This window comes from Enterococcus sp. DIV1304_2 (assembly GCF_050555445.1).
Classification (GTDB): domain Bacteria; phylum Bacillota; class Bacilli; order Lactobacillales; family Enterococcaceae; genus Enterococcus_B; species Enterococcus_B pernyi.
The window spans coordinates 403,701-447,500 of the sequence record NZ_CP187851.1 but is presented as its reverse complement, the minus strand read 5'-3'; the positions used below and the strand labels follow the sequence as shown (position 1 = coordinate 447,500).

Below are 43,800 nucleotides of genomic sequence, written 5' to 3'. Positions count from 1 at the left end.
TTCACCGCGGCGTGCTGATCCGCGATTACTAGCGATTCCGGCTTCATGTAGGCGAGTTGCAGCCTACAATCCGAACTGAGAGAAGCTTTAAGAGATTAGCTTAGCCTCGCGACTTCGCGACTCGTTGTACTTCCCATTGTAGCACGTGTGTAGCCCAGGTCATAAGGGGCATGATGATTTGACGTCATCCCCACCTTCCTCCGGTTTGTCACCGGCAGTCTTGCTAGAGTGCCCAACTAAATGATGGCAACTAACAATAAGGGTTGCGCTCGTTGCGGGACTTAACCCAACATCTCACGACACGAGCTGACGACAACCATGCACCACCTGTCACTTTGCCCCCGAAGGGGAAGCTCTATCTCTAGAGTGGTCAAAGGATGTCAAGACCTGGTAAGGTTCTTCGCGTTGCTTCGAATTAAACCACATGCTCCACCGCTTGTGCGGGCCCCCGTCAATTCCTTTGAGTTTCAACCTTGCGGTCGTACTCCCCAGGCGGAGTGCTTAATGCGTTAGCTGCAGCACTGAAGGGCGGAAACCCTCCAACACTTAGCACTCATCGTTTACGGCGTGGACTACCAGGGTATCTAATCCTGTTTGCTCCCCACGCTTTCGAGCCTCAGCGTCAGTTACAGACCAGAGAGCCGCCTTCGCCACTGGTGTTCCTCCATATATCTACGCATTTCACCGCTACACATGGAATTCCACTCTCCTCTTCTGCACTCAAGTCTCCCAGTTTCCAATGACCCTCCCCGGTTGAGCCGGGGGCTTTCACATCAGACTTAAGAAACCGCCTGCGCTCGCTTTACGCCCAATAAATCCGGACAACGCTTGCCACCTACGTATTACCGCGGCTGCTGGCACGTAGTTAGCCGTGGCTTTCTGGTTAGATACCGTCAAGGGGTGAACAGTTACTCTCACCCTTGTTCTTCTCTAACAACAGAGTTTTACGATCCGAAAACCTTCTTCACTCACGCGGCGTTGCTCGGTCAGACTTTCGTCCATTGCCGAAGATTCCCTACTGCTGCCTCCCGTAGGAGTTTGGGCCGTGTCTCAGTCCCAATGTGGCCGATCACCCTCTCAGGTCGGCTATGCATCGTGGCCTTGGTGAGCCGTTACCTCACCAACTAGCTAATGCACCGCGGGTCCATCCATCAGCGGCACCGTAAAGCGCCTTTCAAAACGAAACCATGCGGTTTCGATTGTTATACGGTATTAGCACCTGTTTCCAAGTGTTATCCCCTTCTGATGGGCAGGTTACCCACGTGTTACTCACCCGTTCGCCACTCCTCTTTTTCCGGTGGAGCAAGCTCCGGTGGAAAAAGAAGCGTTCGACTTGCATGTATTAGGCACGCCGCCAGCGTTCGTCCTGAGCCAGGATCAAACTCTCATAAATAAAAGTTAGAACAATCTTGCGATTGTTAAGCTCAATTTGTTTGCTAGCATATTGCTTGCTTGTTAAAAATGTTTGTTGTCTTGAATTGAATCAAGACGCCCTACACATTTGGTTTGTCTTACTTTGTTCAGTTTTCAAAGGTCTACGTGATAATTGAAACACAACTGCCTCAACTTATCGTTTGTGGTTGCCGTAGCAACTTTTATATCTTAGCAAACTCTCGGATGATTGTCAACTATTTTTTAAAAGTTTTTTGAACTCGTTTTTCACGAGGTCGTTTTAGCAACTCACTTATAATAACTTGTTGTTTGTTATTTGTCAACAACTTTTTTCATCTCTTCTTTTGGAGAGACAACATTCCTTGATGAATTTCTCAAACAACACTAGTTATATTAACATGTGTTTTTCTATTCGTCAAGCATTATTTAAAGTTTTATTTACACTATTAAAATCAGTAATAAACAAAAAACAACAAAAAAAAATATACCATTTATTCTATTTAGTTGTCAATCACTATTTCTGATAAATCTATCTGGTATACTTTCAATTCTGATCCTCTTTATAGTAGAAATACGAAAAAGTCGAAATGTTTTATTTTGGAATATACGATTTGCCTCTTACACTTTTTGCTAGTTATCACTAGTTTCTTTACGAAAAATATGCAACGCGCCTTTGGTAATAAGCCAAAAAACCAGAGAACAGGCAAGTGAGATTTTGATTCTTTGGCTTGTTACTAAGGAAAAACCGATGATCCCAATTGTCTTTTTCAGTATGTAACACAATTGGATACAGTCTATTCATGTAAAATCAATTGCTCCATCAATCGTTGATCGTAGCCAACAAACAGCGCATCATCGATGATGATCAAAGGACGTCTTAAAAGATGACGTTGCGTTTTGCACAAAAATAGAAGTTGATCTTCCTGTTTTTTTGGAAGTCCAGCTTTAATTTTTTTGAATTCAAATGACCATGTAGTAAATAATTGTTCAATATCTGCATTTTCAAAACTACATAACTCTTTGACTTCTTTATTACTTAAAGCTCTACTTTCTAGATCAACAAATTGATAAGATAAGTTCTTTTTCTCTAACCATTGGATGGCTTTAACCGTTATGGTGCAATTCGTTGAACTATAGATTTTGATATTCACAACGTCTCCTCCTATTCTTACGAATACAAGACACTATGTTTCATATAAATCAAGTTTCTTGCGACACCTCGTATTTCTCTAGGAATAAATGCTCGTATTTCATCTTCATTGAATCCAATCAATACTCTTTTTTCATCAAGTAGAATCGGACGTCTAAGTAAAGATGGGTATTCTTTGAACAAGCGGATCATTTCTTTTAAGGATAAATCATTAAAATCGATCCCTAATTTCTCATAAACTTTTGAACGAGTAGAAATAATATCTTCGACTCCACCTTCTGTTGCGGCCAATATTTGTCGTATCTCATTTTCTGATAGAGGTTCTGCAAAGATATTCTTTTCTTCAAAATCAAGATGATTCGTTTGTAACCATGCTTTGGCCTTTCTGCAAGATGTACAGCTAGGCGAAGTGTATAGTTTTATCATTTTCTCACTCCTTTTTAATTGTAATCCCATTCTAAACGTAATATCAAAATAATGCCAGTCATACGCTATCCCCAAAATAAATAAAATTTGTTTTTGTTCATAAAATTGTTATTTAAACAATCACATAAAGGTTATATTCTTTTTATAAACAACGGTTATTTAAAATTTACATAAATAATTACAGTTATTTATTTTTTTGAATAAAAAAGCAAAGCAAGTGTATTTTTACTCGCTTTGCTTTTCGTCATTTATTTGATTTTTTTAACTTTACAACCTGTTTCTTTAATAAAACGTGAAGGTTTTAATTTTCTTTTCCCTTTAAACTCAGGTACACATAAATAAAGACGATTCCTTGCCCTAGTCATTGCAACATAAAAAAGACGCCTCTCTTCCTCAATCGTCGTTAATGGTTCGATTTTCAACTCACTTTTCAGTCTTTTGTCTTTTGCTACCGCGCCATTGTAAGGAATCATCCCTTCATTACAACCGATTAAAAAGACGTTACGATAACTTAAACCTTTGCTTTTATGAATACTCTGGATACATAAGGCATCTAGTTTCCCCTTACGATAAGCAATCAACCTTGTTTTTAGTTCTGCTGCAATTCCTTGGATCTCAAGATACAATTTTTTCAATTGTGGGATCGTTGGATATTGTCTGACAGTCTCCAGCAACCATTCTTTGTCACCTTGCTCGATTTCTTTATTCGGTCTTGGCAAGCGACAATAGGCCTCAATCAGTGAAACACATGACCGCTTCGTTGGTTGATCAAATGTTTCCAGCGCGCTTACAAATGTCTTTAGTTCTTTTTCTCTAGCTTCTAAATTAGGCCGCCGTTTTAAAATATAAGCGACAATATCTTGGTCACTGTTTTTATTAGAGAAAAATTGGTCACATTCATTTGTTTTCAGATAACAATTAATCATCAACTGTCGTAACAACTGTTGGTGTGCTTGCACTTTTATCGGTGTTGCCGCATCATACCAACCGATAAACTTTTGATAAAATTGATAAAAAAGCTTAATTCCATAGATTCCCGCATATTGGGTATCTGCTTCTAGTACAAATGGAATATCTGTTTGGATCAAACGTTGCACCAATGCTTGTGTTTGTGATAATGAGCGATATAAAATAATAGATTCTTTGTATTTTCCTTTGTCTTCTATAAAAGCATATACTTGCTGAATCAACCAGTCACTTTCCTCTTGTACCGTTTTAAATGATAATGCCTGTAATACGCCTGGTTCCTTTTGTGCTGGTACCATCGCTTTAGGTATGCGATCCTTTTTATTGTACGTGATCAATCGATTAGCTCCTTGAACGATCGACGCTCGCGAACGATAATTGGTCAATAGAAAGAGTGTTTTTGTTGGATATTCTTTTTCAAACTGTTTGATATAATCAGGTTCTGATCCTCTAAAGCCATAGATACTTTGATCATCATCTCCAACGATGATCAACTTGATTGGCGAGTCTTTCGTAATCAACTGAACGATTGCCCATTGCAAAGGATTCGTGTCTTGAAACTCGTCGATAAACAAGTAATCGTATTTTTGACCTACATATCTTCTGACATTTACATGAGAGAGGGCATTTTTCAAATTTTGTAGAACATCATTGAATTCAAAAAGTCGTTGCTTTTGTTTTTCTTCATATAGTTCAGTCATTAATTGATCCATACGCTCAGAGATAGGTTGACGTGGGTCTTTTTCAATGGAATCAAATCTCTTTTTGATCAATTGGATGATCTCCTGTTGGGAGAGATTCATGTTTTGCCAATAATCCAATCTGTTAGCAATCGTTTTCTCACCATACTGATCGAAAGAATATAGTTGATATTTTTTTATTAGTTTCTGCAGTAAAAGATTTACTTTATATGGTGTGTCTTTAGAAAACTCACCTTGAATCCCTTCGGCAGAAAGATCCGGAAACTGCCGTTTGATATCACTGTACAGACGATAAAAAATACTATGAAAAGTTCCGATCGTTACATTCGTTTTTCTTTGACTAAAATTATCCACCCGTTTTTTCAATTCATTGGCAGCATTTCGAGTAAAGGTAATCATTAAGATCCTTTGCTCTTCTACTTGTTCTTCATTCATCAGATATACAGCTTTTGCACATATCGTTTGTGTTTTTCCACTTCCTGCACCTGCAATGATTCGTAAGTGTTTGCTCATATCATAAGTGATTGCTGCTTTTTGTTCATTATTGAATCGATTATAAGAACGCTTCTCAATATGTTCAAAAAATGATTCATTTGGCTGTTCTTCCTCATGTTGTTCTTCTACCAACCCTGGTGCTTCCCCATATGCAGCTTCATAACTAGCAATTATTTCTTCTTGCATTCGAAAAATTTGTTGGAGCTTTTTATATTTTCTTTCCCAATGGCTGATTTCTCTTTGCAATCGAAGAATTTCTTTCTCATTTTCTTGATTGATCATCTTCCCCATCTTTCTTTTATTTATTTTCTACTCCATTTATTTTCTTTATACTACCAGACCTTTACAAAAAATAAAATGGGGCTTCACCCTTTTACGATCGTGGTCTTAGGAAGAAACAAAAGAAACTCTACTATCAACTGATGTATTTGATGAGTTCCTAAAACTACATGAGAACCCCAAAAAAGCAAAACCCACTTTTCCTTTACCTTTCAAAGTAAAAATAACCAGTCAAATCCAAAAATGATTTTCCATCATTCAAGATTTGACTGGCTATTTATCAGAATACTATTTTTCATTCATGAACAGTTACTATTAGTAGCTGTACTCTTTCACTGCACTTGACTTACGAACGACTAATTGCCAGTGTAAATTGTGTGCAGTTTCATTGTCTTCATCTGCGCAATTGAGAACACGAACCATCAAACTATTCTCATAGATTTTTTCAATTTCTGCTTCAATTGGAGAACAAAATAAATCTGATACAAATGCGTACGTTTTACCGACTTCAAATAGATTTTCATTTTCCATGCTATTTCCTCCATTATGTTGTGCATACGGCACAACTTCTTTTGATAAAATTTCGAATCTGTTACCTTTATTGACAAACCCACCTTCTTAAAGGCTTGCATTTTAACATAGACTACCTTGTTGTTGATATCAGAAGGCAACAACATAAGGGGAAGGGGAGTTGCTGCCTTCTATTAAGAAGTTGGTAAAACAAAAATATAAGAACGTGCCACTTACATTTATCTTCGCAACCTCTACTAATTTTTAACATAAATTTTTAAACATAACACAGAAATATCATAAAAAGTTCTTTTGGCATCAAAACTGTTAAATAATCTCACTCTTTTTTGGTGTAATCGTACGTTTAGTTGAAAATTTAAAGATGATTTGATAGTTTTACAGGAAATTTTTTAATTATTTAGAGATAAACATGTCTTTTATTTTTTACATAAGAAAAAGCTTTTCATTCTTATATAACAAATATGTTACAAAATTCACTTAGTTAACGATTTTGATGTCAAAACGTCCTTTTATGAATCGAAAAACTTTTTTTATGTCTTTTCGCTTATTATAGTATTCGGAGGTACGTATAGAGATGAAAAATAAAGTGGTAAATCGAATATTGGCAATATTATTCAACGGAAAACAAGATGAAGAAGATATGACTTACATCCAAGTGAAGTTTGCTCTGGAAGTTTTGCTGAACAATCTTGGAAAACTTGCTGTCGTTTTTGTATTTTCTTTATTGACAGGCACGTGGGCAGAAACAGGAATGACTTTCCTTTCATATATCTGTATTCGCAGATATGCTTACGGTCTCCATTCCGATTCTGAATTTGTTTGCTTACTTTGGACTTTGCTTTATTTGTGGGGGGTTCCCTTAGTAATGAAACATTATCAATTGACTTTCTCTTTCCCTATGATGGTCCTTTTGTTAATTGTTTGTTTTTTCCTTTTGCTTCGCTATGGATCAAGAGGCACAGCCCTTAACCCAATTGCACCAGAGAAACGCCCACCCCTACTAAAAAAAGCAATTTTCATGTATCTTTTATTTGCAGTACTCACATTATTTTTCTCTGCTTCTTACTTTTCTACCTATTTACTACTTGGGATTATTTTAGAAATAGCTACGTTGCTTCCAGTTACAAATTACATGATGAATATTGGAGGAATTTTTTATGAAAAAAACAATCGTTAAACAATTAACTAACCTTTCTGATTTCTTTGTATCTGGCTGTTGCTTCGGTATGAGCTCAGAATTTAAAATACCTGAAAAATTAAAAAAATAATATTATAAATATGCTATAATTTGGGAAAACGCAATGGGAGCTGTGCTTTATGTTTTTGTGGTCCATAGCCTTGCAATATCTGATTTACACAAGTTCTATCTTAATCATCAATTCCCAAATTAAAAATAAATACCTATTTTCTACGTTTAGTCTCTTGGCAGCAGCCCTGTTGGGAATACTTTACCCGATTTTAGGTATTTTTTCTGCACTTGTCGCAATTGCCATGTTGAGTCTACTTTTCTTTTTCTTTTCATCCTCGCGCCAACATATGATCTACGCATTACCTTTGGGATTATTAGCTTCCATTTTAGGCGATCATTTGACGAGCGTTGCGGATTTTTTAGTATTGGAATCTGCTGTCATTGAACCTGGAGATGCATTACAATATTTCCATATAACTGTATCAGCGATTTTATCTTTATTATTTGCGTATGGATTCAAAAAGTTTTTAGATAATTGGTCCGCTAGTGTTGACCGTCGAATGATTGGTACAATCGGTTCATTGGTTTTACTTACCTACTATATCATTATTTTTTATACACGATTTTCTGGTGAAACGCCAAAAGTACTAGCATTAAATACGAGCTTTTTTATCCTTTATCTGTGTGTCGGCCTAATTATCTTGATTTACTATTGGAAAATATCAAATAAAAAGATGGCAGATCAATTATTGGAACAACGCATCCAATTGCAGCAAGATTACATTAGAGATCTAGAAAAAAATTATCAAGAGCTTAGAGAATTTAAACACGATTATCAAAATCTGTTGTTTTCTTTGAATAGTTATATTTCTGAAGGCGATCTTGAGGGCTTACAAAAATATTACAACCAAACGATTTTACCTACACGTGAAATGATGAATCTCTTCCCAGCAAACCTTAGCTTACTAGACAAAATGAAGGTACCTGAAATAAGAAGTCTATTCTCTTTAAAATTAATGATGGCACAAGAAAAAGGTATCTCTGTCCAATTGACCGTTCCAGATGAAATCGTCATTGGTAAAAAATATACGATCAATTTGGTAAGAATGCTTGGTATTATTCTTGATAATGCAATCGAAGGTGCAACAATAACCAAAAAGAAAAAAATCGAAGTGCTGATCATCAAGAAAAAACAGTCGTTGATGATACGCGTCATCAACACTACTACGAATACGTTTCCATTGAGTAAGTTAAAACAAAAAGGCTTCTCGACGAAAACAAATCCCAAAAATGAAGGATTAGGTTTATTTATTCTTGATGAGTTAACAAAAACGAATCCTTATCTTTTTCTTGAAACATCGATTGAGAATCAGCGATTTTCACAAACAATCCATATACAATTAAAGGAGTAATTTTATGATTCCCATTTACATTTGTGAAGACGATCCGAAACAACTGGAAGTCATCTCTACAGTAATCAAGAATCGGATCATGATTGAAAATTTGGATAGTTATGTCCATATTGCAACTTCTGATCCTATTGAACTCCTCAATGCAGCAAGGATACGTACGTCTTCTTTTGGTATTTATTTTTTGGATATCGAACTGAAAGACAGTGAATTAGATGGCATTGCCATTGGAAAACGAGTACGTGACTTGGACTCGCTTGGAAAAATCATTTATGTTACTTCACACACCGATCTTTCCATGACGATTTTGAAAAGCAACATTGAGCCGACTGATTATATCATCAAAGAAGATATTTTTGATCTTAAAGAAAATGTTGAACGTATCTTAAGTAAGATATTCGAAGATTTCCAAACTGCGCCATTACAAAAGGATATTTTTAGAATTGAATTCAATGATGAAATCAAATTTTTACCTATTCGAGATATCCAATACTTTTCTACTGCTCAAGGTACTCCTCATAAACTGGAGGTCCATTTGACACATGCCCAAATGCAGTTTTACGAGAAGATAAAAGATATCGAAAAGAAAAGTCAACACTTTATCCGCTGTCACAAATCTTATGTCATCAATACCCAAAATGTCCAAACAATCAATAAGAAAACACGAGAAGTGACTCTATCCAACGGGGAAGTGATCCCTGTTTCGATTCGTGGGCTAAAGAAGTTGATTTCTTGAAAGACAATAAAATAAATAATTTCTTTTTAATAAAGAAACGAAGAATGAATGAAAAAGTCGTAAAATCCTCTTTTCCATTCATTCTTCGTTTTTTAGTATCGTTTAATGCGCGATCATTTCTTGCGCGATTTCTTTTCCAGTCATTTCTTCAGGATAGAAAGTTGGCCAATTGTCCATTTCTTCTAGTAACGCTTCTTGGCTTTCATTTCCTAAATAGATATGGAAATGGTCTGATTTGGTAGGCGCAATCGAGTGGTCACTGAATTGTACATACTTGAACGCACCAGAATCAGGATCTTCCGCTTCAAACAAGAAACGGACACCGCGATTACCTGCTGAATAGTTCAAGATTTCTTTACCAGCATAACGGTATTTCGATTCTTTAACTTCGCCATCCTTGAAAGTAAAAATCATCGTATCATCTTTGATCTCAATTTTTTCGACATCTGTTTTGTAGCCTATTTCATAATATTCACGATACTCTTCAGCTGTCATATCTGGATTTGTTTTGGCTTTATATTCAAATACTTGATCAAACGTTCCATCTGCCATATACGTATCGACAGTTTGCCAGATACCATTCCAATCCGACAATGGACGGTCTTGGACCTCTGAATCTTCAAAATAACCATTATAAACTGTTTTTTCTTTTTCAGGTTTCAATGTATCTTCTAATGGATTTTCAGTATCCGTCGTTTTTTGGAGCGCTTTTAAGTTTGCTTCCATGATTGAAATGTACGTTTCACCGTTATCCATTTGCTCTTTTGTCAATCCTTCTAAAGGATTCAATACTGCTAACGATACGCCTGCTTCAGTAGCTAAAGTACGAGCGATACTGTCTTTGGCATTCTCTTCAAAATAGATATATTCAATCCCATGGTCTTCAACAAATTCTTTTAACTCGGCAATTCTTGCAGCAGATGGTTCTTCACTTGAAGAAAGACCGGCAATTGGTACTTGATTAAGACCATATTCTAGAGCTAAATAATTGAACGCAGCGTGTTGGGTCACAAATGATTTTTGTTTTGCTTGACCTAATGTTTCTTTAAAAGTGTTGTGTAGCGTTTCTAATTCTTCTAAATAAGAGGCAGCATTTTCAGTGAATGCTTCTTCTTTTTCAGGATATGCCTCAATCAATTGGTCACGAATCGTTTCTACTTGCTTCATCGCTAGATTAGGAGCTAACCAAACATGTGGATCTAATTCATGTGAATGACCGTGGTCTCCGTGATCGTGATCATGGTCGTGGTCATCCGCATGATCATCGTGATCATGGTCTTCATGATCGTGGTCTTCATCGTCATGATCGTGGTGATGGCAATGACCATCCCCAGGCAATAACAACATTCCTTCTGTTGCTTTGATTGGAAGTACATCGCCCTCTTTTAAAGTATGTTCAATTGCTGGAACCCAAGTTTCCATATTTTCATCATTATAAACAAAAACATCAGCATTTTGGATTTTTGCCATATCTCTTGCAGAAGGTTCGTAGTCATGTGAATCTGTTCCAGCTGGAATCAATAATTCAACATTTCCCTCCTCACCAACTACTTGCTTCGTAAATTCGTACATTGGATAAAATGTCGTCATTACATTCAAGTTTTCATCATTTTGTGCATTTGTATTTGTTGCAGTATCTCCTGTGCCACAACTTGCAAGGATCCCTGTCAACAGTAATCCTCCTACCACCTTGATCCAACGTTTCATTTTATTCGCTCCTTCTCATCTTCTTTCTCTATTTGATTACGATTAATAAACACAAATCGTAATAGTTACGTTTTAGCAACAGGAATTAATTTAGCATAGAATCAAACCAACCGTCAAGCATTATTACTAAATTTATTTTATTATCGAAATTCGATTGATTTTTCAACTGTATCATTTTCTTTTTATACCCGTTTCAGATTATAATAACTTGGAGTAGGACAAGGTTGTGAAAGAAGCGGTCAGCACTGAGTAATAAGACAGGAAAATCAAAAATGGTTTTTTCATTTTGGATTTTCTTGGCTTATTATTGAAGTGTTGCTTCTTGAACACCGTTTATCTAGGTTGTGAAAGAAGCGTTTTGACCTGAGCAGTAAGATGGAAAATCAGAAAATAGCTTCTCATATTTTTCATCGTTTGGCTGTCTATTAAAAAGGCTTCATTCGATCTCAATAGTTGCTTCGTGAGAATAGCCCAACCCAAAAACCAACTACTTATTTCAAGAGAAAGGAGAACTATCGTGGAAAAAAAACCGAAAGAATCTTCCCGACTGATTCGTTTTTTAGGAGGGAAAACTTCGTATTACGTTCTAGGATTACTTGTGATGATCGCGTTGGTCATTTACTTTTTCCAAAAGATTGCTTTTATATTCAAACCACTGGTTGTCATTTTTATCACGACTTTACCACCAGTCCTTTTTGCTTTGGTCATATATTATTTATTAGAACCTTTGATCAAACGTCTCAGCAAGAAACTCTCACGTAATCTGTCAGTCATTTTAGTTTTTGTTATTATTTTATTGCTGATTGGCTTAGGAGGTGTCTGGCTGTTTCCGTTTTTAGAACAGCAAGCAACCACATTGATTCAACAACTACCTGACCTATTCCAAGATTTCCAACAAACGTTGAAGGACTTTTTAGCACAGACACCATTTTCTGATTCATTCAATCAATTCTTTGCATCGATCGATGATTTCACCGATAACTTTACTTCATTCATCGGTAACTATTGGCAGAGCGGTGCAGAAAGTCTAGGAAATCTATTCTCAGCGGTCACAACGACCTTTATCACTTTATTTACTGGTCCGATCATTGCCTTTTTCCTTTTAAAAGATCCGCACAATTTTTATCAATCGGTCTTAGGTATCGTTCCACCAAAATTTCGCACAGATTTTCGGACTTTGACTAAAATTGCGAACCAACAATTAGGTGCTTTCTTAAAAGGACAAATCATCGCTTCTTTCATTCTAGGCGCCGTTTACTGGGTAACTTTTTTATTGATTGGCTTAGAATTTGCAAGTATTCTGGCTATCGCTGCTGGTTTATTATGTATTATTCCTTATATCGGTCCATTCATCGCTTTCTTTCCGGGACTATTCATTGCTTTTCAAGATTCGACGTTCATGGCTGTAAAATTTGTGATCGTCTGGTTCGTTGTCCAGTTGCTTCACGGAGATCTTGTGGTCCCTCGTGTGATGGGTGATCGGTTACAGATCCACCCCATCACGATTTTGATTGTCTTATTAGTCATGGGAGATCTTCTAGGAATCATGGGCGTCATTTTTGGTATTCCGATCTATACATTGATCAAACTACTCGTTGTTTTTCTCTTTAGAAAATTCAAACAGCGTTACAATAAGTTTTATGGGGATCAAGGCGTTTATCAAAAAGCTGATTTTTCAGAGAAGGATTACTTTAAGTAACAAAAAAGGATAGGCGTGAGACATGAGTCCACTCCTATCTTCTAAAAAACTATACGGTATTCATCGAGCAACCTTTCAGAGATGAGCAAATCCCATAAATAGGAAGTGGGACATTAGCACTCTTCCACCACCTAAAACCGAATAAACGGCGGGAGCAGAAGTAACCTCTTCGGAAATAAGGCGCCATCCACAAAAATTTGAAGAACAATTTTCGTGGATGGCGCCTTATTTCTCGAGGCTAAACACTTCTGTCCCGGCCTCATTTTTCAAACTATTCGTTTGTCACAGCCTCTACTTTTCTTGCACTAATAGTGCGACTGCTTGATAAGGTTGTAACTTCATTTCTTTTTCAACTGTCGTTGGGTAGTTACTGATCAATACTTCCGCACCTACAAATTCTTCCGGTAATTCCACCGACGTTTCTTTCGCGTAAAAATTGGTCAGAACTAATAATTTTTGATGATCGGTTTGTCTAAGATAGCCATAGACTTGTGGATGCTCAGGTGCATAGGCTTTGTAATCACCATTAGCAATCACTGGATATGTTTTTCTTAGTTGGATCAGTCTTTGGTAATAGGCAAAAATCGACTGTTCTTGCTTTTGCTCGTTTGCTACATTAATTGTTTCATGCTTCGATGCTAAAGGTAACCAAGGTGTCCCTGACGTGAAGCCAGCTTGTGGTTCATCTGTCCACTGCATCGGTGTGCGTGAGTTATCTCGTGACTTTGCTTTAATTCGTCGAAAGGCTTCTTCTGGCGTGAATCCTTGTTCTTGTAACAGGTTATATGCGTTTAAGCTTTCAATGTCCCGATAGTCAGAAATCGAATCGAAGTCAGGATCGATCATCCCGATTTCTTCTCCCATATAGATATACGGAGTACCTCGATTTAAATGGATCATCGTGGCCAACATTTCTGCCCCTTGTTTACGGTACTGTTCGACATCGACAAAACGATTTAAGGCACGTGGTTGGTCATGGTTATTCAAAAATAGTGCATTCCAGCCATTTCCTGCGCTCATTTCTTCTCCCCAAGTATGGAACAAACGCTTTAACTCTTCAAAATCAAATGGCGGAGTTGTCCATTTATTGCCATTTTCATAATCGACTTTCAAATGGTGGAAATTAAATACCATTGACAATTCATTTCGTTCTGGTGACGTATATAAAAGACAGTTTTCGATAGTCGTTGAACTCATTTCTCCTACCGTTAGGATTTCAGGGTCTTGGCCAAACGTTTCTTTATTTAAGCGTTGTAAATACGTATGAGTAATTGGTTTATCTGTGTACTCGGCTTTCCCTTCATTTTCCGCGTTGTTTTTCAGTTCCTCGTCTTTTCCGATCACGTTGATTACATCAAAACGGAACCCTTTGACACCTTTATCCATCCAAAAACGAACAACTTTGAATAATTCTTGTTGGACTGCTTCATTACGCCAATTCAAATCAGCTTGCGTTTTATCATACAAATGTAAATAGTACTTCCCTGTTTCGCCGAAGGGCGCCCAAGCGTTCCCACCGAATTTTGATACCCAATCTGTTGGTTCATCTCTTAAAATAAAGAAATCTTGATAATACTTGTCTCCAGCTAATGCTTTTTGGAACCATTCATGTTCAATAGAGACATGGTTCAATACCATATCTAGCATGATGTCGATCTGATATTTTTTTGCTTCAGCGACTAGCTCTTCAAAATCAGCCATCGTACCGAATAATGGATCGATTGCTTGATAATCAGAGATATCATACCCATTGTCTTTTTGCGGGCTTGGGTAAAAGGGATTCAACCAAATCATATCAATGCCCAATTCATTTAAATAAGGCAATTTTTCTTTGACTCCTGGTAAATCACCAATCCCATCACCATTCGTGTCACGATATGACTTGGGATAAATCTGATAAATCACTTTTTCTGTAAACGCCATAAGCCTGTACCTCCAGCTGTTTTTTAACTTATATATACAAGTTGATAATCCAATTATATATGAAACGTAAGCGTTTGTAAATCAATGACGCTAGGAAATGTGTGCCATCATTTTTCCAGCAAATATTTTACGTTAAATCGATCATTCACGCCGCGCTCAATTCATTTAACTATTTATTTTTTTACAAATTCCTTTTTCAAGAAAATAAATTCTTTTAGTTATGTTATATTTAAGTATAGGGTCGTGATATAAATCAGCTTGTAGCATCTAAAATCGATTGAACAGTCTTCAAGTAACATGCTTTTTTCATACATACCCTAAACGATAAAAAGCCAAAAAGCGGAGGATCTCTACTATGACTTTTTTAAAACGTTCCAAATTATTTGCAACACTTGTTTTACTTAGCTTGACAGGAATCACTATTTTTATTTTTTCTAAGATCACTTTTATTTTCAGGCCACTCGAAGCGATCATGGCAAGTATCTTCTTGCCAATCTTGATTTCAGTTTTCGTATTTTATATTTTTCTTCCAATATACAATCAACTCCTCAAATATATAAAATCAAGAACGCTTGCGGTCACACTGATGATGCTACTGATTTTGTTAACTGTGTATTTGACCGTACAAGTGATTTTACCGATCATCATTTTGGAAATCAGTAAATTTATCGGTCAGGTTCCTCAAATTCTTTATGTTTTGGCAGAGAATCTAGATGGTTCCTTATTAGAAGAACGCTTGCTCCCATTTATTGATACACTGGAATTGAACCAATTGACACGTTTTGTTTTACAATTTGTTTCAGGTGCCACTTCAAGTTTAGTCAATGTATTCGAAATCGTTTCGCGCTCTGCGATCATTCTCTTTACGATTCCACTCTTACTGATTTATATGTTCAAAGATGGCGACAGGATTCCAGCTATATTGACACGCTACACGCCTAAGAAATTCCATCAGTTAGTCAGAGATTGGTGCCATGATTTCCATTTAGCAGCTTCGACCTATATTAGTGGCAAGCTTTTAGTCTGTACGTATGTAGGTGTGGGGAGTTATCTTGTTTTTAAAGTATTAGGCTTGCCAAATGCGTTATTACTTGCCTTGATTTGTGGATTGATGGATATCATTCCTTATTTTGGTCCGTTTATTGGTGCTGCACCGGCTTTACTGTACGCATTAAGTCAAGACGTGAAAACAGCCTTACTCTTAGTAGCTTTCATCACCTTGATTCAATTTGGGGAATCTTACTTGGTGTCTCCTCTAGTGATGAATAAGATGATTCATATCCATCCAATTGCGACTGTTTTTCTTTTACTTGTCGCTGGGAACTTGTTTGGCTTATTAGGAATGATCCTCGTATTGCCGACGTATACGATCATTCGGGAGATGATCCGTAGCTTTATTCGCTTTAAGAACACTACTGATACAGCTAATTCAACTCATCCAACTGAATAATCCTAGGGATAAACGGGGAACTTTACCGTTTATCCTTTTTTGGCTTTACCTCGAAGCTCTCTTTATCTATTCTCCTCTATCTTTCAACAAAAAAACCGTTTATTGCGATCTTCTTTTTCAAGAATAAGCAATAAACGGATCAGAACTATCGATTGATCTATTCTGTTGGTTCATCGATGAAACGTTGGACCTTCATCTTCAACTGATATTTTTTTCGTAATTCAGCAATCTCCACCATCATCTCTGATTTGTGGTGACGATCGATTGCTTCTTGATCTGTCCAGCGATCTACCAATAAGATCGATTCAGCATCTTCTAAAGGAATAAAATACTCATAACGTTCATTTCCTTCTTGCGCACGAATGCGTTCGACGATTCCTCGCTCTGTCATTTCTTGGGCAAATGCCTTTGCATTGCCTTCTTTACCGCTATATAGGATATTCACAGTAATACTCATCTTAGTCCCCCCACTCGTTATTCATTTGATTTCAATGCATCGATCATATCAATATGCTTCAATTTGAAATGAGTGACGATCATCACGATCACCGTGAATAGAATCGTCAAAGCAGCGGATAGTGTATAAGCAACCCAGGTAATAACTAACGGGAAAATCACTGATTCCATTGAAGCTTGGCGTAAAATAAAGTCGGTCAGCACATAACCGATCCCAAATCCTCCAATGATCCCTAATAAAGTAAAGATGATATTTTCTCGAACGATGTACATCGTGACTTCTTTATCAAAAAAGCCTAATACTTTGATCGTAGAAAGTTCACGTACTCGTTCAGAGATATTGATATTCGTTAAATTGTATAAAACGATAAACGCCAATAAACCAGATAGAACGACGAAAATGATGACCACTGCATCTAAATTTGAAAGAGATTCTTCTTGGTTCTTGATCTGTGTCGAAATAAAAGAGGTATTAGTAACCGCCCCCGTTTTCAATAATTCTTCTGAGAGTGTATCCTCTTCTTCTTTCGACATCTTTTCTGTTTTGAGTAAATACGCATTGGTTGTCATTGGCTGTCCAGAAATCTCTTCATAGTACGTTGGACTCATATAGACAAAATTACCCAAATAATTTTGCAAAATGACTGCCACCGTTCCATGTAATTTTTGTTGATCGTCATCATACATTTCCACCGTATCACCGACAGATAAATCGAATAATTCAGCCGCTTTACGTGTAATCGCAAGCCCATGATCTGGTAGTTCTACCGATTGATCGTCCGTTGTTTTCAAATGGATGAACGTTTCTAATGCTTGTTCATTTTCTGGTACCATCAAAGTCAAACTTTGTGATGCTTGGCCTTTTTTACGTAGTTCAATCGTTTGCGAATCAATCGCTAAACGATCAGTGATCTTCGCTTGATCATCCATTGCGTCATTGATTTCTTTTTGACTCGTTTCATCAGTTTGATTGGTCGTTACGATCGCTTGATAATCAATGATTGGTCCAAACTGTTTGGCAGAAACCGAGCTAAGCGAATCCTTTAGCCCAACTCCTGCGACCATCAATCCTGCACAACCGGCAATTCCGATGATTGCCATGAACATCCGTGATTTATAACGGAAAAGATTACGATAACTGATTTTTTGATTGAAGCTTAAACGTGACCAAAGAGGAGTAATGTATTCTAAAAGAATTCTTTTCCCCGGTTTCGGTGCTTTAGGCTGTAACAAAGCAGCTGGTCGTTCGCGTAGATCTTTGAATAGAACTAACATCGCTGCACCAAAAGCAGCAATGAAGAACGCAATAGCTGCTTGGATGATTGGTGGCCAATCATAGAAAATCACCGCACTGCCAATATCATAACGTTCGTTTGAAAGCTCAAAAATGATCCGTGGCAAAAGATTGGTTCCTAATATCGTTCCTAAAATGATTCCGATACCTGAAGCGAGACAAGCATAAATGGCATATTTTTTGGCAATCTCCAATTTACTGTATCCTAAGGCTTTCAATGTACCGATTTCTCGTCTATTTTCTTCTACCATCCGTGTCATCGTGGTAAAAGTGATCAATGCTGCAATAAAGAAGAAAAAGACTGGAAAGACATTTGCGATGGCTGCGATGCGTTCAGCTAGATCGCCAAATTCCTGAAAGCCGACATTTTCCGATCGCTCTTGGAAAAGATAAGTTGGCTTGGCTAATTCATTGATTTTTTCTTCATTCTCCGCAATAGATGCTTCGGCCTCTGTTAGCTCCGCTTCTTTTGTTGTCAATTGTGCTTCTTGCTCTGATAATTGACTTTCTTGTTCCGCTAAAGCACTCAATGCCGGTGTTCGCTGCGGTTCAGGTAACTGCTCCAAGACTTGACGTTGTTGATCAATCTGCGTTCTCGCTGCTTCTAATTGACTTTTCGCATCAGCCACTTGTGATTTTCCGGCTGCGATTTCTTGTTTTGCAGGGCCTAAAGCATCCTTGCCCTCTTGCTTCAGCTGTTCTAAACGTTGTTGCGGTCGCTCTTCAAACAACCCTTCCAGCTTTTCGATGTTTTTTTCCATCTCTTCTTGGTATTCTTCACTGTACGTATTTAAATCGTCGACATTTGCAAAGTCAAGATATAATACGGATTGGATATCTGTTTTAAAATTATCTTGGGGGACATAGGCAAAGTAATCAATACTCCCATTCCCTACATTTGCAAAACCTCGTTCTAAATTATTGATGAATAACGGCGAGCGGACAAAACCTGTAATCTTGTATGCCGTCTCTTTCAAGTCATCTGATTCAATCGTGTAGGTGTCACCGATGCTGTATCCTTGATTTTTTGCCTTCTCATCTAGTACAAGTTCATCATCCGATTGTGGCAAGCGACCATTGATCACCGTCAACTCATTTTGTTTCATATCTGGAGCGTAAGAGAATACTTGGACAACTTCATTTTTATTGGCATTCGCGTAATATAGTTGTTTGCCCGTTTCAACGGTTACATCTGAGAGTTTCTCTGCTTCTGCAACATCTTCTTTCGTCAATCCTGCTGTCGAAATGATCTGTAGATCAGAGAGTTTACCTGCCCTGACATATTCATCCATCGTTTTTTGCATCACAGGACCAGCTGTCTTGACGCCTACATATAAGAGCGTGCCGAGTAAAATGATCAATATAATCGCGATAAAGCGTCCTTTTGATTGGCGTATTTCACGAAATCCTGCTTTGAGGTAAGTTCTATTTTTCATGGCAAACCTCCTTACCAAACAAGTTCATCGATAGATGAAGGCTGTTCATTCAATTCGACTGCACGGACTTTTGCATCGTTGATATGGATTACTCGGTCAGCGATTGGTGCTAAAGCCGAGTTATGTGTAATGATCAAAACGGTATTGCCATGTTCACGACTAGCATTTTGCAACAATTTCAATACTTGTTTTCCTGTTTCAAAATCCAATGCGCCAGTTGGTTCATCACAAAGTAATAATTTTGGGTTTTTCGCAAGCGCTCGTGCAATCGACACACGTTGTTGTTCGCCCCCTGATAATTGTGATGGGAAATTATTCAACCGGTGCGCAAGCCCAACTTGTGTCAAAACTTCTACAGGATCTAACGCATTTGGCGAAACTTCTGTTGCCAATTCAACATTTTCTTTTGCAGTTAAGTTAGGAACAAGATTATAAAATTGAAAAACAAAGCCAACATCTGTCCGGCGATAAGCCGTTAATTGTTTGTCATTGAATTGAGCAATATCTGTTTCATCAATAATGATCTGTCCCTCATCCGGTGTATCCATCCCACCTAAAATATTCAATACCGTTGATTTCCCTGCTCCACTAGGCCCAAGAATAATCACTAATTCTCCTTTTTCAATGGAGAATGAAATATCGTCATTCGCTGTAATCGTTGTTTCGCCCATCTGGTAACGCTTAAATTCATTTTTTACTTCTACATATTTCATAAAACTTCCACCTTCATTCTCCCTTTTATTTATCTATTTGGTAAATCTCTTATATTTTAACACTGAAATGAAAGGTTGTGAAAAAAACCTTTTCAAAAGAGGTCGTGAAAGGCACGTTTAGCACAGAGGCATAAGAAAGAAAAATAGAAAATGGTTCTTTCATTTTTTGATTTTTTTGGCTTATTATTGAAGTTTTACTTCTGGAATACCTTTTATCCGGTTCTAGAGTGTGCAAGATGACGAATATCACAGAATCATCATTTACTTCTTTACGTATTCATGGGAAAATGACACTAAGAAAGAGATAGGAGTATAGCAATGGCAAAGAAAAAAGTGACGATCAAAGACGTTGCGAAACATTCAGGCGTATCCATCGCAACTGTCTCACTGATCTTGAATGGCAATGAAGCAAAATTCCATCCAGATACGGTCAAAAAAGTAGTAAAAGCAAGAGACGAATTAGGTTACCAACCCGATTACATTGCACGTCAAATGATCACAAAGAAAACAAAAACCATCGGTGTTCTTGTCCCTGATATCACCAATCCTTTTTTCAATACGTTGATGCAAGGGATCGAAGACTATCTTTATCAACAAAATTTTGTCACGATTCTATGCAATGCAGATTTTGATCATCAAAAAGAAACGGATTATTTACTTGAGTTGACGCAACGTGGTGTCGACGGGTTTATTATTGCCTCTTCGGCTGTCTCAACGATAGCCCTTCAAGTTTCTTTGAAGAAACAAGGGAAACCATTTATCGTATTAGATCAGAAAAAAGCAGAAGGTTCTAGTGATGCGGTCTTAACAGATGATTATCAAGGTGGGTACTTAGCCGGTGAGCATCTACTAGGCTTAGGTCATCAGGAAATTGCTTTAGTCTATCCACAACAGACACCGCAAAATGTCCAAAATCGGATAGATGGTTTCTTAGCAGCGTGTAAACATGTGGATCATTCTGAGAAACAGATTCATTGGTTCCCTACTCACTTTTCAAAAAAAGGGGGCTATGAAATCGTTCCTGATTTACTTTCCTCTGCTACTACAGCGATCTTCGCATTGAATGACGAACTAGCTTTTGGTGTATATCGCGGATTAGCGGAGCAAGATAAACTCATTCCCGAAGATTATAGCATCATTGGCTATGATAATATTGATATGTGTGAATACATGAAGCCTAAATTAACGACCATTGCTCAACCCATTTTAGAGTTAGGTAAAGCGACTGCTCGTTTACTCTTAGAACGCATCCAACACCCTGATAAATCATGGGAAGAACTTTTATTGCCCGTAGAGTTGATCCAACGTTCCTCAACTCAATCGATCGATCTCTCCGCCCCACAATAACACGAATATTTGTTGCGAATCAATGATGACTGAACCTGTTATCATTGGTTTTTAAAATAATGCGTTATTTTATATTTTTATTTCTTCCATAAAAAGCCAGCAACCAGGGCTTTTTTTTACGTTCGTTATTTAACGAAATGTTTTGAAGAATTGATAAATCTTTGGTAAACTTATAGTAAGTGTACTCATTTCCCCCAAAATTTGTGCCCCCACAAATGAAATAGGGTACATCAAACAATGAATGTTCAAACGAAATGAATAGCTACTTAATACTTTTGTCCAATGTTTATTTGTTTTTTATTCGTGAATCATGATTGAATATATTCACGAAATCAAGCAACTGACAGAACAGATGCAACTTTATTAGTGCAACTGTGGAAAAAGAAAAGGAGTATTTCGTTATGAAGAAAAAAACAGCAATACGCCTACTTGCAGCATCTTGGCTGATTGCTCCAACTTTGTTATCTACACAGCCTGCATTTGCTACAATCAGGCGAACACAGACATCCGAAAGCACGATCGTTGCGGAGTCACCTTCAGCTACGACCGATTCAAGTACTAATGATTCCACGCTATCAAGTTCTTCAACAGATTCTTCCGATAATCCAGAGGAATCAACGGAAGAATCGACCGAAACAGCCACTCGGACGCTATCGATTGCTCGGAATTTACGTGGAAAAATCAAATTGAAGATCGTTGATGAAGAGAAAGAAAAATCTGAGATCAAAACAAGAGAGTACACAGAAGAAGATTTTCTAGAGATTTCTAAGTCTGGCAAAGTCAAAGACTTAAAAGAAGGAACCAAAGTTACATATATGATCACACCTGAAACGAATGAACAATTAGTTTCTGTCAAAATCGAAGGTGCGCAAGAAATCGACTATACCAAACAAATTTTTACAGTCGGCGTGACTGATTTAACGATCTCCGCAAAATTTGAGTCGTCGACTTCCCCTTCTGAACCAACCTCTCCAGAAGAAGAAACGACGGATTCTTCTGAGCCAACGCCAGTTACTCCAGATATTCCGGATAGTGGTAATAATGGCAATACTGGCAATTCGGGAAATAATGGCAACAACAACGGAAATTCAACTACAGGAAATACGACAAATCCTTCACGACCACCAAGTTCTTCAAATAATAATGGGAATACAAGTGGTTCTACTGGATCAACAAACAATAATGGCTCATCTTCAAACCAGACAACAAACACTAATCGGCCTCAGACGCCCGATCGAATTGAAAACCCAGCTTCAGAATCATCTGATTTTGTTGTAAAAACACCGATCGAAGCAATTTTACCGGCCAACACAACAAGCACCCAACAAGCACTTGTAAAAGAAGCATATCGCCAGCTGGGAAAACCATATGTTTGGGGTGCCAAAGGTCCTACGACTTTCGATTGTTCTGGTTTGACTTATTACATTTATAAAAAAGTAACTGGCCATTCGATTGGAGGTTGGACAGGGGAACAACAATACGCGGGTACACAAATCCCTGTCGAGAATGCTCAACCGGGCGATCTAGTTTTTTGGGGACCTGCTTCGGGTACTACCCATCATGTAGGTATTTATATTGGTAATGGGAATTACATCCATGCCCCTCAACCGGGTGACCATGTGCGGATCACTTCCATCAAGGATTACAGACCCGACTTTGCCTTACGTGTCAATATAGCTGGTTTACCACGAGCGACAAATTCGTTAGCTAATTCACCGATTTTAGATGGGATCAACGATTCATTCCATTTCGCACAAAATCAAACAACAGATCAGTTTGTCGAAAAAATTGCTGAAGATGCTCGAGAAATTGGGCAAGAAGAAAATATTTATGCTTCTGTTATGATGGCACAAGCTATTCTAGAAAGTGGTTCTGGCAACAGCTTGCTTTCTCGTTCACCGAACTATAATCTTTTTGGGATCAAGGGCGCTTATAAAGGGAGTAGTATTTCCTTCAACACCTTAGAACAAACAGCAGCTGGGCAAAACTATCAAATCCGTGCAGCATTTCGTAAATACCCATCTTATAAAGAAAGCTTAGAAGACTACGCAGATTTGATCAAAAACGGCTTATCTCATAATGCTGATTTTTACAAACCAACCTGGAAATCTGAGACTAAAGATTACCGAGAAGCAACGAAGTATTTAGAAGGGCGCTATGCGACAGATCGACAATATTCTAGGAAATTGAATGCTATCATTGAAGCCTATGACTTGACGCAATACGACGAACCAAAAGAACAAGAAAAACAGGATTCTGAAACAAATGAGCGAATGGATTCCTTTGTCGTTCCTACTCGTTGGCGAAATTCTTCGTCTACCTCATCTAGAATGACCATTTCGTTGTTCAATCAAAGAAACCCTTCACTTCTATATCTATCAGAATTAAGATTTGCTTCTTTCTGGGACCTATGGCATCATTTTTCAGTGAGAGAGATCCCACAGAAACTTTCTGTAACGGTCAGAGAAACCGATCAGCCACTTGCTAGTCGCTTGAACCTTGATCGTGTCTTTCGGATGAAACAATTTTTGAGATAGCAAAAATGGACACACATCAAAGAACCAAAACTCAGAAGTGGATGGAATACTTCTGAGTTCTGGTTCTTTTTATGTATCTTACTCCACCTAAATAGGCGTTGGAAAGGTGCATTATTGGTTAGAAAAAATATTTGGCAATTTCTGATAACCTTTCTTTCGTTTGAGGATCAATTTGATCAACCACTTGAAGATTACTGCGTTGAGATAAATCGATGCTTCGGATATGTTGACATAATATCGTTCCTTTGATTGTATTCATCACTGTATCAGAAATTGTTTGAAATGCACCGGAGCGTTGATGTTTTTCCTGTAAATATTTTGTTGAACTACTGATGGGCATGACTAAAACGGTATTGAAAATCTTATTATAGTTATTATTGCTAATGATGACACACGGGCGTTTTTTTGCTAGTTCGTTCCCTTTTGTTGGACCCAAATCTATAAAAATAATATCCCCTTGTTTTACCATTCGATTTTCTCCTCACCTACATCCTCTCCAAAATCAACAATTTCTGTATCATAACTCGCGTATTCTTCCGCCACAGCCAATTCATGCTTCCAAAATCCTTCAAAATCCAGATTGTTTTTTTCACTAGTCACTTTAATTTCACCTTCAGGTGTGAATTCAAAAATAACTCTCTGATTCTCTTTCAAGCCTAATTTTTGACGCACACTCTTAGGGACAGTGATTTGATTTTTAGATGTCATTTTAGCTGAGACTTGCACTTTTTTATCCATAAGTATTCCTCTCCTTTATTCGATTATACCAAAAAAGTAAGGAAAAGTAAGGAATTCCCCAATTTTTAGATAAGCCACTGAACGTAGTAGTTTAAGCATGTCAACTATTTCTCTGATACTTCCTGTAGCAGTAATAAAAAAGAAAAGCAAAGATCGGTAGCAGACTAAAAAAGTAAAGTGCTTGGTTCAATGATAACTGTTGGGCCAAGACACCGCCTAGTAATGGAGAAACAAAGGAAGAAAGCCCCATATAAACACTTATAGACAGAAGTTGTCCGGAGGAAAAAACATTTTTAGGGGTAATCTCACTGATGATCATTCGACTACCGATAGTAAAAGCTGGTACAGTGAAAAACTGCAAGAAACTGGCAGCAAGCAATACTAGCGGCGTTCGTGAAGTTGCATAAATCAAAAATTGCAGGACCAAAAAGAAACCAGAAATAAAAAGCAATCGCTCATTTTTCCATTTTGTTACCGAATGATTCAATAAAAGATACGCTGGAATTTCACAGAAACCTTGAATCGCCCACTTTAATCCTACGAACGTATTTCCACTATCCATTAAGAGTAACTTGTCAATCACGATCGTATTATTGGCGACGATCGTTAAATATAAAAGAAAAAATAGGAACGTATAACATAAAAACTCCCCATTCTTGCACAGCTGATACATATCCGAAAGATTAAATCCCTCATTTTTTTGTTCTTTAGGTTCCTTTGTATCGTGAGGTGTTTGAGGCACTGTTTTTGCGATGTACAAATAACTGATTAGAAAAAAGAGAAAAGGAACGAGCAGCCACTGATAATTATTATTAAAAATGAATACCGGAATACATACACTCATCACACTCCAACCTAAAGAACCTATTGCTTTGATCGACGCAAGGTTGTTTCGCATCTCTGACTCTGATAACACCCAATTATCTAGGACGGTTGCTCCTGTATTGGATAGCCCTCCCGCAATAGCCAGTAAGATCAGATGTACCAGCCAGATGTCTTTTCCTATCAAATAAAAACTGATCGCAAAGCATACGAATAGTACAGAAACTACCATGGCAACTTTTTTTATCTGCTTGCTTCGGTCAGAATAATAGCCAATAAAGATCTGGAAGATCATCGTGGTCACACTGTAAGAAGCCAAAAACCAGCCTCTCTGGACCGCATCATAGCCTTGTTCGGTCAAAAACGGCACGATCTGTGTCATCAAAGTAGCCATCAACGCATACTGAAAAAAATAGACGAGTTGAAATTTATTCTTTACTGCCATATCTACTTTCAAAATGATCGGCTGAAGGATCTCCTCCAGCCGACCCCTTTCATTTTTATAAGTAATACCTAGTGAAGCTCCGGCCAATAAGGAGCATTGACTTCAAGCATTTCATCAAGGATCTCCTTCGCTACTTTTGCACTAGGTACCGTTTTGTTCATGATGAAGGCTTGCCATAATTTTTGATATGATTTTTGTTCCCAAGCATCGACTGCTAACTTCTCAGATGCAATTTGCTGTTCCATTAAACCTTTTTGGAAAGTAGGGATCTCACCAATCGATAGTACTTCATAACCGTCTTTCCCTACGATACAAGGCAATTCGACCATCGCATCGTGATTGAAATTAGAGATGGCACCATTATTCTCAACGATCAGGATCATGCGCTCTTTCGTATTGAATGTCAACGCGCAAGCTAGATCTGTAATAAATGAGGCATGCTCATTAGAGACAAAAAGCGTGTCTTTGGCTGTTTGGTTATTAATAATCCGCTGGCATTCTTCAAAAACGATTTTCTCCCGTCCATCAATGATTTCATTCGCTCTTGTATACTGTTTATCAGCATGAGCAACTGTTTCATCAGCCATCAAATAATATTTTAAATACGTATTGGATAAAAAGGTCGGCTCAATTTCATGTAACTCTTTGGCTGCTAGCATGGTTTCCAACCAGCTTTTTTCTTTGTGTTGGCCTTGTTGTGTTTGTTCTGTATAGCCATATTTTTTTACATGGGCGCTTATTTTCGGCAGCAAGTCATTGCCGTCATGGTCTTTGATGCTTGTCCACCACCCAAAGTGATTCAAGCCAAAATAAGACGTTTCAAAATCTTTTCGATCCCGTAGCCCAATCACTCGAGCCATGATATCTTCTAAACAAACGGGCATGTCACAAATATTGATGATTTTTGAATTGGGGCGAAACCTTCTTGTTGCTTCTGCGACCACTGCTGCTGGATTAGAATAATTCAATAACCAAGCATCCGGTGAATACTTTTCCATATAGTCGACTAGTTCTAAGACTGGCCCGATCGAGCGCAACCCATATGCAAGTCCCCCTGGTCCGCATGTTTCTTGACCTACAACATTATGCTTAAATGGAATTTTTTCATCTTGTTCCCTCATGGCATATTTTCCAACTCTTAGTTGTGCCATGACGATATCAACATCTGTGAATGCCTCTTTGGGATCTGTTGAATAATCAAATTCGATTTCTGGCGCTCGTTCTGCGAGGATGATCGCGCATGCTTTTGCTATAACTGCTTGCCTTTGTTCATCATTATCATAAAATTTGATTTTTCTGACTGGAAATCGTTCTCGGTCTTCTATTAACATCATCACTAATGAAGGTGTATATGTACTCCCTCCACCGGCGATCAAGATTGAACTTTTTTTCTTATTCATAATTATCCTCCTCTTATTTTACGATCAATTCTTCAAATGATTCTCTCACTCTTGGAACAGTTAACCCAACAATGATTTGGATACCACCATTGCCTGGATTGACAAGTCCTGCGGCCCCAGCTTCCTGAAAATCAATAGGACTGGCTACTTTACTTGTATCTTTCACGGTAAGTCGTAACCGTGTGGCACAATTCGTCACATCCAGTACATTCTCTTTTCCACCTACTAACACTAGATAGGCTTGTGCTTGTCTAGCATGTTTAGGTAGGTTTTTCTCTTGTTCACCTTGCTGTGTCTTCTTTTTGTTTTCGTAATCAGCTTTTGAATAAAGTTGTATCTCTGATACATCCTCTTCACGTCCTGGAGTTTTTAAATTGAATTTTTTGATCATGAAGGTAAATACTAAGAACCAGATCGCAGTAAATGTAAGTCCGATCATGATTTGGGTGAGGTAGGTCGAACCATGAAAATTCCAAAGAGGCAACCAATTTAATCCTAACCAATTGATCAATCCACCACCAAAATCACCAACGACGCCAAAAGCGTAAGAAACTGTAGCAATGGACGCATCTAATAGCGCATGGACACCCCATAAAGCTGGAGCAACAAATAAGAACGTAAACTCAATAGGTTCAGTGATTCCTGTCAAAATCGCAGTTAAGGCAGCTGGGGCGATCAATGCAATGACTTTCTTCTTTTTCTCTGGACGAGCGGCTTGAATAATGGCTAAGCTTAAGCCGGCTGTTCCAAATACTTTTGACATGCCTGATAAAGAAAAACCCCCAAAAGGATAAAGTTCTTTAAGCGAAAGTGCACTTGTTTGGAATTCGCCGATATTTGATGCCCAATAAGCAGCCATCCCTCCTTCAACTACCGCACTATCATAAGCAAATGGGGCGTACACAAAATGATGTAAGCCAGTTGGAATAAGGATTTTCTGCAAAAATTGATAGATGAATACACCAAAATTTCCTGAATTGATAAAAAAACCTTGCATGCTTCTCATTCCTTCTTGGATGATTGGCCATACGACACACATCAAAAGTGCTAGAGGAATCATGACAAAAAAAGCGATCATCGTAACGAAAACAGAACCACTAAAAATCGTCAACATCTCTGGTAATTCTTTTTCATAAAAGCGATTATGCAAATAAACCACGATACCTGAGATCAACAATGCTCCGATCATGCCCGTATCTAAAGTAATGATTCCAGCAATCGATGTTAACCCAGAACCAACGGCTGTTCCTTGAGATAGATCCACAGCGAAAGAATTTGGCCATAACGTTAAAATTGCATTGACGAAATAATTGAAAGCAATATAGGTCACTAATGCTTCCATCGTTGCTCGAGCTGCATATTTTTTAGCTAAACTGATTGGTAATCCGACCACAAATAAAAGTGGTAATTGAAAAAATGGTGTCCAGCCACCGGCTGCTACAACATTCCAGAACTTATACCAGAGTGTATCAGGCGCAGCAATATCTCCCATGATCGTTTGATTGGAAAGAAGTAAAGAAAAACCAATAACGATACCAAAAAAAGAAAATAGCATGACAGGTGCTAACATTGCTCCACCAAATCTTTGAATTTTTTTCATCATAGTTTTTTAGTCCTTCATATTTTTTAGTAAGCGCTTTACTGATTCTTAGTTTACTATTAAAATGGATTCCTGAAACACTTTAAGATGATTTAAAAACTCCTCACAGGAAAAAGGTTTTTGTCACAAAATTTGTGAATCGTCACATCCTATCTTCGAGAATAAAACAGGAGGTCAGGTAGTAGTTAATCAAATAAACGGTACATGAAGGCGTATCTTAATAGTGAGGTGAGAACAAGAAGGACACACGCAATTGGAAAATCCTCCAAGTAAGCAAAGGGTGAGTGAAGGCAGTCGATCAACCAAAAATTGACTGATAAAGAATTGGTTATTGAGTTAGGTAACAAAGATTTAGCAGTTGTATCACCTTGCAAGGCCTATGAAAATAGCAATAAAACTAACAAGATTGAGAAACGTTTCCGTCGATTACAGCGTGAACTCTCTCAAAAATATCAAATGAAAAAGGGGGAAACTGATTTGTCAAAACCTGTAATATCTATAAATTAGAATCGAACATTCAATCGATCCATCAAAAAAATAACCACTATTCGTCAGATCCATATTCACAGATGACCAAACAAGCGTAGTAGAAACATGGTTCTGAAAACTTTAATGGTGAGTTCTAACGATTTATAGATTTTTGGCAATGATGAAAAAAGATGTTACAAGACCGAATTACGACGTTTCAGTCAAGGTTGACTGAAAATGATTTTCTTATCTGGTCCTATATCACAAATCACAAAAAAAATTCTTTAACAATGTCTATTAACGAACTGGCGAAACAATGCAACGTTTCTCGCACAACAATCATGCGGTTTTGCCAAAAATTAGGGTTTGATGGTTTCTCAGAATTCAAATATCATCTAAAAAATGAACTTACACAGGAAAATGTGCGTCTATCCGAGTTTGAGGAGGAAATCTTGGAAAATCATATCCAAACAATTGAGAACCTCAAGAAAAAAGATTTCACTGATCTATGTACAATGATGGCTAATGCGAATCGGATTTTCATCTATGGATCAGGTGATATACAAACACTAGTTTCAAGTTATATGAAATTGCTTTTCGTACACAACGGATTGATACTCTATGACTTCGGTGCAGTTTCCATCAACAAGCAGTTTTACCAAATCATTCAGCCAGAAGACTTAGTCCTGTTGATCACGCTAAATGGTGAGTCTCCTGAAGTCGTCAAATTAGCGAAGCAACTGAAGCAACGAAATATCCAGACAATTGGTATCACAAAACTTAGGAACTCAACTGTCTCAAAACTTTGTGATGAAACGATTTTCTTCTTGAATCCAGAACTACAAGATCAAGAAGATATCCTTACACCTTTTGAAACAACTTCAACGCTTTTTTTCGTGATCGAATATTTTTTGTTGAAATATGATGCTTGGCAAAAACAAACAAATAAAAGTTCCTAAAAAACGCATCTCTTTCGTGCCAATTTGGTTTTTAAAGAGATGCGCTTTTTATGTATTGGGTTCTGTCTCTCTCACTGCCTTTTTATAGATCGAACCGTCCTTTTCTCGATCTAGATAATGATAATCCACTAGGTAGCGACGTAATATCGCATGATCCGGATAAATACTTTTTAGAATTGCGTTGACCTCCTTCTCTAAGTAATCTTTATCAAATTCAAACTTTGAATAAAGATGATCAAAGATCAAACGTTTATTTTTTTCTTTTCTAGGGATTTGTTGCAGTTGCCCATCTTTGAAAAATCTAGCCAGTTCACTCATAATCAATAGCCTCCCATCGAATTCAATGTTCTTTCTACTATTTTATCATGTTTCTCTAAATTTTACCGAAGACAACAGAAAAAACGAGAAGGAGGTTCTTCTACAAACCATCTTCTCGCTTTTTTTCAATCTAAATTCATTCTTATTCTTTTTTGTTCAAAACAATGCCTGTATACAACCAAGTAGTTACAACATAGTAGATGAAGTAGAGAACAAAGAATATTGTAAATGGTATCCATAAGTTGTGATATGGATCATCCATCAAAACAGTAAACATTTGAAGTCCAAATAATACATGGATGGCTCCTAGAATCCCTGGTGCTAAGAAGAGAATACCGATTTCTCGACGAATCGATTGTTTTAACAATGCTTGACGAGCACCGATCTTACCGAGCATCTCGTAACGAACGACATCACTCTTGCTACCTGAGAGGATCTTGAACATCAAGCAACTTGCTAACATTGTCAAGAAGGCGATCCCTAAGAAGAAGCCCATGAATTCAAAGCCTGAGAACATACCGTTGATCATTTGGTACGCATCATATTTTTGCGTGAAACTAAACATTCCATCTTTTAATGATTCATTATTTTTATTGTTTTCTGCTACCAGATCACCAATTTGTTCAATACTCTCATGGAAATCTTTTGCTTGGATCAGTTGCATACTGGTTTGTGGAAGATTTAATTGAGCAAATTCTTCTGCTGGCAGTAATTTGATTTCTTTTTCTCGTTGTTCTGGCAATTCGTAATAGCGCAACTCATCTTGATAGTTTAAGTTTGTCGCTAATTCTTCTGCGGTTACTTTTTTCGTTTTGACGTTTCTTTCACCAGTGTTAGGTGTTTGATTTTCCATGATCAAAAATGGATTTTGTTCAAACTCACTATAGTTATAGTACACTGTTTTTTCGTCTTCTTTTTGTTGATAGACCGCGTTGATCGTTGGTGAAAGTTTCGCCACTTTAGATTGATCGATCAATTCTGATTGATTCAATACTAGATCATAGTTCGATACTTCATTCGTCAACTGAGTGATCTGGTTTTTAAAGCCTAGACCGACTGTTAATGCACCTAAAGCTAATGCGAGTAACATCGCAACCATTGAAAGCATTTGTGTGTATTCACGAATACGGAAGCTTAACTGTGATAACGTAAAGTTGTTCAGTTTTTTCATCGAAAGATTTTCTGTTTTCTTCAATAGTTTAAGGAAGAAAATGATGACCGAATGGAAAATAAAGTACGTTCCTAAAACGATTGTAACTAACGCGACGGCGATTCCCATCAACTGATAGGTTCCGATATTTGCCATCATATAATAACCGACACCGATAAAAATGATTCCTAAAACTACTTCAAGGAAAAACAAGAATTTGTGTTGTTTCATCTGCGCAGGTGTTTGATCCGCACGTAGTAAAGTCAAAATTGGTTTTTTGACAATCGAGAATGCATTGACAAACGCTGCTAATAAGAATAGTACGATGAAAAACAGCAAAGTAATCAATAATCCATTCATATTGAACGGTGTAAAATGAGTGATTTTAATATTTAACTGGGCAACTAATAGTCGATGGACAACGCTTGTTAAACCAATACCTAGCGCTGAACCAACCAAAGTAGCGACTGTTCCTACTATCAAGGTCTCAGAGAAAATCATTTGAGCAATTTTCCGGCCTTTTGCTCCTAGCATCATAAACATCGCATAATCTTTTTGTCGCATCGTCATCAAAAATGAGTTGGCATAAAGAATGTAAACAAATGTGATGATCCCCAATAATACCGACCCAAAGCGAAAGATAAAGACTGTCATCGCTAAAGTGGAATTATTGTTCAAAAAATCGGTGTTGCTGGCCATTGACTCGAACATATAAAAGATGGCTGAAGCCATGACTAAACCGGAAAATAGAACAATATAGTCTCTTAACCGACTCTTGATCCCAGTAAGTGATAATTTCCAAAGCATGTTCAGTTTCCCCCTTACTGTTCTAGATTACCTAGAATCGTTAATATTTGACGATAAAAGTCTGAACGGCTTTGTTCTCCGCGTTTAACTTCCTGATGGATCACGCCATCTTTAATAAATAAGATTCGTTGACAGTAACTTGCTGAAAAAGCATCATGTGTCACCAATAAAATGGAGACATTATCTTTCGTATTTAGCTCCTCCATCGTGTCTAAAAGATCTTTCGCACTTTTTGAATCCAATGCGCCTGTTGGTTCATCACCTAGAAGAATCGTTGGTTGAGTCACCAATGCACGCGCAGCTGCTACCCGTTGTTTTTGTCCACCAGAGATTTTTGCGGGGTAGCTGTCTAATATGTGACTGATTGATAAGCGTTCAGCCACCGCATTGACTTTTTTCTTGATTTCTTTTGGTTTCACGCCTTGTAAAGAAAGCGGAACTGCAATGTTTTCTTGTGCAGTCAAGTTCTCTAAAAGATTGAAATCTTGGAAGATAAAGCCGATTTCTTTTGCTCGAAAATCGGCTAACTGATTTCCTTTCAACTTCGTGACATCTGCTTGGTTGATATGGATCGTGCCACTTGTTGGTTTATCTAATGTTGATAAGATATTCAATAAGGTTGATTTACCTGATCCAGAAGCCCCCATGATACCAATGAATTCGCCTTTTTCCACACTAAAACTGATACCGTTCAATGCTTGTGTCTGTTTCTCATTACTTTTTCCGTAAACTTTTGTTACGTTCTTGATTTCTACGATTTTATCCATTATTGACCGTTCCTTTACTTAATTTTTCTTGTGCTGCTGATGGAATGTCTTTTGCCTGTACTTCCTCATAAGACGTCACGCCTTTATTTTTATTCCAAGTCACTTTCAAAAATGCATCTTTTCTTAATGGTCGCTCTTGAAAACCATTGAAGTCCATTGTTTTTTCTTTACCTTCTTTATTAAACCCAGGTAGTTCATAACGATAACTGATGATTTCTTGTCCACCGTCAGCGTGATCCACCTGTTTTTCACCATCCGTTGTGATTTGAACATAGTAGCTTTCGCCACCCATGATCAAATGATCTGCTAAACGGTAGCCACCAAAAGCGATGATGATAAATGCTCCCAACCCAATCAATAATTTTTTCATTGTGACTCCTTCTTTCCTGTTCTGATAAATTAAGTATAGTCAAGTATCCGTGAAAATTCCTTTCTTTTTACTATCAAAACTCTTTCATTATTGTCATATGTCCCATAAAAAAAAGAATCTGGAGGTGTAAGCCACTCCAAATTCCTTTTTATTGATTCAAACCGATATTCGTTGGAGAAAGCATTCCACTGACGAATGCTTTCCTCATTCAGCTATTTTTCTTTGTTATTACCTGTATTGATCACTGGTTGTGTGCCTTTATCAGTAATGATCGATACAAGTAGATTGTTGATCAACTGGATCTTTCGATCATCGGTAAAGGTGATATCCTGACCTGCTTCGATTTGTTCCAGAGCCATTTGTGTCATCGTCACTGCGCCTTCAACAATGGTTTGACGGGCAGATAAAATGGCTTTGGCTTGTTGCCGTTGTAACATCGCGCTGGCAATTTCTGTTGCATAAGCCAAGTGATTCAATCTCGTCTCTAAAACTTCGACCCCCGCCACCGATAAACGTTCTTGTAATTCCTTTGCCAATTCATCTGAAATCGCAGTGGTATTTCCACGTAAAGTAAGATCATCCTCGTTGAATGTATCATATGGATATTGACTGGCGATATGACGAATGGCGGTTTCACTTTGGATTTCAACAAATTGATGATAGTTTGCTACATCAAAAAGCGCCTTAGCTGTATCTACTACTTTAAAAACGACGACAGCGGAAATCTCGATTGGATTTCCATCTAAGTCATTGACCTTCAACAGTGAACTATTGAAGTTTCGAACTTTTAACGACAAGTTGATTTTTTGTGCAAAAGGAATCGTTAAGAAAAAACCGCTCTCACGAATCGTTCCGATGTATTGCCCAAAAAAGACGATGGCCTTTGCTTGGTTGGGGCTGACTACTGTCAGTCCGCTGATTGCTAAGAAAACGAGCAACCACAAGAAAATCCCAACAACTGAAAATCCAACTAAAAATCGAGCAACCCCTATGAAAAATAGTAAGATTCCTACGACAAACATTAGAAGAATAATAAATAGCCCTATATAGCCATTGATAGTGAAAGCCTTTTTTTCTTTCATTTACTCACTCCTAATTTTTTTGGTTCTATTCTGTTTTTTTACGAATCCTTGCCATGGCTCCTTCTAGTTCCAATTCTTTGTCTTCCGTGATATACCAACCGTTTTCGTGTACGCCACCTGATGCTTCTGGCAAATATTCTAATCGTGTACGGACCCACTGTTTTGTTTCAGTAAAATAGTCTTCCACTAAGATCTCTAGGTCCATACCGGCGGATAATTCAAGATTCTCACGAACCGACTTGAAGACAAATCGCTCACTTGTTTGATCGTATTTTAAAATACCCGTATCGATGATTGGCAGTGAATAATAATCTAATTCTTTTTTCACTTTCAATAGATGTTTGAACATTTCGTTGTACACTTGTTCAAGTTGTCGACCTTCGGAATTATTTGGATATTGGATCGTTACCCTTTCTTTATCTGTATCATAATACTTGGTACTCAGTTCTGTTAAAAAATGATGCAATTTCCCTAATTCACTTTTCAATTCTTCCCGCTTGATTTCCTCTGTTTTCATTCAATATTCACCCTATTTTCCCCATATATGTACGTTTTTCCCTTTCCTTATTCTACTATATTATTGAATGATAGGCGATGATATTTCATGTAAAATAAATAAAAAAGCGTATAATTCCTTATTCCATAAAGAATTATACGCTTCTTCAACTATTTATTCGTTATTTAGAAAAAGACAGTCTTGACTGTTCAACGATTAATCATACTCGCCGTAATCTTCATCATCCATCGGAGGCTCTTCATAATCTTCATTCGTCAAGTTCACTTGACTATTATGGCCAGTCACTTTGAGCTCTTTATTTCCTCGGTTGTAAGTCTTCGTTGTTAGTGGTTCATAATTTTTGGTAATGTAAGAATCACCATCTAGTATGACAGCCAATCCTTGATCTTCATTATCATAGAAATCAATACTACTATTTTGAAGGATAACTTCACCTTTTATTGCTGATTCATTATCATTAAAATAGATGCTACCATCACTTACTTCTAGTTTTACTTGTTTCATGGACAGTTCATTCAAATTGATCGAACCCATCTGACTCTCTGCAGTAAGAGCTTCTCCTGTTACTTCATTGATCGATGTCCAAGTGTTTGCTGTATTCAAATTGATTTTCTTACTACTGAATTCGTCTAACAATAATTCATTGTTTCTACCTTCAACCACTAGTTCTTTTAAGGTTACACCTCTAGGGATCGTGATTTTCAACATCGAACGTGTGTCTGTCACGTTGATCATCACTGCTGGCGTTTGACCGTCAGCTGAGATATCCAATGTGTGATCTTCCAGATTGATTTTTGGTTTTTGCGTTTTATCATAAGACGTTTCAACCCCAAAGTTCACGCCTCGTTGGATCACGATATTTTGGTAATCTGCACGGACAACGATTTTTTCGATTTTTTCAGACGAAAAATCTTTTGTTTCGCGAGCCATTTCTATGATCCTTGGTCCACCTTCCCACGTCAGACTCGTTTGGGCACCAGAGGCATAACTTAATCCTGCCATCAAGCCACCAGTGACCATCAGTCCCAATCCTATCCCCAAGATATATTTTAATTTCATTTTTTACACCCCACTATTCGTCGTATGGATCGCTCGTTTCGTAATAAACCGGCGTCCTACCCACTTGACAAAGTTCATCATCATTTGGAATAACCATTTAGTTCCTTTTAACAATAATGGTGCAAAGAAAACGGCACCTCCCGTGGCAAGTAACCCTAGTCCTACAAAGAACAGCCCACTAGCAATCGATTGTTGCAAGACAGCAACACCTGAAATGATCGAAAATAAACCTACTCCTAAAATACTGATACATACGACATAGATTCCAATGATCACGCCAATTAAGCCAATCAGAATACCAAAAATCGCCAGAATAAAAGCTAATGCTAAAGGAATCAATAAAGGTGATGCACACAACCCGATAACGATCATCCAAATCAAACGGATTTTCCGTTTAGGACTTTGGCTGTATTCTGATTCATCGTCGTCTTGTTCCGAGTAATAATTGATTTTCAGCTTCAGGGCAAATTGCTTTGGTGAGCCATATTCATCCACGACTTCTTCTACTGTTTTGCCAGAATCCAAGAAGTATTCTTCATAATACTGAATAATATCAAAGCGATCATCTTCAGGTATTTCTTGAAGTTCGTCCAACACATCATTTAAATATTCATTCATTCGTATTCTCCTCCAGTAATCGGTTTAAGGAATCTCGAAACACGATCCATTTATCAATGATTTCTTCTAAATGTTGACGTCCTTTCGGAGTTAAGCGGTAATATCGGCGATTTCTACCTTCGAATGGTTCGTCGTATGTTTCTAAGTATTCTTCTTTTTTTAATCTGCGTAAAACAGGATACATCGTTGATTCACTGACAGATAAACTTTCTTGGACGATCTTCGTTAATGCGTAACCGTACATGTCTTCTCTGCTCAAAGCCGCTAAAACCGTACCATCAAGTAAAACTGTTGGGACTTGGATATGCATTACTTCACCTTCTTTATAGTTTGCAATATTTTATATTTACCAATATTATATCACGTATAATATTGTTTGCAAGTAAAATTCCCAATCATCCCCCTGATTACTTCAATCTTCGCGAAAACAATGCTAATTATCATAAAAATTCTGCTTACAAAAAAGGAACAAAGACCGTAATGATTTCTGGTCTTTGTTCCTTTTGAATACTTTTTTATTATCCTCTTACCTACAACAAAGCAAATACGATAAAACTTAGTGCAAAACCTAGAAAAACGGCAAGAGAGAAACGGATCACTTCTTTTTTATTCCTATTCAACCACGTTTCATTCATCTTTCGCTACACTCCATTCTAAAATAGTCAGTTGCTAATTTGGATAAACAGAGGTGACATGATCGTATTGCTGTGCATGCTTATTGGCAGCAGAAACTGCTGTCCCAGGGAATAGATGCCACTTACTATGATAGCCGCAGGTATGGCATTTCCAATAATAACCGATACCACGATCTGCTTGTTTTTCGTCCTCTGCACTTGAACTTGCCACAAGTGTACTCAAGACCGAATCCTGTTTCAATAATACAGTGGGAGTACCATGAGAATGAGTTGCTTCATCTGCAATGACTATGGGATTGGCTCCGCTCAGTCCAACACTTAACGTCAAAAGTCCGAGCAATAAACCGACTTGTTTTTTCAATTCCTATCATTCCTCCAATAACGGTTATTAGAAAAATATACGAATGCTCACTTATGTACGACTTGTTTTCGTACACTTTTCCAATTATATATTACTTGAAAAATACACCTTAGAACGATTAAATCAGAAGTGGCATTTTTTTCTTCGTTTTTGTTGGTTTATTGCTCCTATAGATCATTAACTGTTCACTTCTCTGGATCTTATTCCATCGGAGAATTTGGTTGCGTGTTTTCTTTGTCTAATTGAACGATGACGGTCGTACCTACTTTTGGGATACTGTTATAACTGATTTTTCCATGATGCAATTCAACGATTTTTTTGACTAGTGATAAGCCCAGCCCATTCCCAGAAAATTGACGACTGGATTCCCCTTGATAAAATTTCTCAAAGAGTCGTGCTTGTGTTTCTTGATCCATTCCCACGCCAGAATCTGTCACTTCAACGATCACTTGAGTGGCATTTTGTGTTAGGCGAATCTTGATTTTCCCTTGTGGTTGATTGTACTTGATGGCATTGTCCATGAGATTCAGCCAGACTTGATATAGAAATTCTTCATTACCGACAAAGTTGACACTTTCTAGATCGATCTCCAGTTGAAGGTGTTCTTGCTCCCATTTAGGTTGTAAAAAAACAATCACTTCACGAATCTGTTCATCTAAACGAAAAGGGCGCTTTTCTAATTTGATTCGCTGATTTTCTAATTTATTCAATTTCAGTGTGTTCTCTGTCAATTGCGAAAGCTGAGTGATGCTCTCAATGATCCGTTGCAAGAAAACCTGCTTTTCTTCTTCTGAAATGTTAGGTGCCTGCAATAATTGGACGTATCCTTGGATCGTGGCAAGCGGCGTCTTGAATTCATGAGAAACATTGGAAACAAAGTCATTTCGTAACGTTTCGATACTACTCAATTCTTGGACCATCACGTTGAAATCTTTGTATAGTTGCTGCACTTCTTCGACTTTTTGTTGCTCATCCATCCGAATCGAAAAATCGCCAGTTGCTACTTTGCTCATATTCGTTCGTAAATCACTGATCGGCAGCAAGATCCGACGACCGACAAAGATCGAGATTCCTGTGCCCACCATCATACTAAATCCTGCAAAAACGACTAAAGGAAACCATGTCGCTTGTTGCTCTGAAGCAGGAACTGTTTTATGTGACAGTAAGAAAATAAAACCTAAGAAACACAACAAAGTAACTAAAATGGAAATAAACACAATACAAGCAAAATAAATCCATAATTGCGAAAAGATTTTTTTACGCATCAAATCACCGCCTTATAGCCTAAGCCGCGAACTGTCATGATCTGGAAATCATCATTTTCAATAAAACGCGTGCGTAATCGTTTGATATGCACATCGATCGTCCGTTCTTCCGTATTGGTATCCAACCCCCATATATCATCCATTAATTGTTGCCGTGTAAAAATCTTATTTGGATAAGAAAGTAGTTTGTACAATAATTGAAATTCTTTTTGTGGAAGTAAGATGGCTTGATCTTGCTTGATCACTTCATAGGTTTCTTGGTTCAAGCTAGTTTGTCCGATGTTCAATTGGTGGCTATGATTGATTTTCGCTCGCCGTAACAAGGCTTCTACCCGCAATACCATTTCATTGACATCTACTGGTTTAGTCATATAGTCATCCGTTCCCAGTTGAAATCCCTTCTTTTTATCTTCAAAATCTGCTTTCGCTGTGATGATCAACACAGGTGTTTCTACGCGACTGCTTCGTAAAGTTTCCAACAGTTCATACCCATCCATCACAGGCATCATAATATCTGTGATGATCACATCCACTTGAGTACTCTCTAATCGCTTCAAAGCTTCGGTCCCATTTGCAACGGCGAAAACCAAAAAACCAGCGCGTTCTAAAACGGATTGATAAAGTTGTTGCAAACGCTCATCATCTTCTACTAGTAATATTCGATTCATCATTTCTCCTCATGTAATTATTTGAAAAATTTCAGTTTTTTTTCTGATTGTTCATATTCAGTTAACATTCATTCATTATACTACGTTCGTTGTTCTGTTATACTTATTAGTATAACGAATATTTCAAACGGAAAGAAGGGTGACAATGTTACAATTAAAAGAGATAAAGAAATATTATAAAGTTGGTGAAACAACGACAAAAGCATTAGACGGCGTATCCGTCGCTTTTAGAAAAAAAGAATTTGTAGCCATTTTAGGCCCAAGTGGATCTGGTAAAACAACCATGTTGAACGTGATCGGCGGCTTGGATAATTATGACTCTGGCGATATGGTCATCAACGGGAAGTCCACAAAAGATTTTAAAGACAGCGATTGGGATGCTTATCGTAATAATTCCATCGGTTTTGTTTTCCAAAGCTATAACTTGATTGGTCATCTAGGGATCATTGAAAATGTCGAGCTTGGGATGACGTTAAGTGGTGTCTCTAAAGATGAAAAACGGAAAAAAGCGGAGGAATCATTGCATCGTGTTGGATTGACCGACCACATGCACAAAAAACCCAATCAATTATCTGGTGGACAAATGCAACGTGTCGCAATTGCACGTGCTTTAGCCAATGACCCTGACATCCTTTTATGTGATGAGCCAACCGGTGCTTTAGACACAGAAACAAGTGTCCAAATCATGAAGTTGATTGAAGAACTATCCAATGAGAAACTAGTGATCATGGTCACACATAACCCTGAGTTGGCACATGAATATGCCGATCGGATCATTGAGTTCTCAGATGGAAAAATCGTTTCTGATTCTAATCCACATATCGAACGTCCAAAAGATGATCAATTTAATCTACGTCGGACAAAGATGAGCTTTTGGACCGCATTAAAATTATCTTTCAATAATATTCGCACAAAAAAAGGCCGGACATTTTTGACTTCCTTTGCTTCAAGTATCGGGATTATTGGGATTGCGATCGTATTAGCCCTATCTACAGGATTCCAAAAACAAATTGATCAAACACAGTCAGAAACGATGGCTCGTTTTCCAATTACGATTTCCAGAGTCACCACTAGTCCTCCTTCTGAATCGGATGGCTTGAGTTCCAACACAGCCGAATATCCAGATACAAAAACTGTTACCGCAAAAATCAGCGATGAAGACCGGGCACAACATACAAATAATATCGACCAAGAATATGTTGATTATGTAACGAGTATCGACCCTGATTTAAGTAATAATATTGGTTTTACCCGCACGACTGGTATCAATTTATTAAGAGATGTTGACGGCGAAGTACAGCCTGTTAGCTTTTCGAATCAAAACCCAGATTCTGAATCACTGTCCTTCTCAAGTGCGATGTCTTCCATGACTGGCGTAGGTGTTTCTAGTTTCCCAACACAACTAGACGACCAAAAAGACAATTTCTTAGAATCAAATTACTCATTACTTTCTGGTAGTTATCCGACCTCTGCAAATGATGTCGTATTGATCGTCGATGGCAATAACAATACCAATATCAATGCGTTGAAAAATTTAGGCTTTGATGTGAAAGACGGCGAAACGCTTGATTTTGACAAAATCGTCGGCACTACTTTCAAATTAGTGAACAATGATACGTACTATACAAAATTACCGACAGGAAACTTCATTCCTAATACGGATTACCAAGCGATGTACGAAGATGCCTCCAGAGAAGTTAAGATTTCTGGTATTCTACGGGTCAAATCTTCTTCTACGATGAATCTGTTATCTCCGGGTATTGCTTACAGCGACCAATTGACAACAGAAATCGTCAATGAAAACAAAAATTCTGAAATCGTTCAAGCGCAAAAAGACAGCGATATGAACGTATTGACGACCGAAAAAGTAGATGACTCAGCAAAACAAACATTGATCAGCTATTTAGGTGGAGACAGCTTACCTTCAAGCATCATGATCTACCCAAATAATTTTGGCGATAAAGAAGAAATTCTAAACTATTTAGATGAATTCAACAAAGGAAAATCAGATGAAGATAAAATCATCTATTCTGATTTAGCTGGAACGATGACCGAATTGACTGGTGGATTGATGGATGCCATCACGTATGTCCTGATTGCTTTTGCTGGTATTTCACTCGTTACAAGTATGATCATGATCAGCATTATCACTTATACTTCTGTGATCGAGCGGACGAAGGAAATCGGTGTCTTGAAAGCATTAGGTGCGCGTAAGAAAGATATCACACGGGTATTCGATGCTGAGACTTGTATCTTAGGGATTTCTTCTGGTTTACTAGGGGTCTTGATTGCTTGGCTAGCGACTTTCCCAATCAATAGTCTCTTGTACAATATGACTGATTTAGAAAATGTTGCTCAACTAAATCCTGTACACGCCTTGATTTTGATTGTTGTATCAACGATCTTAACGATGTTAGGCGGACACATCCCAGCTCGTATGGCAGCGAAGAAAGATGCAGCGATTGCTTTAAGAGCAGAATAGTAAAATATAATCGAAAAAAACACAGTTGGTTTTGATATTACTTGTCAAAACCAACTGTGTTTTTGCTTTATTCTTTTGTTCGTACTATGTAGCTCGCGGTTTCAAAAGGGCCTATATATCTACTTATCAATTCAATTATTTCTTCCTAAGATAAATTGATTCTCAACCACCCGATCTCTAAATAGGGAAAGAAAAATTTTTAAGAAATCTTTGTGCAATATCAAAAAAAGCTTCTTCCTCTAATGTATCAATGTATTTAACATTTCTTTTAGCTTTTTCGGTATAGTCAAGAGAGAATACTTGAAGCGTATTTACTTTGCTTCTCTTTACTTCATCTAGCTTGAACTTATCGCTTTGAATAGGCACAAGAAATGGTCTATTTTTATCACTTGTAGTAATTGGGCATAGGATAATTAAATTTGTTGCTAACGAACTTTCTATCCTCTACTCTCTAAATACGTAAAAATCTAATTTTTCTTCATTCCTACTTCCATAAAAAAATAGTGGATAAAGTATATTACCGAATACTTCATCCACTATTTTTATCATATTATTAAACTATCTACTTCTTCACTTCTGCAACTAATTTTGCCAATGCTTGTTTTTGATAGGTTGTCGCTAAGTCTTTTGATACTTGTTGTTGTTCTTCTTGAGACATCGTTGGATTTTGGGCCATAGCCTTCATCAAGCCTTCTTTGACAAATTTTTGGGCATCGGCTTCCATCGTGCTTTTTTGTTCTTCGACACGTTTTGCCAATTCAGAAGCTTGGTCGGTACTTAATTCAATCCAATCAGCGGGAAGTTTGAACGTATTGACCCGGCGTTCATATTCATGGTTATTATCCGCCAAGTTGAACCAGAATTTGTATTGGTCATTTTTATAAACCCAATAAGTTGTTTCACTGACTTTTTCTGCTTTGCCGTCCGTTTGTTCGACCTTATTTGTTTCATTTTTTGTGCCAGTTGCTTTTGGTTCTTTTTGCTTGTCATCTGTGCGATATAAGTAGACTTTTTCTGTCCCATCTCCTAATGACTGATAGAGTAGCATATTTACTTCTGACTGGTCCGCACTAGAAACGATCGGAGTCGTTTTTGTTTCTGTCACTTCTTCCATACCAAAATGATTAGTGATATTTCCTACGATCAGCCCTAACGAGAGAACAAACAGTAAGCCAAAGACGAGTGAAAGAAGTGTTTGCCACATTTTTTTTGCAAACACATTCGTCAAAGCAAAAGCAATGACACTGGCAATCAATACGAAAATAATCATGCGTTATCCCCCACTTCCACCACTACTGGTTCTTTTCTTTTTAAGAAGAAAGCAATCGCAAAACCAATCAAGCCGAATATGATTGCGACAAAGAAGGCCGCATGGTAACCAGATAAAGTCGCGTTGATTGCTTGATCTTTATAGGCTAAAGGTGTACTTTTCA

The 43,800-nt window shown here is 37.6% G+C and carries 38 protein-coding genes, 1 rRNA gene and 1 pseudogene (2 of these 40 running past the window's edge); 10 read left to right on the top strand and 30 right to left on the bottom strand.

The genetic code is table 11. From position 1 onward, the window contains the following. From IGJ14_RS02155 to IGJ14_RS02135, 5 genes are all read right to left on the bottom strand, one after another. Nucleotides 1–1,393: ribosomal RNA gene (locus tag IGJ14_RS02155) — 16S ribosomal RNA — on the bottom strand; it reaches 168 nt to the left of the window's first position. Nucleotides 1,394–2,186: 793 nt separating this feature from the next. Continuing rightward, nucleotides 2,187–2,543, bottom strand: a complete 357-nt coding sequence (locus IGJ14_RS02150) for an ArsC/Spx/MgsR family protein (protein WP_019724105.1) — start codon at nt 2,541–2,543, stop codon at nt 2,187–2,189. A 17-nt stretch (nt 2,544–2,560) separates the two neighbouring features. Further along, the gene (gene spx / locus IGJ14_RS02145) at nt 2,561–2,968 is read right to left on the bottom strand and encodes a transcriptional regulator Spx (protein ID WP_019724106.1); all 408 of its coding nucleotides are present in this window, start codon (nt 2,966–2,968) and stop codon (nt 2,561–2,563) included. A gap of 248 nt (nt 2,969–3,216) precedes the next feature. Next, entirely contained in the window at nt 3,217–5,421 is a 2,205-nt protein-coding gene (locus IGJ14_RS02140) for an ATP-dependent helicase (protein ID WP_195476161.1), read from the bottom strand. A 303-nt stretch (nt 5,422–5,724) separates the two neighbouring features. Continuing rightward, complete coding sequence (locus IGJ14_RS02135) at nt 5,725–5,940, bottom strand: hypothetical protein (protein ID WP_010736344.1); 216 nt, start codon at nt 5,938–5,940, stop codon at nt 5,725–5,727. A 574-nt stretch (nt 5,941–6,514) separates the two neighbouring features. Between IGJ14_RS02135 and IGJ14_RS02130 the strand changes: the two genes are divergently transcribed. The 3 genes from IGJ14_RS02130 (at nt 6,515) to IGJ14_RS02120 (ending at nt 9,274) form a co-directional block, all read left to right on the top strand. After that, nucleotides 6,515–7,117 carry an accessory gene regulator B family protein gene (locus tag IGJ14_RS02130; protein ID WP_010736345.1) on the top strand — a complete coding sequence of 201 codons (603 nt, stop codon included), beginning with the start codon at nt 6,515–6,517 and terminating at the stop codon, nt 7,115–7,117. Between the two features lie 140 nt (nt 7,118–7,257). Further along, a complete protein-coding gene (locus IGJ14_RS02125; protein WP_195476163.1) occupies nt 7,258–8,541 on the top strand; it encodes a sensor histidine kinase in 1,284 nt (427 codons plus the stop codon). Between the two features lie 4 nt (nt 8,542–8,545). Beyond that, nucleotides 8,546–9,274, top strand: a complete 729-nt coding sequence (locus IGJ14_RS02120; RefSeq protein ID WP_010736348.1) for a LytR/AlgR family response regulator transcription factor — start codon at nt 8,546–8,548, stop codon at nt 9,272–9,274. Between the two features lie 102 nt (nt 9,275–9,376). Here IGJ14_RS02120 and IGJ14_RS02115 read toward each other — a convergent pair whose 3' ends face one another. Next, nucleotides 9,377–10,981, bottom strand: a complete 1,605-nt coding sequence (locus tag IGJ14_RS02115; RefSeq protein WP_019723360.1) for a zinc ABC transporter substrate-binding protein AdcA — start codon at nt 10,979–10,981, stop codon at nt 9,377–9,379. A gap of 517 nt (nt 10,982–11,498) precedes the next feature. Here IGJ14_RS02115 and IGJ14_RS02110 point away from each other — a divergent pair. After that, on the top strand, nt 11,499–12,680 hold the full coding sequence (locus tag IGJ14_RS02110) for an AI-2E family transporter (RefSeq protein ID WP_019723359.1): 1,182 nt from the start codon (nt 11,499–11,501) through the stop codon (nt 12,678–12,680). 291 nt (nt 12,681–12,971) lie between these two features. Here the strand turns inward: IGJ14_RS02110 and treC are convergent, their stop codons facing one another. After that, nucleotides 12,972–14,603, bottom strand: a complete 1,632-nt coding sequence (gene treC / locus IGJ14_RS02105; RefSeq protein ID WP_019723358.1) for an alpha,alpha-phosphotrehalase — start codon at nt 14,601–14,603, stop codon at nt 12,972–12,974. 355 nt (nt 14,604–14,958) lie between these two features. On the opposite strand from treC, the gene IGJ14_RS02100 reads away from it, so the two are divergent. Further along, complete coding sequence (locus IGJ14_RS02100) at nt 14,959–16,053, top strand: AI-2E family transporter (RefSeq protein WP_019723357.1); 1,095 nt, start codon at nt 14,959–14,961, stop codon at nt 16,051–16,053. A gap of 157 nt (nt 16,054–16,210) precedes the next feature. On the opposite strand, the gene IGJ14_RS02095 is transcribed toward IGJ14_RS02100, so the two are convergent. Genes IGJ14_RS02095 through IGJ14_RS02085 form a run of 3 tightly spaced genes read right to left on the bottom strand, consistent with a single transcriptional unit; the run spans nt 16,211 to nt 19,952 of the window. Continuing rightward, entirely contained in the window at nt 16,211–16,510 is a 300-nt protein-coding gene (locus tag IGJ14_RS02095) for an antibiotic biosynthesis monooxygenase family protein (RefSeq protein ID WP_019723356.1), read from the bottom strand. A gap of 17 nt (nt 16,511–16,527) precedes the next feature. Beyond that, the gene (locus IGJ14_RS02090; RefSeq protein WP_066026458.1) at nt 16,528–19,239 is read right to left on the bottom strand and encodes an ABC transporter permease; all 2,712 of its coding nucleotides are present in this window, start codon (nt 19,237–19,239) and stop codon (nt 16,528–16,530) included. A gap of 11 nt (nt 19,240–19,250) precedes the next feature. Next, entirely contained in the window at nt 19,251–19,952 is a 702-nt protein-coding gene (locus tag IGJ14_RS02085) for an ABC transporter ATP-binding protein (RefSeq protein ID WP_010736355.1), read from the bottom strand. Nucleotides 19,953–20,270: 318 nt separating this feature from the next. Between IGJ14_RS02085 and rbsR the strand changes: the two genes are divergently transcribed. Both rbsR and IGJ14_RS02075 read left to right on the top strand, forming a co-directional pair. Beyond that, complete coding sequence (gene rbsR, locus IGJ14_RS02080) at nt 20,271–21,299, top strand: ribose utilization transcriptional repressor RbsR (protein WP_019724320.1); 1,029 nt, start codon at nt 20,271–20,273, stop codon at nt 21,297–21,299. A 401-nt stretch (nt 21,300–21,700) separates the two neighbouring features. Beyond that, entirely contained in the window at nt 21,701–23,836 is a 2,136-nt protein-coding gene (locus IGJ14_RS02075) for a glucosaminidase domain-containing protein (RefSeq protein ID WP_195339573.1), read from the top strand. A 118-nt stretch (nt 23,837–23,954) separates the two neighbouring features. On the opposite strand, the gene IGJ14_RS02070 is transcribed toward IGJ14_RS02075, so the two are convergent. From IGJ14_RS02070 to IGJ14_RS02050, 5 genes are all read right to left on the bottom strand, one after another. After that, nucleotides 23,955–24,305 carry a type II toxin-antitoxin system PemK/MazF family toxin gene (locus IGJ14_RS02070; protein ID WP_019722983.1) on the bottom strand — a complete coding sequence of 117 codons (351 nt, stop codon included), beginning with the start codon at nt 24,303–24,305 and terminating at the stop codon, nt 23,955–23,957. Next, nucleotides 24,299–24,574, bottom strand: coding sequence for an AbrB/MazE/SpoVT family DNA-binding domain-containing protein (locus tag IGJ14_RS02065; protein WP_019722984.1), 276 nt, complete (start codon nt 24,572–24,574; stop codon nt 24,299–24,301). The genes IGJ14_RS02070 and IGJ14_RS02065 overlap by 7 nt, the downstream gene beginning before the upstream one ends. A gap of 100 nt (nt 24,575–24,674) precedes the next feature. Beyond that, the gene (locus IGJ14_RS02060) at nt 24,675–25,841 is read right to left on the bottom strand and encodes an MFS transporter (RefSeq protein ID WP_029594001.1); all 1,167 of its coding nucleotides are present in this window, start codon (nt 25,839–25,841) and stop codon (nt 24,675–24,677) included. Between the two features lie 68 nt (nt 25,842–25,909). Beyond that, entirely contained in the window at nt 25,910–27,241 is a 1,332-nt protein-coding gene (locus IGJ14_RS02055) for a 6-phospho-alpha-glucosidase (RefSeq protein WP_019722986.1), read from the bottom strand. Nucleotides 27,242–27,254: 13 nt separating this feature from the next. Continuing rightward, a complete protein-coding gene (locus IGJ14_RS02050) occupies nt 27,255–28,844 on the bottom strand; it encodes an alpha-glucoside-specific PTS transporter subunit IIBC (RefSeq protein ID WP_019722987.1) in 1,590 nt (529 codons plus the stop codon). Between the two features lie 656 nt (nt 28,845–29,500). On the opposite strand from IGJ14_RS02050, the pseudogene IGJ14_RS02045 reads away from it, so the two are divergent. Then, nucleotides 29,501–29,713 (top strand): annotated as a pseudogene (locus tag IGJ14_RS02045) (MurR/RpiR family transcriptional regulator); the annotation flags it as partial. 48 nt (nt 29,714–29,761) lie between these two features. Next, nucleotides 29,762–30,268, top strand: coding sequence for a MurR/RpiR family transcriptional regulator (locus IGJ14_RS02040; RefSeq protein ID WP_023519074.1), 507 nt, complete (start codon nt 29,762–29,764; stop codon nt 30,266–30,268). 48 nt (nt 30,269–30,316) lie between these two features. Here IGJ14_RS02040 and IGJ14_RS02035 read toward each other — a convergent pair whose 3' ends face one another. From IGJ14_RS02035 to IGJ14_RS01980, 12 genes are all read right to left on the bottom strand, one after another. Beyond that, nucleotides 30,317–30,586, bottom strand: coding sequence for a DUF2087 domain-containing protein (locus IGJ14_RS02035; protein WP_019722989.1), 270 nt, complete (start codon nt 30,584–30,586; stop codon nt 30,317–30,319). A gap of 142 nt (nt 30,587–30,728) precedes the next feature. Next, a complete protein-coding gene (locus IGJ14_RS02030; protein WP_019722990.1) occupies nt 30,729–32,543 on the bottom strand; it encodes an FtsX-like permease family protein in 1,815 nt (604 codons plus the stop codon). A gap of 14 nt (nt 32,544–32,557) precedes the next feature. Continuing rightward, nucleotides 32,558–33,310 carry an ABC transporter ATP-binding protein gene (locus tag IGJ14_RS02025; RefSeq protein WP_019722991.1) on the bottom strand — a complete coding sequence of 251 codons (753 nt, stop codon included), beginning with the start codon at nt 33,308–33,310 and terminating at the stop codon, nt 32,558–32,560. Further along, nucleotides 33,303–33,680 (bottom strand): YxeA family protein, encoded by a 378-nt coding sequence (locus tag IGJ14_RS02020; RefSeq protein ID WP_019722992.1) that lies wholly within the window; start codon nt 33,678–33,680, stop codon nt 33,303–33,305. Before IGJ14_RS02020 ends, IGJ14_RS02025 begins: the two co-directional genes overlap by 8 nt. A 212-nt stretch (nt 33,681–33,892) precedes the next feature. Beyond that, nucleotides 33,893–34,762 (bottom strand): SPFH domain-containing protein, encoded by an 870-nt coding sequence (locus tag IGJ14_RS02015; RefSeq protein WP_019722993.1) that lies wholly within the window; start codon nt 34,760–34,762, stop codon nt 33,893–33,895. Between the two features lie 25 nt (nt 34,763–34,787). Further along, on the bottom strand, nt 34,788–35,279 hold the full coding sequence (locus IGJ14_RS02010) for a DUF5348 domain-containing protein (RefSeq protein ID WP_010736368.1): 492 nt from the start codon (nt 35,277–35,279) through the stop codon (nt 34,788–34,790). Between the two features lie 195 nt (nt 35,280–35,474). Next, nucleotides 35,475–36,338 (bottom strand): DUF4097 family beta strand repeat-containing protein, encoded by an 864-nt coding sequence (locus IGJ14_RS02005; protein ID WP_430608214.1) that lies wholly within the window; start codon nt 36,336–36,338, stop codon nt 35,475–35,477. Nucleotides 36,339–36,341: 3 nt separating this feature from the next. After that, entirely contained in the window at nt 36,342–36,956 is a 615-nt protein-coding gene (locus IGJ14_RS02000) for a DUF1700 domain-containing protein (protein ID WP_074800387.1), read from the bottom strand. Beyond that, nucleotides 36,949–37,266: a PadR family transcriptional regulator gene (locus IGJ14_RS01995; RefSeq protein ID WP_010736371.1), complete on the bottom strand. Its 318-nt coding sequence runs from the start codon at nt 37,264–37,266 to the stop codon at nt 36,949–36,951. Before IGJ14_RS01995 ends, IGJ14_RS02000 begins: the two co-directional genes overlap by 8 nt. 359 nt (nt 37,267–37,625) lie before the next feature. After that, nucleotides 37,626–37,952 (bottom strand): hypothetical protein, encoded by a 327-nt coding sequence (locus tag IGJ14_RS01990; RefSeq protein WP_074800390.1) that lies wholly within the window; start codon nt 37,950–37,952, stop codon nt 37,626–37,628. 200 nt (nt 37,953–38,152) lie between these two features. Continuing rightward, nucleotides 38,153–39,217, bottom strand: a complete 1,065-nt coding sequence (locus tag IGJ14_RS01985) for a HAMP domain-containing sensor histidine kinase (RefSeq protein ID WP_074800393.1) — start codon at nt 39,215–39,217, stop codon at nt 38,153–38,155. After that, the gene (locus IGJ14_RS01980; protein WP_074800396.1) at nt 39,217–39,885 is read right to left on the bottom strand and encodes a response regulator transcription factor; all 669 of its coding nucleotides are present in this window, start codon (nt 39,883–39,885) and stop codon (nt 39,217–39,219) included. The genes IGJ14_RS01985 and IGJ14_RS01980 overlap by 1 nt, the downstream gene beginning before the upstream one ends. Nucleotides 39,886–40,030: 145 nt before the next feature. Between IGJ14_RS01980 and IGJ14_RS01975 the strand changes: the two genes are divergently transcribed. Then, entirely contained in the window at nt 40,031–42,367 is a 2,337-nt protein-coding gene (locus IGJ14_RS01975) for an ABC transporter ATP-binding protein/permease (protein WP_019723919.1), read from the top strand. Nucleotides 42,368–42,544: 177 nt separating this feature from the next. On the opposite strand, the gene IGJ14_RS01970 is transcribed toward IGJ14_RS01975, so the two are convergent. The 3 genes from IGJ14_RS01970 to IGJ14_RS01960 form a co-directional block, all read right to left on the bottom strand. After that, nucleotides 42,545–42,778, bottom strand: coding sequence for a type II toxin-antitoxin system PemK/MazF family toxin (locus IGJ14_RS01970; RefSeq protein WP_272019741.1), 234 nt, complete (start codon nt 42,776–42,778; stop codon nt 42,545–42,547). 151 nt (nt 42,779–42,929) lie between these two features. Then, nucleotides 42,930–43,637, bottom strand: coding sequence for a DUF4811 domain-containing protein (locus IGJ14_RS01965; protein ID WP_019723917.1), 708 nt, complete (start codon nt 43,635–43,637; stop codon nt 42,930–42,932). After that, a protein-coding gene (locus IGJ14_RS01960) for an MDR family MFS transporter (protein WP_019723916.1) crosses the window boundary here: on the bottom strand, nt 43,634–43,800 show its end. It continues 1,306 nt past the right edge of the window; the window shows 167 of its 1,473 coding nt (coding positions 1,307–1,473); its start codon lies beyond the right edge, outside the window; it ends in the stop codon at nt 43,634–43,636. The genes IGJ14_RS01965 and IGJ14_RS01960 overlap by 4 nt, the downstream gene beginning before the upstream one ends.

What these genes read in the sequence shown, in the direction of transcription:
- IGJ14_RS02030 (WP_019722990.1), bottom strand. Translation starts at nt 32,543, where the DNA reads ATGCTTTGGAAATTATCACTTACTGGGATCAAGAGTCGGTTAAGAGAC.
- IGJ14_RS02000 (WP_074800387.1), bottom strand. Translation starts at nt 36,956, where the DNA reads ATGAATGAATATTTAAATGATGTGTTGGACGAACTTCAAGAAATACCT.
- IGJ14_RS02050 (WP_019722987.1), bottom strand. Translation starts at nt 28,844, where the DNA reads ATGATGAAAAAAATTCAAAGATTTGGTGGAGCAATGTTAGCACCTGTC.
- IGJ14_RS02020 (WP_019722992.1), bottom strand. Translation starts at nt 33,680, where the DNA reads ATGAAAAAATTATTGATTGGGTTGGGAGCATTTATCATCATCGCTTTT.
- IGJ14_RS01975 (WP_019723919.1), top strand. Translation starts at nt 40,031, where the DNA reads ATGTTACAATTAAAAGAGATAAAGAAATATTATAAAGTTGGTGAAACA.
- IGJ14_RS02010 (WP_010736368.1), bottom strand. Translation starts at nt 35,279, where the DNA reads ATGAAAACAGAGGAAATCAAGCGGGAAGAATTGAAAAGTGAATTAGGG.
- IGJ14_RS02095 (WP_019723356.1), bottom strand. Translation starts at nt 16,510, where the DNA reads ATGAGTATTACTGTGAATATCCTATATAGCGGTAAAGAAGGCAATGCA.
- IGJ14_RS02065 (WP_019722984.1), bottom strand. Translation starts at nt 24,574, where the DNA reads ATGGATAAAAAAGTGCAAGTCTCAGCTAAAATGACATCTAAAAATCAA.
- IGJ14_RS01965 (WP_019723917.1), bottom strand. Translation starts at nt 43,637, where the DNA reads ATGATTATTTTCGTATTGATTGCCAGTGTCATTGCTTTTGCTTTGACG.
- treC (WP_019723358.1), bottom strand. Translation starts at nt 14,603, where the DNA reads ATGGCGTTTACAGAAAAAGTGATTTATCAGATTTATCCCAAGTCATAT.
- IGJ14_RS02015 (WP_019722993.1), bottom strand. Translation starts at nt 34,762, where the DNA reads ATGAAAGAAAAAAAGGCTTTCACTATCAATGGCTATATAGGGCTATTT.
- IGJ14_RS02085 (WP_010736355.1), bottom strand. Translation starts at nt 19,952, where the DNA reads ATGAAATATGTAGAAGTAAAAAATGAATTTAAGCGTTACCAGATGGGC.
- IGJ14_RS02125 (WP_195476163.1), top strand. Translation starts at nt 7,258, where the DNA reads ATGTTTTTGTGGTCCATAGCCTTGCAATATCTGATTTACACAAGTTCT.
- IGJ14_RS01980 (WP_074800396.1), bottom strand. Translation starts at nt 39,885, where the DNA reads ATGAATCGAATATTACTAGTAGAAGATGATGAGCGTTTGCAACAACTT.
- IGJ14_RS02140 (WP_195476161.1), bottom strand. Translation starts at nt 5,421, where the DNA reads ATGGGGAAGATGATCAATCAAGAAAATGAGAAAGAAATTCTTCGATTG.
- IGJ14_RS02100 (WP_019723357.1), top strand. Translation starts at nt 14,959, where the DNA reads ATGACTTTTTTAAAACGTTCCAAATTATTTGCAACACTTGTTTTACTT.
- IGJ14_RS02090 (WP_066026458.1), bottom strand. Translation starts at nt 19,239, where the DNA reads ATGAAAAATAGAACTTACCTCAAAGCAGGATTTCGTGAAATACGCCAA.
- rbsR (WP_019724320.1), top strand. Translation starts at nt 20,271, where the DNA reads ATGGCAAAGAAAAAAGTGACGATCAAAGACGTTGCGAAACATTCAGGC.
- IGJ14_RS02055 (WP_019722986.1), bottom strand. Translation starts at nt 27,241, where the DNA reads ATGAATAAGAAAAAAAGTTCAATCTTGATCGCCGGTGGAGGGAGTACA.
- IGJ14_RS02135 (WP_010736344.1), bottom strand. Translation starts at nt 5,940, where the DNA reads ATGGAAAATGAAAATCTATTTGAAGTCGGTAAAACGTACGCATTTGTA.
- IGJ14_RS02120 (WP_010736348.1), top strand. Translation starts at nt 8,546, where the DNA reads ATGATTCCCATTTACATTTGTGAAGACGATCCGAAACAACTGGAAGTC.
- spx (WP_019724106.1), bottom strand. Translation starts at nt 2,968, where the DNA reads ATGATAAAACTATACACTTCGCCTAGCTGTACATCTTGCAGAAAGGCC.
- IGJ14_RS02005 (WP_430608214.1), bottom strand. Translation starts at nt 36,338, where the DNA reads ATGAAATTAAAATATATCTTGGGGATAGGATTGGGACTGATGGTCACT.
- IGJ14_RS01985 (WP_074800393.1), bottom strand. Translation starts at nt 39,217, where the DNA reads ATGCGTAAAAAAATCTTTTCGCAATTATGGATTTATTTTGCTTGTATT.
- IGJ14_RS01995 (WP_010736371.1), bottom strand. Translation starts at nt 37,266, where the DNA reads ATGCATATCCAAGTCCCAACAGTTTTACTTGATGGTACGGTTTTAGCG.
- IGJ14_RS02060 (WP_029594001.1), bottom strand. Translation starts at nt 25,841, where the DNA reads ATGGCAGTAAAGAATAAATTTCAACTCGTCTATTTTTTTCAGTATGCG.
- IGJ14_RS02130 (WP_010736345.1), top strand. Translation starts at nt 6,515, where the DNA reads ATGAAAAATAAAGTGGTAAATCGAATATTGGCAATATTATTCAACGGA.
- IGJ14_RS02025 (WP_019722991.1), bottom strand. Translation starts at nt 33,310, where the DNA reads ATGGATAAAATCGTAGAAATCAAGAACGTAACAAAAGTTTACGGAAAA.
- IGJ14_RS02070 (WP_019722983.1), bottom strand. Translation starts at nt 24,305, where the DNA reads ATGGTAAAACAAGGGGATATTATTTTTATAGATTTGGGTCCAACAAAA.
- IGJ14_RS02115 (WP_019723360.1), bottom strand. Translation starts at nt 10,981, where the DNA reads ATGAAACGTTGGATCAAGGTGGTAGGAGGATTACTGTTGACAGGGATC.
- IGJ14_RS02075 (WP_195339573.1), top strand. Translation starts at nt 21,701, where the DNA reads ATGAAGAAAAAAACAGCAATACGCCTACTTGCAGCATCTTGGCTGATT.
- IGJ14_RS02035 (WP_019722989.1), bottom strand. Translation starts at nt 30,586, where the DNA reads ATGAGTGAACTGGCTAGATTTTTCAAAGATGGGCAACTGCAACAAATC.